The following is a 56,163-nucleotide window of genomic DNA, read 5'->3' as shown; positions in this document are numbered from 1 at the left end:
AGCGAGGCGACCCCTTCCTGCGATTGGTCAGTCTTGGTCTTCGACTCTATCGATTCCACAAATGCCGAGGCTTTGCGAGCTATCGAGCGAGGACGGGCTGCCCCGTTCCTGGTGCTTGCTGAAAGGCAAACGGCAGGTCGTGGGCGGCGCGGGCGCAAGTGGGTAAGCCCATTCGCTGAAAACGTCTATTACAGCCTGGTGTTGCGCATTGAAGGCGGAATGCGCCAGCTGGAAGGTCTTAGTCTGGTCGTCGGCCTTGCGGTGATGCACGCCTTGCGCGAGCTTGGTGTATCGGCTGCAGGTCTTAAGTGGCCTAACGACGTATTAGTCGGGCAGAAAAAAATAGCGGGCATACTGCTCGAGCTGATCGGCGATCCGGCCGACGTATGTCACGTGGTACTAGGAGTTGGCATTAACGTAAATATGCAGATGACCGATGAGGTTGATCAGCAGTGGACGTCGATGCGGCTGGAGGCCGGCAAGGTGTTTGATCGCAATCAGATGGTCGCGGTGTTGAGTGAGAAGCTACAGGGCTATTTGCACCGGCACCAGGTTGAAGGATTTTCCGCTATCCAGTTGGAATGGGAGCAAAATCATCTATGGCAAGGACGAGCGGTATCGCTGATTGCTGGTGTTAACCAGGTAGATGGCGAAGTGCTTGGAATCGATAAACAAGGTGCTTTGCGCTTGAAGGTAGATGGTGTGGAAAAGAACTTTAGTGGTGGTGAGCTCAGCCTGAGGTTGCGTGATGATTCTTGAGCTCGACTGTGGAAACAGTTTTATAAAATGGCGTGTTCTCGGCGACGGTGCCGGTGAAGTGGTGGGAGAGGGTATTGTCGATTCGGATCTGGCGTTGCTGGAGAGTCTGAATGCAATAGAGCGCCTCTCCCTGTCCTTTTGTCGTTTGGTAAGTGTCAGGTCCGCCGAAGAAACCGACGCACTGACCGTCTTGCTCGTCAGCGCCTATGGCGTATCTGTTGCCTGCGCCAAACCATCTCGCGAAATGTCCGGTGTTCGTAACGGTTATGAGGAATACGAGCGGTTGGGGCTTGATCGCTGGCTAGCGATGCTGGGAGGATTTCATCTCGCGTCGGGCCCCTGCCTTGTGCTGGATTTTGGTACAGCCGTCACTGCTGATTTCATCGGTGGAGATGGTGGGCATCTCGGAGGCTTTATTTGTCCAGGGATGCCTTTGATGCGCAATCAACTGCGTACTCATACACGAAAGATCCGATATGGAGATCTCGCCGCCGAGCGGGCGCTGGAGAGTCTCGCTCCAGGTCGCACAACCGTCGAAGCGGTGGAGCGTGGATGCTCGTTAATGCTCAGGGGCTTTGTCTTGACCCAGTTGGAGCTGGCACGCAGCTACTGGGGAGACGACTTTTGCGTATTCCTGACCGGCGGAGATGCCGAGCTAGTAGCTGGAGTAGTGCCTGAGGCCCGTGTGGTTCCGGACCTTGTGTTCGTGGGCCTGGCGATGGCGTGTCCCTTGATCTGAGGTATTTATGCGCTGGTTGTTCCTGCTCCTGCTTGTCCTCAATGTGTTCTATTACATCTGGCATCAACAAGAGGCTCCTCTTCGAGCCAAGGACGTGACGCCGTTGAGCCTTTACCGGGGCTCGCAGCAGGATATTCGCTTGCTGAGCGAATCCACGGATGCGGCACGTGACAAGGCCAAGACGGTTCAGCCGGATAGTGGGTGCCTATATGTAGGAGGGTACTCACGCCAGGAGGTGGCTCAGGCAATCGAGCGACGATTGACCGGCATGGAGATCAGGTTTCAGGCGCTGCCGAAGGATCTGCCTGATAATCCTGGCTACTGGGTGCGCGTGGCACCAGAAAGCCGCCGCTGGCTTGATGATGTGCAGCTTCAAAACCTTTCCAGAGAATTCAACGAGTTAAAACATAAAATAATGCCTTGTGAGGGGGTTGCGCCCGCAGTTTAGTTTGCATAGAATGGCGCCCGCTTCGCAGTGAAGACCTTTAGAGGTGATCAGCGCGAAGCGAGGTCAACGCAGCTAACCTCAGGTTTTTAATGAGAAAATGCTTGACAGAAGGCTGGCATAATATAGAATGCCGGCTCGCTTAGGAGGGGTTCCCGAGCGGCCAAAGGGATCAGACTGTAAATCTGACGTCTACGACTTCGAAGGTTCGAATCCTTCCCCCTCCACCATTTTTAGCGAGAGTTGCAATCTCGCGGGTATAGTTTAGTGGTAGAACCTCAGCCTTCCAAGCTGATGATGCGGGTTCGATTCCCGCTACCCGCTCCATGTTTGCAGATCTTGCGCAGTGTTACGCTCTTGTAGCTCAGTTGGTAGAGCACACCCTTGGTAAGGGTGAGGTCAGCGGTTCAAATCCGCTCAAGAGCTCCATATAACAAGGCAGATATGAAAATATCTGCCTTTGTTTTAATGGCTTGTTTGACTTGTAAATTCTTCTCCTGAGGGTGATTTCGATGGCTAAGGAAAAGTTCGAACGTAATAAGCCGCACGTCAACGTAGGCACCATTGGTCACGTCGACCACGGTAAAACTACTCTGACTGCAGCCTTGACCCGCGTCTGTTCCGAAGTGTTCGGTTCGGCAAAGGTTGACTTCGACAAGATCGATAGCGCCCCAGAAGAAAAAGCTCGTGGTATTACCATCAACACCGCTCACGTAGAGTACGATTCGGCCGTGCGTCACTACGCACATGTTGACTGTCCTGGTCACGCCGACTACGTAAAAAACATGATTACTGGTGCTGCACAGATGGATGGTGCGATTCTGGTTTGCTCGGCCGCTGATGGTCCGATGCCTCAAACCCGTGAGCACATTCTCCTGTCGCGCCAGGTCGGCGTTCCATACATCGTTGTCTTCCTAAACAAGGCTGACATGGTAGATGATGCGGAGCTGCTTGAGTTGGTTGAGATGGAAGTGCGCGACCTGTTGAGCACTTACGATTTTCCTGGTGATGACACTCCGATCATCATCGGTTCGGCGCTGATGGCGCTGAATGGTCAAGACGATAACGAGATGGGCACCACCGCCGTCAAGAAGTTGGTCGAGACTCTGGATAGCTATATTCCGCAGCCTGAGCGCGCTATTGATAAGCCGTTTTTGATGCCGATCGAGGATGTATTCTCGATCTCCGGTCGTGGCACTGTTGTGACTGGCCGTGTTGAGCGTGGCATCGTTCGCATTCAGGAAGAAGTCGAGATCGTTGGGTTGCGTGATACGGTCAAGACAACGTGTACGGGTGTGGAAATGTTTCGCAAGCTGCTCGACGAAGGTCGTGCAGGCGAGAATTGCGGCGTATTGCTGCGTGGTACCAAGCGTGATGATGTTGAGCGTGGCCAGGTATTGGTCAAGCCGGGCACTGTCAAGCCGCATACCAAGTTCACTGCTGAAGTTTATGTTCTGAGCAAGGAGGAGGGTGGTCGTCATACGCCATTCTTCAAGGGTTATCGTCCGCAGTTTTACTTTCGTACGACTGATGTGACTGGTAATTGCGAGCTGCCAGAAGGTGTTGAGATGGTGATGCCGGGTGATAACGTTCAGATGACCGTTACCCTGATCAAAACCATTGCGATGGAAGATGGTCTGCGTTTCGCTATTCGTGAAGGCGGTCGTACCGTTGGCGCGGGTGTCGTGGCAAAAGTCATCGAGTAAGTTGTTGTAATGTCTTTTTCGGGCCGGCATAATGGTCGGCCTGATTTTGTTTTAGGTCAGTAGCTCAATTGGCAGAGCGACGGTCTCCAAAACCGTAGGTTGGGGGTTCGATTCCCTCCTGACCTGCCAGATTCACTTGGTGTGTCTGGCTTTCTTTTCACAGGATCTTCATAGATGACTCCTAAAGCTGAAGCTCAAGGCTCTCGCTTCGATCTGCTCAAGTGGCTAGTAGTAGTCGCTTTGGTGGTTGTTGGCGTTGTTGGCAATCAGTATTACTCTGCTTCGCCGATCCTGTACCGTGTACTTGCATTGCTCGCCATTGCTGCTGTAGCTGCCTTTGTAGGCCTGCAGACAGTTAAGGGCAAGTCTTTCTTTGTACTGGTAAAGGAAGCTCGCACCGAGATTCGTAAAGTCGTATGGCCAACTCGCCAAGAAACCACGCAGACCACGTTGATCGTAGTGGCTGTTGTTCTGGTTATGGCGTTGCTGTTGTGGGGGCTTGATTCCCTGCTCGGCTGGCTTGTTTCCTTGATTGTCGGCTAAGGGTGTCCCGTGGCTAAGCGTTGGTACGTTGTGCATGCTTACTCCGGTTACGAGAAGCATGTCATGCGCTCGTTGTTAGAGCGCGTAAAGCTGGCTGGCATGGAAGATGGCTTTGGCGAAATTCTGGTTCCCACTGAAGAAGTGGTTGAAATGCGTAATGGCCAGAAACGCAAAAGCGAGCGCAAATTCTTCCCAGGTTATGTGCTGGTCCAGATGGACATGAACGAGGGTACTTGGCACTTGGTCAAGGATACTCCTCGGGTGATGGGTTTCATCGGCGGTACTGCCGATAAGCCTGCACCGATCACTGATAAAGAGGCAGAAGCGATTCTGCGTCGCGTTGCTGATGGTAGTGACAAGCCGAAGCCGAAGACGTTGTTCGAGCCGGGTGAGTCGGTACGGGTCAATGACGGGCCGTTTGCTGATTTCACTGGCACGGTTGAAGAAGTTAACTACGAAAAGAGCCGGATCCAAGTGGCAGTGCTTATTTTCGGTCGCTCTACTCCGGTAGAGCTAGAGTTCAGCCAGGTCGAAAAAGTCTAGCTGAGCAAGCATCCCAACCCCGCAGCCTTAGGCTGTGGGGTTTTGTCGTCACTGGGATAAACGCGCAAGTAACCGGGGAGCCTTTCGAGGCGTTCGAACCCGTAATTGGAGTGCCTCATGGCCAAGAAGATTACCGCTTACATCAAGCTGCAAGTGAAGGCCGCTCAGGCTAACCCAAGCCCACCTGTTGGTCCTGCATTGGGTCAGCACGGCGTGAACATCATGGAATTCTGCAAAGCTTTCAACGCCCGTACTCAGGGTATTGAGCCAGGCCTGCCGACTCCAGTGATCATCACTGTCTACAGCGACCGTAGCTTCACTTTTGAAACCAAATCCACCCCTGCTTCGGTTCTGCTGAAGAAGGCGGCTGGTCTGACTAGCGGCTCTGCTCGTCCGAATACCGTTAAGGTTGGCACCGTGACCCGTGCTCAGCTGGAAGAAATCGCGAAAACCAAAAACGCGGATCTGACTGCAGCTGATATGGAAGCAGCCGTGCGTACTATCGCCGGTTCTGCTCGTAGCATGGGCCTTAACGTGGAGGGTGTGTAATGGCTAAGTTGACCAAGCGTCAAAAGGCTATCGCCGGCAAAATCGAAGCAGGCAAGTCCTACAATTTTGTAGACGCTGCTGCTCTGCTGGCTGAACTGTCGACTGTCAAGTTCAGCGAGTCGTTCGACGTTGCTGTAAACCTGGGTGTTGACCCGCGTAAATCTGACCAGGTTGTTCGTAGCGCTACTGTGCTGCCACACGGCACTGGCAAGACCGTTCGCGTTGCTGTGTTCACCCAGGGTCCAGCTGCTGAGGCCGCTCTGGCTGCCGGCGCTGACCGTGTAGGTATGGACGATCTGGCTGCCGAAATGAAAGGCGGCGACCTGAACTATGACGTAGTTATCGCATCCCCGGATGCAATGCGCGTTGTAGGTCAGTTGGGTCAGATCCTCGGCCCACGTGGTCTGATGCCTAACCCTAAAGTCGGCACTGTGACTCCAGACGTAGCTACCGCGGTTAAAAACGCCAAGGCTGGTCAGGTTCGTTATCGCACCGACAAAAACGGCATCATCCACACCTCCGTTGGCAAGATCGGCTTCGATGCCGTCAAGTTGAAGGAAAACGTTGAAGCCCTGATCGCTGATCTGAAGCGTATCAAGCCAGCTTCCTCGAAAGGCATTTACGTCAAGCGCGTTACCCTGAGCACCACCATGGGTCCAGGTCTGGTCATCGACCAGGGCTCGCTCGACGCGTAAGACAGAGGTTGGCGCAAGCGATTGCGTCAATTGAAAGATTGGGGTCCCTGCCTGGCGGGGGCTATCCAAGACCGTAGGCGACGCAAGTCTTAAACCTCAAGCCTACGCAGATGGTGCTCCCGGTTCCTTACCGAATCAGACACCAAAACGACATCCGGCTTCGGTTGGATGAAACGGTAACAAGCAGGAGTTTTTCCCGTGGCAATTAAACTTGAAGACAAGAAGGCCATCGTCGCTGAAGTCAACAAGGCTGCCCAAGTTGCTCTGTCCGCTGTCGTGGCTGATGCCCGTGGCGTAACAGTAGGCGCTATGACCGGACTCCGTAAAGAGGCTCGTGAAGCTGGCGTTTACGTACGTGTTGTACGTAACACCCTGCTCAAGCGCGCCGTTGCTGGCACTCAATATGACGTGCTCAACGACGTGTTCACCGGCCCGACCTTGATTGCATTCTCTAAAGACCATCCGGGCGCTGCTGCCCGTATTTTCAAAGAGTTCGCAAAAGGTCAGGACAAGTTCGAGATCAAGGCAGCTGCGTTCGAGGGCAAGTACCTCGCAGCTAATCAGATCGACGTACTGGCAAGCCTGCCGACCCGTGACGAAGCAATTTCTCAGCTGATGAGCGTGATTCAAGGCGCAACCAGCAAATTGGCTCGTACTCTGGCGGCTCTTCGCGACCAGAAAGAAGCTGCTGCAGCCTAAGGCTGAGTCACTCCTTTCAGCGTTTATTGTTTATTTCGATGGCCGCGTAGGCTGTCACCCCAATACAGGAATTTATAGTCATGTCTCTGACTAACGACCAAATCATCGAAGCAATCGGCGAAAAATCCGTTCTGGAAATCGTTGAGCTGATCAAGGCCATGGAAGAGAAGTTCGGCGTTTCCGCTGCCGCTGCTTCCGCTGGTCCAGCTGCTGTTGCTGCCGTTGTTGAAGAACAAACTGAATTCAACGTCATGCTGACCGAAGCTGGCGAGAAGAAAGTTAACGTGATCAAGGCAGTACGTGAACTGACCGGTCTGGGCCTGAAAGAAGCCAAGGCAGTAGTTGACGGCGCTCCTGGCATCGTTCTGGAAGCTGTTTCGAAAGACGCAGCTGACAAAGCAAAAGCCACTCTGGAAGAAGCAGGCGCTAAAGTCGAGCTGAAATAAGCATCGACTTTGCACCTCCAGCCCGAGCGTGAAGCGAAAGGCTGATGGCTGGTGGCTCTTGCCACCGGCCTTTTTCCGTTATTGGCAGCCGACTGGGTCGGTGCTGATAACGAGCTGTAACCACCCGATGCGGTGGAGCAAACCATGGGGTTTGCACGATTTTCTGGCTGCTCCCGTCGGGAGGGGCCAAACAAGCAGGTGACCAAGCTGGGGAACGCTGATGGCTTACTCATATACTGAGAAAAAACGTATCCGCAAGGACTTTAGCAAGTTGCCGGACGTCATGGATGTGCCGTATCTCCTGGCAATCCAGCTGGATTCGTATCGTGAATTCTTGCAGGCGGGAGCGACTAAAGATCAGTTCCGCGACGTGGGCCTGCATGCGGCCTTCAAATCCGTTTTCCCGATCATCAGCTACTCCGGCAATGCTGCGCTGGAGTACGTCGGTTATCGCCTGGGCGAACCGGCATTTGATGTCAAAGAATGCGTATTGCGCGGTGTAACTTACGCCGTACCTTTGCGGGTAAAAGTGCGCCTGATCATTTTCGACAAAGAATCGTCGAACAAAGCGATCAAGGACATCAAAGAGCAAGAAGTCTACATGGGTGAAATCCCCCTGATGACTGAAAACGGTACCTTCGTAATCAACGGTACCGAGCGTGTAATCGTTTCCCAGCTGCACCGTTCCCCGGGCGTGTTCTTCGACCACGACCGCGGCAAGACGCATAGCTCCGGCAAACTGCTGTACTCCGCGCGCATCATCCCATACCGCGGTTCGTGGCTGGACTTCGAGTTCGACCCGAAAGACTGCGTATTCGTGCGTATCGACCGTCGTCGCAAGCTGCCTGCATCGGTACTGCTGCGCGCGCTCGGCTATACCACTGAAGAAGTGCTCGACGCGTTCTATACCACCAACGTTTTCCACCTCAGCGGCGAAACCCTCAGTCTGGAACTGATTGCTTCGCGTCTGCGTGGTGAAATCGCTGTTCTTGATATTCAGGACGAGAAGGGCAAGGTCATCGTTGAGGCTGGTCGCCGTATTACTGCGCGCCACATCAACCAGATCGAAAAAGCCGGTCTCAAGACCCTGGAAGTGCCTCTGGACTACGTCCTGGGCCGCACTACCGCCAAGGCCATCGTGCATCCGGCAACCGGCGAAATCCTGGCAGAGTGCAACACCGAGCTGAACACCGAAATCCTGGCAAAAATTGCCAAGGCCCAGGTCGTTCGCGTCGAGACTCTGTACACCAACGATATCGACTGCGGCCCGTTCGTCTCCGACACTCTGAAGATCGACTCCACCAGCAACCAATTGGAAGCGCTGGTCGAGATCTATCGCATGATGCGTCCAGGCGAGCCGCCAACCAAAGACGCTGCCGAGACCCTGTTCAACAACCTGTTCTTCAGCCCTGAGCGCTATGACCTGTCTGCGGTCGGCCGGATGAAGTTCAACCGTCGTATCGGTCGCACCGAGATCGAAGGTTCGGGCGTGTTGTGCAAGGAAGATATCGTCGCGGTTCTGAAGACTCTGGTCGACATCCGTAACGGTAAAGGCATCGTCGATGACATCGACCACCTGGGTAACCGTCGTGTTCGCTGCGTAGGCGAGATGGCCGAGAACCAGTTCCGCGTTGGCCTGGTACGTGTTGAGCGTGCGGTCAAAGAGCGTCTGTCGATGGCTGAAAGCGAAGGCCTGATGCCGCAAGACCTGATCAACGCCAAGCCTGTAGCTGCGGCGGTGAAAGAGTTCTTCGGTTCCAGCCAGCTTTCCCAGTTCATGGACCAAAACAACCCACTGTCCGAGATTACCCACAAGCGTCGTGTTTCTGCACTCGGCCCTGGCGGTTTGACTCGTGAGCGTGCTGGTTTTGAAGTTCGTGACGTACACCCGACTCACTACGGTCGTGTATGCCCGATTGAAACGCCGGAAGGTCCGAACATCGGTCTGATCAACTCCCTGGCTGCTTATGCGCGCACCAACCAGTACGGCTTCCTCGAAAGCCCGTATCGTGTGGTGAAAGACGCTCTGGTCACCGACGAGATCGTTTTCCTGTCCGCCATCGAAGAAGCTGATCACGTGATCGCTCAGGCTTCGGCCACGATGAACGACAAGAAAATGCTGATTGACGAACTGGTAGCTGTTCGTCACTTGAACGAATTCACCGTCAAGGCGCCGGAAGACGTCACCTTGATGGACGTATCGCCGAAGCAGGTAGTTTCGGTTGCTGCGTCGCTGATCCCGTTCCTCGAGCACGATGACGCCAACCGTGCGTTGATGGGTTCGAACATGCAGCGTCAAGCTGTACCAACCCTGCGCGCTGACAAGCCGCTGGTCGGTACCGGCATGGAGCGTAACGTAGCTCGTGACTCCGGCGTTTGCGTCGTGGCTCGTCGTGGCGGCGTAATCGATTCCGTTGATGCAAGCCGTATTGTGGTTCGTGTTGCTGATGACGAAGTTGAAACCGGTGAAGCCGGTGTCGACATCTACAACCTGACCAAATACACCCGCTCCAACCAGAACACCTGCATTAACCAGCGTCCGCTGGTGCGTAAAGGTGATCGGGTTCAGCGCAGCGACATCATGGCTGATGGTCCGTCCACCGACATGGGTGAACTGGCGCTGGGTCAGAACATGCGCATCGCGTTCATGGCCTGGAACGGTTACAACTTCGAAGACTCCATCTGCCTGTCGGAACGAGTTGTTCAAGAAGATCGCTTTACCACGATCCACATCCAGGAACTGACCTGTGTGGCGCGTGACACCAAGCTTGGGCCAGAGGAAATCACTGCAGACATCCCGAACGTGGGTGAAGCTGCACTGAACAAGCTGGACGAAGCCGGTATCGTTTACGTAGGTGCTGAAGTTGGCGCAGGCGACATCCTGGTTGGTAAGGTCACTCCGAAAGGCGAGACCCAGCTGACTCCGGAAGAGAAGCTCTTGCGTGCCATCTTCGGTGAAAAAGCCAGCGACGTTAAAGACACCTCCCTGCGCGTGCCTACCGGCACCAAGGGTACCGTCATCGACGTACAGGTCTTCACTCGTGACGGCGTTGAGCGTGATGCTCGTGCACTGTCGATCGAGAAGACTCAACTCGACGAGATCCGCAAGGACCTGAACGAAGAGTTCCGTATCGTTGAAGGCGCGACTTTCGAACGTCTGCGTTCCGCTCTGGTCGGCCACAAAGCCGAAGGCGGGGCCGGTCTGAAGAAAGGTCAGGACATCACCGACGAAATTCTCGACGGTCTTGAGCATGGTCAGTGGTTCAAGCTGCGCATGGCTGAAGATGCTCTGAACGAGCAGCTCGAGAAGGCTCAGGCCTACATCGTTGATCGCCGCCGTCTGCTGGACGACAAGTTCGAAGACAAGAAGCGCAAACTGCAGCAGGGCGATGACCTGGCTCCAGGCGTGCTGAAGATCGTCAAGGTTTACCTGGCTATCCGTCGCCGCATCCAGCCGGGCGACAAGATGGCCGGTCGTCACGGTAACAAAGGTGTGGTCTCCGTGATCATGCCGGTTGAAGACATGCCGCACGATGCCAATGGCACCCCGGTCGACGTCGTCCTCAACCCGTTGGGCGTACCTTCGCGTATGAACGTTGGTCAGATCCTTGAAACCCACCTGGGCCTCGCGGCCAAAGGTCTGGGCGAGAAGATCAACCGCATGATCGAAGAGCAGCGTAAAGTTGCCGATCTGCGCAAGTTCCTGCACGAGATCTACAACGAGATCGGCGGTCGCAACGAAGATCTGGACAGCTTCTCCGACCAGGAAATCCTGGATCTGGCGAAGAACCTGCGTGGCGGCGTTCCAATGGCCACCCCAGTGTTCGACGGTGCCAAGGAAAGCGAAATCAAGGCCATGCTCAAACTGGCGGACTTGCCAGAAAGCGGCCAGATGCAGCTGACTGACGGCCGTACCGGCAACAAGTTCGAGCGCCCGGTTACTGTTGGCTACATGTACATGCTGAAGCTGAACCACTTGGTAGACGACAAGATGCACGCTCGTTCTACCGGTTCGTACAGCCTGGTTACCCAGCAGCCGCTGGGTGGTAAGGCGCAGTTCGGTGGTCAGCGTTTCGGGGAGATGGAGGTCTGGGCACTGGAAGCATACGGTGCTGCTTACACTCTGCAAGAAATGCTCACAGTGAAGTCGGACGATGTGAACGGCCGGACCAAGATGTACAAAAACATCGTGGACGGCGATCACCGTATGGAGCCGGGCATGCCCGAGTCTTTCAACGTGTTGATCAAAGAAATTCGTTCCCTCGGCATCGATATCGATCTGGAAACCGAATAACACGTGACGCGAATCGAGAGCGGGGCAGGATTGCCCGCTCTCTGCTCCGCCAGGAGGAAAGGCCTTGAAAGACCTACTGAATTTGCTGAAAAACCAGGGTCAAGTCGAAGAGTTCGACGCCATCCGTATTGGATTGGCATCGCCTGAGATGATCCGTTCGTGGTCGTTCGGTGAAGTTAAAAAGCCGGAAACCATCAACTACCGTACGTTCAAACCTGAGCGTGACGGCCTGTTCTGCGCCAAGATCTTTGGCCCGGTAAAGGATTACGAGTGCCTGTGCGGTAAGTACAAGCGCTTGAAGCACCGTGGTGTGATCTGCGAGAAGTGCGGCGTTGAAGTCGCGCTGGCTAAAGTTCGTCGTGAGCGCATGGCGCACATCGAACTGGCCTCGCCAGTTGCCCACATCTGGTTCCTGAAATCGCTGCCGTCGCGTATCGGTTTGCTGATGGACATGACCCTGCGTGATATCGAACGCGTTCTCTACTTCGAGAGCTATGTCGTTATCGATCCAGGCATGACCACCCTCGAAAAAGGTCAGCTGCTGAACGACGAGCAGTACTTCGAAGCGCTGGAAGAGTTCGGCGACGATTTCGATGCCCGCATGGGTGCCGAAGCTGTCCGCGAACTGCTGCACGCTATCGACCTGGAGCACGAGATTGGTCGTCTGCGTGAAGAAATTCCGCAAACCAACTCCGAAACCAAAATCAAGAAGCTGTCCAAGCGTCTGAAGTTGATGGAAGCCTTCCAGGGTTCCGGCAACCTTCCAGAATGGATGGTGCTGACCGTTCTGCCGGTTCTGCCGCCAGATCTGCGTCCACTGGTCCCGCTGGATGGCGGTCGCTTCGCGACTTCCGACCTCAACGATCTGTATCGTCGAGTGATCAACCGTAACAACCGCTTGAAGCGTCTGCTCGATCTGTCCGCTCCGGACATCATCGTGCGCAACGAAAAGCGTATGTTGCAGGAAGCCGTCGATGCACTGCTCGACAACGGCCGTCGTGGCCGCGCTATCACCGGTTCGAACAAGCGTCCTCTGAAATCCCTGGCTGACATGATCAAGGGTAAGCAGGGTCGTTTCCGTCAGAACTTGCTCGGTAAGCGTGTTGACTACTCGGGTCGTTCGGTAATTACCGTGGGCCCGACCCTGCGTCTGCACCAGTGCGGTCTGCCGAAGAAGATGGCTCTCGAGCTGTTCAAGCCGTTCATTTTCGGCAAGCTGGAAATGCGTGGTCTCGCTACCACCATTAAAGCTGCAAAGAAAATGGTTGAGCGCGAACTGCCAGAGGTTTGGGACGTTCTCGCTGAAGTGATCCGTGAACACCCGGTTCTCCTCAACCGTGCACCGACCCTTCACCGTCTGGGTATCCAGGCGTTTGAACCGGTACTGATCGAAGGTAAGGCTATCCAGCTGCACCCTCTGGTCTGTGCTGCGTACAACGCCGACTTCGACGGCGACCAAATGGCCGTACACGTACCGCTGACACTGGAAGCCCAGTTGGAAGCGCGTGCGTTGATGATGTCGACGAACAACATTCTGTCGCCAGCCAACGGTGAGCCAATCATCGTTCCTTCGCAGGACGTTGTATTGGGTCTGTACTACATGACTCGTGAAGCGATCAACGCCAAGGGCGAAGGTCGTGTGTTCGCGGATCTGCAAGAAGTTGACCGCGTGTTCCGTGCCGGCGAAGCCGCACTGCACGCTAAAGTCAAAGTGCGGATCCACGAAACCGTCAACGATCGTGATGGTGGCAGCGTCAAGAACACCCGTATCGTCGACACCACTGTCGGCCGTGCGCTGTTGTTCCAGGTTGTTCCGCCTGGTCTGTCGTACGACGTCGTCAACCAGCCGATGAAGAAAAAAGCGATCTCGAAGCTGATCAACCAGTGCTACCGCGTGGTTGGTTTGAAAGAGACTGTGATCTTCGCCGACCAGTTGATGTACACCGGTTTTGCCTATTCGACCATTTCCGGCGTTTCCATCGGTGTTAACGACTTCGTTATCCCGGATGAAAAAGCCCGCATCATCAATGCTGCTACTGATGAAGTGAAAGAGATCGAAAGTCAGTACGCCTCCGGCCTGGTAACCCAGGGCGAGAAGTACAACAAAGTGATCGACCTTTGGTCCAAGGCGAACGACGAAGTTTCCAAGGCAATGATGGCTAACCTCTCGAAAGAGAAAGTCATCGACCGCCATGGCGTCGAAGTCGACCAAGAGTCTTTCAACTCGATGTATATGATGGCCGACTCGGGCGCACGGGGTTCTGCTGCGCAGATCCGTCAGCTCGCCGGTATGCGTGGCCTGATGGCCAAGCCGGACGGTTCCATCATCGAAACGCCGATTACTGCGAACTTCCGTGAAGGTTTGAGCGTACTTCAGTACTTCATCTCGACTCACGGTGCTCGTAAAGGTTTGGCGGATACCGCGTTGAAAACTGCGAACTCCGGTTACCTGACTCGTCGTCTGGTAGACGTGGCGCAGGATCTGGTTGTGACCGAGATCGATTGCGGCACCGAACATGGCCTGGTAATGACTCCGCACATTGAAGGCGGTGACGTTGTTGAGCCGTTGGGTGAGCGCGTATTGGGTCGAGTTATCGCCCGTGACGTGTTCAAGCCAGGTACCGAAGAAATCATCGTTCCTGCCGGTACACTGGTAGACGAGAAGTGGGTCGAGTTCATCGAGCTGAACAGCATCGACGAAGTGATCGTGCGTTCGCCGATCAGCTGCGAAACCCGCTATGGCATTTGCGCCAAGTGCTACGGCCGTGACTTGGCTCGTGGTCACCAGGTGAACATCGGTGAAGCGGTCGGCGTTATCGCTGCCCAGTCCATCGGTGAGCCGGGTACCCAGCTGACCATGCGTACGTTCCACATCGGTGGTGCGGCAAGCCGGACCTCCGCAGCTGATAGTGTTCAGGTGAAGAATGGCGGTACCGTCCGTCTGCACAACCTGAAGCACGTTGAGCGAGTGGACGGTTGCCTGGTTGCTGTGTCCCGTTCCGGTGAGCTGGCAATCGCTGATGACTTCGGTCGTGAGCGCGAGCGCTACAAGCTGCCGTACGGTGCTGTGATTTCGGTTAAAGAAGGTGACAAGGTCGACGCTGGCGCAATCGTGGCCAAGTGGGATCCGCACACTCACCCAATCGTTACCGAAATGAAAGGTACCGTGACCTACGTGGGCATGGAAGAAGGCATCACGATCAAGCGTCAGACTGACGAATTGACCGGTATGACCAACATTGAAGTACTCGACGCCAAAGACCGTCCAGCTGCCGGTAAAGATATCCGTCCTGCTGTGAAAATGGTTGATGACAACGGCAAGGATCTGTTGCTGCCAGGTACTGACGTTATCGCTCAGTACTTCCTGCCAGCCAACGCCCTGGTCGGTGTTGCGGATGGTGCGAAGATTGCGATCGGTGATGTTATCGCTCGTATCCCGCAAGAGACTTCGAAGACCCGTGACATCACCGGTGGTCTGCCACGTGTTGCCGACTTGTTCGAAGCACGTCGTCCGAAAGAAGCCTCGATTCTGGCTGAAGTCAGCGGCACCATCGCGTTCGGTAAAGAGACCAAAGGCAAGCGCCGTCTGGTTATCACCCCGAACGACGGTACCGATCCGTACGAAGAGCTGATTCCGAAGTGGCGTCACCTGAACGTCTTCGAAGGCGAACAGGTAAACCGCGGCGAAGTTATCTCCGACGGCCCGAGCGATCCACACGACATCTTGCGTCTGCTGGGTGTGAGTGCGCTGGCCAAGTACATCGTGAATGAGATCCAGGACGTTTATCGTCTGCAAGGCGTGAAGATCAACGACAAGCACATCGAGACCATTCTGCGTCAGATGTTGCGTAAGGTTGAAATCGCTGAATCCGGCGACTCGACTTTCATCAAGGGCGACCAGATGGAGTTGACTCACGTTCTGGTAGAGAACGAGCGTCTGGCTGGCGACGAGAAATTCGTTTCCAAGTTCACTCGCGTACTGTTGGGTATCACCAAGGCGTCGTTGTCCACCGAATCGTTCATCTCGGCGGCTTCCTTCCAGGAAACCACTCGCGTACTGACCGAGGCGGCGGTAACCGGCAAGCGCGATTACCTGCGCGGCCTGAAAGAAAACGTGGTCGTGGGTCGTCTGATCCCGGCAGGTACTGGTCTGGCTTATCACAGCGAGCGCAAGCGTCGCCGTGATGCAGACAAACCATTGCGCGTAAGCGCCAGTGAAGTGGAAGCTGCACTGACCGAAGCGCTGAACTCTAGCGGTAACTGAGTTCTGCGATAAATGAGCGTGAGGCCCTGATCGTTCCGTTCATCGAATCCAGACATTTTGTCGAGGTTGGATGAGCGGGAAGGTCGGGGCCTTGCCTTGACTGGGGGCAAGATCCTCTTTAGACTCTTGTACCCCTAAATTTGGCGGGAATTCGTTCCTGCCATTTTGCTTTTCTTGCAAGACAATAGCGTCGCAAGACAACAGTGGAGCTAGTAGATGGCAACTATCAACCAGCTGGTACGTCAGCCGCGTAAGCGTATCGTCGAGAAATCCGACGTACCTGCGCTGCAGAACTGCCCGCAACGTCGTGGCGTATGCACCCGTGTGTATACCACCACGCCGAAAAAACCTAACTCGGCACTGCGTAAAGTATGCCGTGTGCGTCTGACCAACGGTTTCGAGGTTTCCTCGTACATCGGCGGTGAAGGCCACAACCTGCAAGAGCACAGCGTGGTACTGATCCGCGGCGGTCGTGTAAAAGACTTGCCAGGTGTTCGTTACCACACCGTACGCGGTTCTTTGGATACTTCCGGCGTTAAAGGTCGTAACCAGGGTCGTTCGAAGTACGGTACCAAGAAGCCTAAGTAGTAGCGGCTTTTTGTAAAACTGATTTTCTATTTTTCTGAGTCGATAAGAGTAAGGTCGGAGGCGTCCCGTAAGGGCACCGATTCCGAGCGAACCTGAAGACCGTTTGAGGGCTTATCCATGCCAAGAAGACGCGTAGCAGCCAAGCGCGAAGTGCTTGACGATCCAAAATACGGAAGCCAAATCCTGGCCAAGTTCATGAACCACGTTATGGAAAGCGGTAAGAAAGCCGTTGCCGAACGTATCGTTTATGGCGCGCTGGAAAAGGTTAAAGAACGCAAGAACAGCGACCCCCTGGAAATCTTCGAGAAAGCTCTCGACGCCATCGCTCCGCTGGTCGAAGTGAAGTCGCGCCGTGTAGGCGGTGCTACTTACCAGGTTCCGGTCGAAGTTCGTCCGTCCCGTCGTAACGCCCTGGCAATGCGCTGGTTGGTAGACTTCGCCCGTAAGCGCGGCGAGAAGTCTATGGCTCTGCGTTTGGCTGGCGAACTGTTGGACGCTGCCGAAGGTAAAGGTGCTGCAGTTAAGAAGCGTGAAGACGTGCACCGTATGGCTGAAGCCAACAAGGCTTTCTCGCACTACCGCTTCTAATTTTAGCGTCACTAATTTTGCGAGGGCTTTATGGCTCGTACAACACCGATTAATCGCTACCGTAACATTGGTATCGTTGCTCACGTGGATGCTGGTAAAACCACCACCACCGAGCGCGTCCTTTTTTACACTGGCAAAAGTCACAAAATGGGCGAGGTGCATGACGGCGCCGCGACCACAGACTGGATGGTTCAGGAGCAGGAGCGTGGTATTACCATTACTTCTGCTGCCATTACCGCCTTCTGGCAGGGTTCCGAGAAGCAGCACAAGGACCAATACCGCTTTAACGTCATCGACACCCCGGGCCACGTTGACTTCACTATTGAAGTTGAGCGTTCCCTGCGTGTTCTCGACGGCGCGGTTGTTGTGTTCTGCGGCACCTCGGGTGTTGAGCCTCAGTCGGAAACCGTATGGCGTCAAGCCAACAAGTACGGCGTTCCACGTCTTGTTTACGTAAACAAGATGGACCGTGCTGGTGCGAACTTCCTGCGCGTGATCGGTCAGATCAAGCAGCGTCTGGGTCATACTCCGGTGCCAATCCAGTTGGCTATCGGTTCAGAAGACAATTTCCAGGGTCAGATCGATCTGATGGCCATGGAAGCTGTTTACTGGAATGACTCTGACAAAGGCATGACTCCACGTCGCGAGCCTATCCCTGCTGAACTGCAGGAATTGGCTGACGAGTGGCGCGGCAACATGGTTGAGGCTGCGGCCGAAGCCAGCGAAGAACTGATGAACAAGTACCTCGAAGGTGAAGAACTCACCAACGCGGAAATCAAAGCCGCTCTGCGTCAGCGTACTATCGCTGGTGAGATCGTCTTGGCTGTTTGTGGTTCTTCCTTCAAGAACAAGGGTGTTCCCCTGGTTCTCGACGCCGTTATCGATTACCTGCCTGCTCCAACTGACATTCCTGCCATCAAGGGTACTGACCCGGATGACGAGGAAAAGCAAATGGAGCGTCATGCAGATGACAGCGAGCCGTTCTCGGCTCTGGCTTTCAAAATCGCTACCGACCCATTTGTGGGTACCTTGACCTTCGTTCGAGTTTACTCGGGCGTGTTGGCCTCCGGCGACGGCGTGATCAACTCGGTTAAGGGCAAGAAAGAGCGCGTGGGTCGTATGGTGCAAATGCACGCAAACGCCCGTGAAGAAATCAAGGAAGTGCGCGCTGGTGACATCGCGGCCTTGATCGGCATGAAGGATGTCACCACTGGTGAAACCTTGTGCAGCGCTGACAAGCCAATCATCCTGGTTCGCATGGACTTCCCGGAGCCGGTTATTTCGGTTGCCGTTGAGCCTAAGACCAAGGATGACCAGGAAAAAATGGGTATCGCTCTGGGCAAGCTTGCTCAGGAAGATCCATCTTTCCGCGTCAAGACTGATGAAGAGACTGGTCAAACGATCATCTCTGGCATGGGCGAGTTGCACTTGGACATCCTGGTTGACCGGATGCGCCGTGAGTTCAACGTCGAAGCCAACATCGGTAAGCCTCAGGTTTCTTATCGTGAGCGCATCACGAAGAACTGTGAGATTGAAGGCAAGTTCGTTCGTCAATCCGGCGGTCGTGGTCAGTTCGGCCATTGCTGGATCCGTTTTGCTCCTGCTGACGAAGGTCAGGAAGGTCTGCAATTCGTGAACGAAGTAGTGGGTGGTGTGGTTCCTAAGGAATACATCCCGGCTATCCAGAAGGGCATTGAAGAGCAGATGAAGAACGGCGTTGTTGCCGGTTATCCGCTGATCGGCCTGAAGGCTACTGTGTTTGATGGTTCCTACCACGACGTCGACTCCAACGAGATGGCGTTTAAGGTGGCTGCTTCCATGGCAACCAAGCAACTGGCCCAGAAGGGTGGTGGTGAGTTGCTTGAGCCAATCATGGCGGTAGAGGTTGTTACACCTGAAGACTATATGGGTGACGTGATGGGCGACCTTAACCGTCGTCGCGGCATGATCCTGGGTATGGAAGATACGGTTTCCGGCAAAGTAATTCGTGCCGAGGTTCCGTTGGGTGAGATGTTCGGTTACGCAACCGACGTTCGCTCCATGTCCCAAGGTCGCGCAAGCTACTCTATGGAATTCAAAAAATACAATACGGCTCCGTCGCACATCGTCGAAACCGTTACCAAAAAACAAGGCTGATTCAGCCCCTTTAGGCTAGGAGTTAATTGTCGTGGCTAAAGAAAAATTTGACCGTACCCTCCCGCACGTCAACGTTGGCACCATCGGTCACGTCGACCACGGTAAAACCACGCTGACCGCTGCTCTGACTCGTGTTTGCTCCGAAGTTTTCGGTTCGGCCGTTGTTGCTTTCGACAAAATCGACAGCGCTCCCGAAGAAAAAGCTCGTGGTATCACCATCAACACCGCGCACGTTGAATACAACTCGCTGATCCGTCACTACGCTCACGTTGACTGCCCAGGTCACGCTGACTATGTGAAGAACATGATCACCGGTGCTGCACAGATGGACGGCGCTATTCTGGTTTGCTCGGCCGCTGATGGTCCGATGCCACAGACTCGTGAGCACATCCTGCTGTCCCGTCAGGTTGGCGTTCCGTACATCGTTGTCTTCCTGAACAAGGCTGACATGGTAGACGACGCTGAGCTGTTGGAGCTGGTTGAGATGGAAGTGCGCGATCTGCTGAGCACTTACGACTTCCCGGGCGACGACACCCCGATCATCATCGGTTCCGCTCTGATGGCTCTGAACGGCCAAGATGACAACGAAATGGGCACCACTGCCGTTCGTAAACTGGTTGAGACTCTGGACAGCTACATCCCAGATCCAGTTCGTGTTATCGACAAGCCGTTCCTGATGCCAATCGAAGACGTATTCTCGATCTCGGGTCGCGGTACTGTTGTGACCGGTCGTATCGAGCGCGGTATCGTTAAGGTTCAGGATCCACTGGAAATCGTTGGTCTGCGTGACACTACTGTCACCACCTGCACCGGTGTTGAAATGTTCCGTAAGCTGCTCGACGAAGGTCGTGCAGGCGAGAACTGCGGCGTGCTGCTGCGCGGCACCAAGCGTGACGACGTTGAGCGTGGCCAGGTTCTGGTCAAGCCAGGTTCGGTTAAGCCGCACACTACCTTCGAAGCTGAAGTGTACGTGTTGAGCAAAGAAGAAGGCGGTCGCCACACTCCGTTCTTCAAAGGCTACCGTCCACAGTTCTACTTCCGGACCACTGACGTGACCGGTAACTGCGAACTGCCGGAAGGCGTTGAAATGGTAATGCCAGGCGACAACATCAAAATGGTTGTCACCCTGATCAAAACCATCGCAATGGAAGATGGTCTGCGTTTCGCTATTCGTGAAGGCGGTCGTACCGTCGGCGCTGGCGTCGTAGCCAAAATCATCGCTTAATAAGTGATGACTTGAAAAAGCCCCCGCCTAGCGGGGGCTTTTTTATTGGGTTGACACTGTAGTAGCCCGTCTATAGAATTGCGCCTCCTTTTAACGGGCGTATTGCGCTCGCTGGGAATAGCAGCCGGAGTCTGAAATCCAATGCAAAATCAGCAAATCCGTATCAGGTTGAAGGCTTTTGACCATCGCCTGATCGACCAATCCACCCAGGAAATCGTGGAAACCGCGAAACGTACTGGTGCTCAAGTGCGTGGTCCAATTCCACTGCCTACCCGTAAAGAGCGGTTCACCGTTCTGGTCTCCCCGCACGTCAACAAAGACGCGCGTGACCAGTACGAGATCCGTACTCATAAGCGCGTACTGGACATCGTCCAGCCAACGGATAAAACCGTTGATGCACTTATGAAGCTTGATCTTGCGGCCGGTGTGGAAGTGCAGATCAGCCTCGGCTAAGACTCGGTCTTAGTCGTGTAACGCTCTGAAATGGGCGGCCATAGCGGGTGAAAGCCCCGTACACTCATGAGGTTTACAACATGACTATTGGTGTAGTCGGTCGTAAATGCGGTATGACCCGTATTTTCACCGAAGAAGGTGTCTCCATTCCGGTCACGGTCATTGAGATCGAGCCGAATCGCGTCACCCAGTTCAAAACTGAAGAGACCGATGGCTATCGTGCAGTGCAAGTCACTGTAGGCGAGCGTCGTGCTTCGCGTGTTACAGCTGCTCAGGCTGGCCACTTCGCTAAGGCGAACGTTGCCGCTGGTCGTACCGTAATGGAATTCCGTCTTGAAGAAGGCGAGTACCAGGCCGGCGATCTGATCAACGCTGAAATCTTCGCTGCTGGTCAACTGGTTGATGTAACCGGTCAGTCCAAGGGTAAAGGCTTCCAGGGTACGATCAAGCGTTGGAACTTCCGCGGGCAAGATAATACCCACGGTAACTCCGTGTCCCACCGCGTTCCAGGCTCTATCGGCCAGTGCCAGACTCCTGGTCGTGTATTCAAGGGCAAAAAAATGTCCGGTCATATGGGCGCTGAGCGCGTGACCGTGCAGTCCCTCGAAGTAGTGCGCGTGGACGCTGAACGCAATCTGTTGTTGGTCAAGGGCGCTGTTCCTGGCGCTACTGGCGGCAACTTGGTTGTACGTCCAGCAGCCAAGGCTCGCGGTTAAGGGGAAGCTGACATGCAATTAAATGTAAATGACGCTCAAGCGATCGAAGTTTCCGAACTGACATTTGGCGGCGAATTCAACGAGACGCTGGTTCACCAAGCAGTCGTGGCCTACATGGCCGGCGGCCGTCAAGGTAGCAAGCAGCAAAAGACCCGTTCCGACGTTCGTGGTGGCGGTAAGCGCCCATGGCGTCAGAAAGGTACTGGCCGTGCTCGTGCCGGTACTATCCGTAGCCCAATCTGGCGTGGCGGCGGTACCACTTTCGCAGCTCGTCCTCAGGATCACACCCAGAAGCTGAACAAGAAGATGTATCGCGCAGCAATGCGTTCCATCCTTGCTGAGCTGGTGCGTACTGATCGTCTGGTTGTGGTTCAGGACTTCGCTGTTGATGCACCGAAGACCAAAGATCTGCTGAACAAACTGACCGGCATGGGCCTGACTGACGTCTTGATCGTGTCTGAAGTGGTTGATCAGAACCTGTACCTGGCTGCTCGCAACCTGCCACACGTTGATGTACGTGACGTGCAAGGTTCCGATCCAGTTAGTCTGATCGCATACGACAAGGTGTTGATCACCGTGTCGGCCGTGAAGAAATTCGAGGAGCTGCTGGGATGAACCAGGAACGCGTATTTAAAGTTCTGCTTGGCCCGCACGTTTCCGAGAAGGCTACGGTTCTGGCTGACAAGAAAGGCCAGTTCGTTTTCAAGGTTGCAACTGACGCAACCAAGCTGGAAATCAAGAAGGCCGTCGAAAGCCTGTTCAGCGTGAAAGTAGAGCGTGTTACTACCCTGAATGTTCTGGGTAAGAGCAAGCGCACTGCTCGCGGTCTGGGCAAGCGTAATGACTGGAAGAAGGCAGTTATCTCCCTTCAGCCAGGCCAAGATCTCGATTTCAGCAGCAGTGCTGAGTAAGGAAGGGGTGCATCATGGCAATCGTTAAATGCAAACCGACTTCCCCTGGCCGCCGTTTTGTGGTCAAGGTGGTCAACCAGGAGCTGCATAAAGGCGCTCCTCACGCACCGCTGCTCGAGAAAAAATCGAAGACTGGTGGTCGTAACAACAATGGTCGTATTACCACTCGTCACATCGGTGGTGGCCATAAGCAGCATTATCGTCTGGTCGATTTCCGTCGCAACGACAAAGATGGCATCACTGCCACTGTCGAGCGTATTGAATACGATCCAAACCGTACTGCTCACATCGCTCTGCTGCTGTACGCAGATGGCGAGCGTCGCTACATCATCGCCCCTAAAGGCGTGAGCGCTGGCGACCAGCTGATCGCAGGTGCTCTGGCACCGATCAAGCCGGGCAACGCTCTGCAACTGCGTAACATTCCAGTTGGTAGCACCGTACACGGCATCGAATTGAAGCCAGGTAAAGGCGCGCAAATCGCTCGTTCCGCTGGTGCTTCGGCTCAGCTGATCGCTCGTGAAGGTGTCTACGTGACCCTGCGTCTGCGTTCTGGTGAGATGCGTAAAGTGCTGGCTGAATGCCGCGCGACCCTGGGTGAAGTCTCGAACTCCGAGCACAGCCTGCGTTCGCTGGGTAAAGCTGGTGCCAAACGCTGGCGTGGCGTTCGCCCAACCGTTCGTGGTGTTGCCATGAACCCGGTTGACCACCCACATGGTGGTGGTGAAGGTCGTACCTCTGGTGGTCGTCATCCGGTATCGCCATGGGGCTTCCCGACTAAGGGCGCGAAGACTCGTGGTAATAAGCGTACCGACAAAATGATCGTCCGTCGTCGCAAGTAAATAGAGGGATACGACAGTGCCACGTTCTCTGAAAAAAGGTCCTTTTATTGATCTTCACCTACTGAAGAAGATCGAAGTGGCGGCGGAAAAGAACGATCGCAAACCAGTTAAAACCTGGTCGCGTCGTTCGATGATCCTGCCACAAATGGTCGGTTTGACCATTGCAGTGCATAACGGTCGTCAACATGTTCCAGTTCTCGTGAACGAAGACATGGTCGGCCACAAACTAGGCGAGTTTGCCGGTACCCGCACATATCGTGGGCACGTGGCAGACAAGAAAGCCAAGCGTTAAGGGGTAAGGAACGATGGAAGTAGCCGCTAAGTTGTCGGGCGCTCGAATCTCCGCCCAGAAAGCCCGCTTGGTCGCCGACCAGATCCGCGGGAAGAAGGTGGGCGAAGCGCTCAACCTGTTGGCTTTCAGCAGTAAGAAAGCCGCCGAGATCATGAAGAAAGTGCTGGAGTCGGCCGTAGCCAACGCCGAGCATAACGAAGGCGCAGACGTTGATGACCTTAAAGTCAGCACCGTTTTCGTCAACGAAGGGCGTTCGCTGAAGCGAATCATGCCACGAGCCAAAGGCCGTGCTGATCGCATCGTCAAGCGGTCTTGCCATATCACTGTCAAGGTTGCTGACAAGTAACGGAGTCGAAGAGATGGGTCAGAAAGTACATCCCATTGGCATTCGCCTGGGAATCGTCAAGGAGCACACCTCCGTCTGGTACGCAGACGGTCGGACTTATGCGGACTATTTGTTCGCTGATCTGAAGGTGCGTGAGTATCTCCAAGACAAACTAAAAAGCGCGTCCGTAAGCCGTATCGATATCCATCGTCCGGCTCAAACAGCACGTATCACCATCCACACTGCTCGTCCAGGTATCGTTATCGGGAAGAAAGGTGAAGATGTTGAGAAACTGCGTCAGGACCTGACCAAGCAAATGGGTGTGCCTGTGCACATCAATATCGAAGAAATCCGCAAGCCGGAACTCGACGGTATGTTGGTTGCGCAGAGCGTAGCTCAGCAGCTGGAGCGTCGCGTAATGTTCCGTCGCGCTATGAAGCGCGCTGTACAGAACGCCATGCGCATTGGTGCCAAAGGCATCAAAATCCAAGTGAGCGGTCGTCTCGGCGGTGCTGAAATCGCACGTACTGAATGGTATCGCGAAGGTCGTGTGCCACTGCACACCCTGCGTGCCGACATCGACTATGCCAACTACGAAGCTCACACCACTTATGGTGTGATCGGTGTAAAGGTTTGGATCTTCAAAGGCGAAGTAATTGGTGGTCGCCAAGAAGAGCTGAAACCACAAGCACCAGCGCCTCGTAAAAAAGCTGCTAAGTAAGGGGTACGCCAAATGTTGCAACCAAAGCGTACGAAGTTCCGCAAGCAGATGACAGGCCACAACCGTGGTCTGGCACAGCGCGGTAGCAAAGTCAGCTTCGGCGAGTTCGCGCTGAAGTCTGTAGCTCGTGGTCGTCTCACCGCTCGTCAGATCGAGTCAGCGCGTCGTGCTCTGACCCGTCACGTTAAACGTGGCGGCAAGATCTGGATCCGTGTATTCCCGGACAAGCCTATTTCCAAGAAGCCACTCGAAGTTCGGATGGGTAAAGGTAAGGGTAGTGTGGAGTACTGGGTTGCCCAGATTCAGCCAGGTAAAGTCCTGTATGAAATCGAGGGTGTAACTGAAGAGCTGGCGCGTGAGGCTTTTGCCCTGGCTGCTGCAAAGCTGCCGCTCGCCACCGCCTTTGTTAAACGGACGGTGATGTGATGAAAGCGAATGAACTTCGTGAAAAAGACGCGCCGCAGCTTAACGAGCAACTGCTCGGCCTGCTGCGCGACCAGTTCAATCTGCGTATGCAGAAAGCAACTGGCCAGTTGGGGCAGTCTCACCTGCTCCGGCAAGTTAAGCGTGACATCGCTCGCGTGAAGACTGTGCTCAAACAGCAGGCAGGTAAGTAATCATGGCTGAAGCCGAAAAAACCGTCCGTACGCTGACTGGCCGTGTTGTCAGCGACAAAATGGACAAGACCATCACCGTTCTGATCGAGCGTCGCGTTAAGCACCCGATCTACGGTAAATACGTTAAGCGTTCGACTAAGCTGCACGCGCACGACGAAACCAATCAGTGCCACATCGGCGACAAAGTCACTATTCGTGAAACTCGTCCTTTGGCCAAGACCAAGTCTTGGGCGCTGGTTGATGTTCTCGAACGCGCTGTGGAAGTCTAAGGACTAGGGGTCGGAGAAATTATATGATTCAGACTCAATCCATGCTCGATGTGGCCGATAACAGCGGCGCTCGCCGCGTTATGTGCATCAAGGTGCTGGGTGGCTCCCATCGTCGTTACGCTGGTATCGGTGACATCATCAAAGTTACCGTGAAGGAAGCAATTCCTCGCGGTAAAGTGAAAAAAGGCCAAGTGATGACTGCTGTTGTAGTCCGCACTCGTCACGGCGTACGTCGTGCTGATGGCTCCATTATCCGCTTTGATGGCAACGCTGCTGTTCTTCTGAACAACAAGCAAGAGCCGATCGGCACCCGTATCTTTGGGCCAGTGACCCGTGAACTTCGTACTGAGAAGTTCATGAAGATCGTCTCGCTCGCCCCAGAAGTGCTGTAAGGAGATCCGACATGCAAAAGATTCGTCGTGACGACGAGATCATCGTGATCGCCGGCAAAGACAAAGGTAAGCGCGGTAAGGTGCTTAAGGTTCTCGCTAACAACCGTTTGGTTATTGGCGGTCTGAACCTGGTTAAGCGTCATACCAAGCCTAACCCTATGTCGGGCGTGCAAGGCGGTATCGTCGAAAAAGAAGCTCCGCTGGATGCTTCTAACGTCGCCATTTTCAACGGCGAAACCAACAAGGCTGATCGCGTTGGTTTCAAAGTAGAAGACGGCAAGAAAATTCGTGTCTTCAAGTCGACCCAAAAAGCGGTTGATGCTTGAACACTGCTAGGTAGAAGACCATGGCACGACTAAAAGAGATTTACTGGAAGGAAATCGCACCGAAACTTAAGGAAGAACTTAAGCTTTCGAACGTGATGGAAGTTCCACGCGTTACCAAAATCACCCTGAACATGGGTCTGGGCGAAGCGGTCGGTGACAAAAAAGTCATCGAGCACGCTGTTGCCGACCTGGAAAAGATCACCGGTCAGAAAGTCGTTGTGACTTACGCTCGGAAATCCATCGCTGGCTTTAAAGTCCGTGAAGGTTGGCCGATCGGCGTCAAAGTGACTCTGCGCCGTGAGCGTATGTATGAATTCCTGGATCGTCTGCTGTCGATCTCCCTGCCTCGGGTTCGCGACTTCCGCGGCCTGAATGCCAAGTCCTTCGATGGTCGTGGTAACTACAGCATGGGCGTAAAAGAGCAGATCATCTTCCCGGAAATCGACTACGACAAGATCGATGCTCTCCGCGGTCTGGACATTACCCTGACCACCACTGCCAAGAACGATGATGAAGGTCGCGCGCTGCTGCGTGCTTTCAAATTCCCGTTCCGCAACTGATTGGAGTAGGAAAATGGCCAAGATGAGCATGAAAAACCGCGAGCTGAAGCGTCAGCTCACGGTTGCCAAGTACGCCAAAAAGCGTGCAGCACTGAAAGCTATCATCGTTGATCTGAACGCAAGTCCAGAAGCACGTTGGGAAGCTACAGTAGCTCTGCAGAAGCAGCCACGTGACGCAAGCGCTTCGCGCATGCGTAACCGCTGCCGCCTGACCGGTCGTCCACACGGCGTTTACCGCAAGTTCGGCCTTGGCCGTAACAAGCTGCGTGAAGCTGCAATGCGTGGTGACGTACCTGGTCTGGTTAAAGCCAGCTGGTAAGCAATATCAAAGTCTCGGTGCTCGGGATCGCAAGATCCTGACCACCGGTGACCTTGAACTTGAATCAAGCCCCTTTTGGGGCTTGATTCATTTGTGGGGTGTGTCTAGAATACCCGGCTCGCCTGAGCCCGTGCTTTTTTCGCATGGATGTACTCGGCGACACGTAGTAGCCGCAAGGCTAATTTTTTGTGTATTAGGAGCGTCTAGCCCATGAGTATGCAGGACCCGTTAGCGGACATGCTAACTCGAATCCGTAATGCCCAGATGGCTGAAAAGTCCGTCGTAAGCATGCCATCTTCTACTTTGAAGGTAGCTGTTGCCAAAGTCCTGAAGGACGAAGGTTACATTGCGGGTTATCAGATCAGCAGCGAAATCAAACCACTGCTGTCTATCGAGCTGAAATATTTCGAAGGCCGTCCGGTCATCGAAGAAGTGAAGCGCGTTAGCCGTCCAGGCCTGCGTCAGTACAAGTCCGTCGATGATCTGCCGAAAGTTCGTGGCGGTCTCGGTGTGTCTATCGTCTCCACCAACAAAGGTGTGATGACGGATCGTGCTGCGCGCGCTGCCGGTGTCGGCGGCGAAGTTCTTTGCACTGTGTTCTAAGGGGGGATAAGCATGTCACGCGTCGCTAAGAACCCCGTTAAGCTGCCAGCCGGTGTCGAAGTCAAATTCGCAGGCCAACAGCTTTCGGTGAAGGGTGCCAAGGGCACTCTCGAACTGAACATCCATTCGTCCGTTGAGATTGTTGAAGAAGCCGGTGAGCTGCGTTTTGCTGCTCGCAATGGCGATCAACAGACTCGCGCAATGGCTGGTACCACTCGTGCGTTGGTAAACAACATGGTCCAAGGCGTAAGCCAAGGCTTCGAGCGCAAGCTCCAGCTGGTCGGTGTTGGTTACAAAGCGCAAGCAAAAGGCACAGTGCTGAACCTGGCTCTTGGCTTCTCGCACCCAGTGGATTATGAACTGCCGGAAGGCATCACCGCTGAGACTCCTAGCCAGACCGATATCCTGATCAAGGGCATCGATAAGCAGCTGGTAGGTCAAGTGGCCGCCGAGATCCGCGACTTCCGTCCACCAGAGCCGTACAAAGGCAAAGGTGTGCGCTACGCGGACGAAGTCGTCCGTCGTAAAGAAGCCAAGAAGAAGTAGGGCATAGCAAATGACCGACAAAAAAGTTACTCGACTGCGTCGCGCTCGCAAAGCACGCCTGAAAATGCACGAACTCGAAGTCGTGCGTCTCTGCGTGTTCCGCTCGTCGCAGCACATTTACGCCCAGGTCATTTCGGCCGACGGCAACAAAGTCCTGGCATCTGCCTCGACTTTGGATAAAGAACTGCGTGATGGCGCCACTGGCAACATCGACGCGGCCACTAAGGTTGGCCAGCTGGTCGCTACGCGTGCTAAAGCCGCTGGCGTCTCGCAGGTGGCTTTCGACCGCTCTGGCTTCAAGTACCACGGCCGCGTCAAGGCGCTGGCTGATGCTGCTCGTGAAGCTGGGCTGGAGTTCTAAGTTATGTCAAATAACGACCAAAAGCGCGACGAAGGCTACATTGAGAAGCTGGTTCAAGTTAACCGCGTAGCCAAAACCGTTAAAGGCGGCCGTATCTTCACTTTCACCGCGTTGACCGTGGTTGGTGATGGTAAAGGGCGTGTTGGCTTCGGCCGTGGCAAGTCACGTGAAGTGCCTGCTGCGATCCAGAAGGCAATGGAAGCTGCTCGCCGCAACATGATCCAAGTTGACCTGAACGGCACCACCCTGCAGTACGCAATGAAGTCCGGTCACGGCGCTTCGAAGGTGTACATGCAGCCTGCTTCTGAAGGTACCGGTATCATCGCTGGCGGCGCTATGCGTGCTGTCCTCGAAGTTGCTGGCGTTCAGAACGTTCTGGCCAAGTGCTACGGCTCGACTAACCCGGTAAACGTGGTTCACGCCACTTTTAAAGGTTTGAAGGCTATGCAGTCTCCTGAATCCATTGCCGCCAAGCGTGGCAAAAGCGTCAAGGAGATCTTCTGATCATGGCTACCGTTAAAGTTACGCTGATCAAAAGCATGACCGGCCGCATCCCTAACCACAAACTGTGTGTTAAGGGTCTGGGTCTGCGTCGCATCGGTCACACTGTAGAAGTACTTGATACTCCCGAGAATCGCGGGATGATCAACAAGGCTTACTACATGCTGCGTGTCGAGGGTTAATCGATGAAACTCAATGATCTGAGTCCAGCGCCGGGTTCCCGTCGCGAAAAGCATCGTCCGGGCCGTGGTATCGGTAGTGGTTTGGGCAAGACCGGTGGCCGTGGCCACAAAGGTCAGTCCTCCCGCTCCGGTGGCACCATTGCTCCAGGCTTTGAAGGCGGTCAACAGCCGCTGCATCGTCGCCTGCCGAAGTTCGGTTTCGTTTCCCTGAAAGCCATGGATCGCGCAGAAGTGCGTTTGTCCGAGCTGGCTAAAGTGGAAGGCGACATCGTTACCGTGCAGTCCCTGAAAGATGCCAACGTGATCAACGTCAACGTTCAGCGTGTGAAAATCATGCTGTCCGGCGAAGTTACTCGCGCTGTTACCATCGGAAAGGGAATCGGCGCCACCAAAGGTGCGCGTTCGGCTATCGAAGCAGCTGGCGGCAAGTTCGAGGAATAAATGGCTAAGCAAGGTGCTCTCTCTGCGCTCGGCAAAGGCGGTATGTCTGAACTCTGGGCTCGTCTGCGTTTTCTGTTCCTGGCGATTATCGTCTACCGAATAGGCGCACACATCCCGGTTCCAGGTATCAACCCGGACCGACTCGCGGACCTGTTTCGACAGAATGAGGGGACCATTCTTAGCTTGTTCAACATGTTTTCTGGCGGCGCGCTGGAACGGATGAGCATTTTTGCACTGGGAATCATGCCGTACATTTCGGCATCGATCATCATGCAACTGATGACCGCCGTCAGCCCGCAGCTCGAGCAGTTGAAGAAGGAAGGTGAAGCTGGGCGTCGCAAGATTGCCCAGTACACCCGCTACGGCACTGTCGTCCTCGCTCTGGTTCAGGCAATTGGCATGTCCATTGGTCTGGCAGGGCAGGGTGTTTCGTTCACTGGTGACTTTGGCTTCCATTTCGTCGCGGTATCCACTTTTGTGGCTGGTGCGATGTTCATGATGTGGCTGGGTGAGCAGATTACTGAGCGTGGTGTTGGCAACGGTATCTCGATGTTGATTTTCGCAGGTATCGTCGCCGGTCTTCCGAGAGCGATCGGGCAGTCTTTCGAGTCTGCGCGGCAGGGTGATATCAATATTTTCGCCTTGGTTGCCATCGGTTTGCTGGCAGTAGCGATTATCGGTTTTGTGGTGTTCATTGAGCGTGGTCAGCGTCGTATAGCTGTTCACTACGCCAAGCGTCAGCAGGGCCGCAAGGTTTTTGCTGCACAGACTAGCCACTTGCCGCTGAAGGTGAACATGGCCGGTGTTATTCCGGCCATTTTCGCGAGCAGCATTTTGCTGTTCCCGGCTTCGTTGGGTACCTGGTTTGGTCAGTCTGAAGGTATGGGCTGGCTGCAGGACATCTCGCAGTCGATCGCTCCTGGTCAGCCGTTGAATATTCTGCTGTTTAGTGCAGGGATTATTTTCTTCTGCTTCTTCTATACGGCGTTGATGTTCAATCCGAAAGACGTAGCGGAAAACCTGAAGAAGTCCGGTGCCTTTATTCCGGGCATCCGTCCAGGTGAGCAGTCTGCGCGCTACATTGATGGCGTTCTGACTCGTCTGACCCTGTTCGGTGCTCTATATATGACGGCCGTGTGCTTGTTGCCCCAGTTTCTGGTGGTTGCAGCAAACGTTCCGTTCTACCTTGGCGGGACCTCGTTGCTGATCGTCGTCGTGGTTGTGATGGACTTCATGTCCCAAGTACAATCGCACCTCGTTTCGCACCAGTACGAATCCCTGATGAAGAAAGCCAACCTGAAGGGCTACGGCAGCGGCATGCTTCGCTGAAGTACCCATAAGGTGAGAGGAGTTGGTGATGAAAGTTCGTGCATCGGTGAAAAAGCTGTGCCGTAACTGCAAGATTATTCGCCGCGAAGGTGTTGTTCGAGTAATTTGCAGCGCGGAACCGCGTCACAAACAGCGCCAAGGCTGAGTGTGATCCGCTTGAAGCCCGGCAGCTAGTGCGCTGCCGGGTTGATTATTTGTTATTACAGCGATATTATCTCGCGCCCTATTTCTTGGCTTCCGGGGCGTAGGTAGCTGTCAATTGGAGTCCCACTGAATGGCCCGTATTGCAGGCGTTAACATTCCAGATAACAAGCACACTGTTATCTCGCTGACCTACATCTATGGTGTTGGTCGCACTACTGCGCAGAAAATTTGCGCAGTGACTGGGGTAAACCCAGCCGCAAAGATCAAGGATCTGAGCGACGAGCAGATTGAACAGCTGCGTGGCGAAGTGGCGAAGTTCACCACTGAAGGTGACCTGCGTCGCGAAATCAACATGAAAATCAAGCGTTTGATGGACCTCGGTTGCTATCGCGGTCTGCGTCATCGTCGTGGTCTTCCAGTACGCGGTCAGCGTACCAAGACTAACGCGCGTACCCGTAAAGGTCCGCGTAAGCCGATCCGCAAGTAATCGCCCCAGCGAATCGACAGGAAAATTATCATGGCAAAACCTGCTGCTCGTCCTCGTAAAAAAGTTAAAAAGACAGTGGTTGATGGCATCGCCCACATCCATGCATCTTTTAACAACACAATCGTGACCATCACCGACCGTCAAGGTAACGCGCTTTCTTGGGCTACCTCCGGTGGTTCGGGTTTCCGCGGTTCCCGCAAGTCCACGCCGTTTGCTGCTCAAGTAGCTGCTGAACGTGCTGGTCAAGCTGCGCTGGAATACGGCCTGAAAAACCTCGACGTTAACGTCAAGGGTCCAGGTCCAGGTCGTGAGTCTGCTGTCCGTGCTTTGAACGGCTGTGGCTATAAGATCGCCAGCATCACCGACGTGACGCCAATCCCGCACAACGGGTGCCGTCCGCCGAAGAAGCGCCGCGTGTAATCCAGGAGATTGTAAAGAATGGCTCGTTACATTGGTCCAAAATGCAAACTCGCTCGTCGCGAAGGCACCGATCTCTTCCTGAAGAGCGGCGTGCGCGCGATCGAATCGAAGTGCAACATCGAAGCAGCACCTGGTATCCACGGCCAACGCCGCGGTCGCCAGTCCGATTACGGCACCCAACTGCGTGAAAAGCAGAAGGTCCGTCGTATCTACGGCGTTCTCGAGCGTCAATTCAGCGGCTACTACAAAGAAGCTGCTGGCAAGAAAGGTGCAACTGGCGAAAACCTGTTGCAACTGCTCGAATGCCGTCTGGACAACGTTGTATACCGTATGGGTTTTGGCTCTACTCGTGCCGAATCCCGTCAGCTGGTATCGCACAAATCCGTCAGCGTTAACGGTCAGACCGTAAACGTACCGTCTTACCAGGTTCGTGCTGGTGACGTGGTCGCGATCCGCGAGAAAGCAAAGAACCAACTTCGCATTGTCCAAGCTCTCGATCTGTGTGCCCAACGTGGCCGCGTAGAATGGGTAGAAGTAGACACTGAGAAGAAGTCGGGCGTTTTCAAGAACGTTCCAGCTCGCAGTGATCTGTCCGCCGACATCAACGAAAGCCTGATTGTCGAGCTCTACTCCAAGTAAGGGCTAGAAAATAGGTGCATCCATGCAGATTTCGGTAAATGAGTTCCTGACACCCCGCCATATTGATGTGCAGGTTGTCAGTCCAACCCGCGCCAAAATCACTCTCGAGCCTCTCGAGCGTGGTTTTGGCCACACCCTGGGCAACGCGCTGCGCCGCATCCTGTTGTCCTCAATGCCCGGCTGTGCAGTAGTCGAGGCCGAGATTGACGGTGTACTCCATGAGTACAGCGCCATCGAAGGCGTACAGGAAGACGTAATTGAAATCCTGTTGAACCTTAAAGGTCTGGCTATCAAGCTGCACGGTCGTGACGAAGTTACGCTGACCTTGTCGAAGAAGGGTTCGGGGGTGGTTACCGCTGCCGATATTCAGCTGGATCATGATGTCGAGATCGTTAACCCCGATCACGTAATCGCTAACCTGGCGTCTAACGGCGCCCTGAACATGAAGCTCACCGTAGCTCGTGGTCGTGGTTATGAACCGGCAGACTCGCGTCAGAGCGATGAAGATGAAAGCCGCAGCATCGGTCGCTTGCAGCTTGACTCTTCGTTCAGCCCGGTTCGCCGTATCGCATACGTGGTGGAAAACGCCCGTGTCGAGCAGCGTACTAACCTGGACAAGCTGGTTATTGATCTGGAAACCAACGGCACCCTGGATCCTGAAGAGGCTATCCGTCGCGCTGCAACCATTCTGCAACAGCAGTTGGCTGCGTTCGTCGACCTCAAAGGTGACAGTGAGCCAGTGGTTGTCGAGCAGGAAGACGAGATCGATCCGATCCTGCTTCGCCCGGTTGACGATCTGGAACTGACTGTACGTTCGGCTAACTGCCTTAAGGCGGAAAACATCTACTACATCGGTGACCTGATCCAGCGCACCGAAGTAGAGCTGTTGAAGACTCCGAACCTTGGCAAGAAATCCTTGACTGAAATCAAGGACGTTCTGGCCTCCCGCGGTCTGTCCCTCGGCATGCGCCTCGACAACTGGCCGCCTGCAAGTCTTAAGAAGGACGACAAGGCGACTGCCTGATCGTCGTAATCACCGAACGTTGTGTTTGGTAAGGAATGAACCATGCGTCATCGTAAAAGTGGTCGTCACCTGAGCCGCACCAGCTCGCACCGCAAGGCCATGTTTCAAAACATGGCGGTGTCGCTGTTCGAGCACGAGCTGATCAAAACTACACTGCCGAAAGCTAAAGAACTGCGTCGCGTTGCTGAGCCGCTGATCACTTTGGCCAAGACAGACAGCCTGGCTAACCGCCGTTTGGCTTTCGACCGTACTCGTTCGAAAGCTATCGTTGGTAAGCTCTTCAACGACCTGGGCAAGCGTTACGCTACCCGTGAGGGTGGCTACCTGCGCATCCTCAAGTGCGGCTTCCGCACTGGTGACAACGCGCCTATGGCGTACGTTGAGTTGGTTGATCGTCCAGTTGGCGGTGAAGCTGTATCCGCTGAGTAAGACGTCAGTCTGAAACGAAGAACCGGGCCTAGTGCCCGGTTTTTTGTGCTCGCTATTAAATGCCAGCCACTCCTACGGTCGTTAGAAAAAATCTATCGCCATGCATAGCTTAATGAATTTGTACGTGTAACGTTGGTGGTCAATACTCTCCTCTAGCCGATCAGCGGTAGTTCATAGACTGACAGAGGAAGAGATTTCAATGAGCCAAAATAAAACCCTTACCACCGCCAGTGGCGCTCCTGTCGCCGATAACCAGAATTCCCGCTCCGCCGGCCCACGCGGACCGCTGTTGCTTGATGATTTCCATCTCATCGAGAAACTTGCTCACTTCAATCGTGAGAATATTCCTGAGCGTCGGGTGCACGCGAAAGGCTCGGGTGCTTACGGCACATTTACGGTGACTCGTGACATAACCGAGTACACCAGCGCCAAACTGTTTGAGTCCGTCGGTAAGCAAACCCCAACCTTCCTGCGTTTTTCTACCGTGGGTGGTGAGCGTGGTTCCGCCGACACAGAGCGCGATCCACGTGGATTCGCGTTGAAGTTCTACACCGAAGAAGGCAATTGGGACATTGTCGGTAACAACACGCCGGTGTTCTTCATCCGTGATCCGCTCAAATTCCCTGACTTTATCCACACCCAAAAGCGCCTACCGCAAAGCAACCTGAAAAGCGCGCAGATGATGTGGGATTTCTGGTCGCACTCGCCTGAGGCGTTGCACCAGGTCACTATTCTGTTCTCGGACCGCGGCATTCCCGACGGATACCGTCATATGCACGGCTTCGGTAGCCATACCTACAGTCTGATCAATGCCAGCGGCGAGCGGCACTGGGTGAAATGGCACTACAAGACCAAGCAGGGGATCAAGAACCTGGCGCCTGCTGACGCTGCACGTCTGGCGGGTACCGATCCGGATTACGCTCAGCGGGATCTGTTCGGTGCGATCGAGCGCGGTGATTTCCCGAAATGGCGTGTCTGCATTCAGATAATGACCGAGGCTCAAGCCGCGGCACACTACGAGAACCCGTTCGACGTCACCAAGACTTGGTCGCAGAAAGAATTTCCGTTGATTGAAGTCGGCGAGCTTGAACTGAACCGTAATCCGCAGAACTATTTTGCAGAAGTCGAGCAAGCCGCATTTGGTCCGAGCAACATGGTGCCGGGTGTCGGGCTGTCGCCAGATCGTATGCTGCAAGGGCGTGTGTTTGCTTACGCAGACGCGCACCGCTACCGCATCGGAACCAATCATCAGCAGCTGCCGGTGAATGCTCCACATAGCCCAGTGAACAGCTACCAGCGTGACGGTTCGATGGCATTCGGCAGCAACGGCGGCAGTGCGCCGAATTACGAGCCAAACAGCTACATCGAGGCGCCAAAACAGGCCCCTCGTTATGCTGAACCTCCGTTGGCATTGAACGGTTCCGCGGATCGTTATGACCATCGCGAAGACACCGATTACTACAGCCATGCTGGTGCGCTGTTCCGCCTGATGAGCGACGAGCAGAAAACCCTGTTGATCAATAACATTGCCGGCGCAATGGCTGGGGTTTCAAGCGACGTGGTTGATCGCCAGTTGCAGCATTTCTACAAGGCCGATCCGGCGTATGGAGAAGCAGTCGCAAAGGCACTCAACGTACAGAGTAACGAAGTCTAAACGAGAAGCAGAACCGCCCTCATTTGGGCGGTTTTTGCGCTATTTAAACTACTTTTCTCAGAATATCTTCGCTTTTATCGCGTAAACGGAGTGACCAAACAGTCGCCTTGGTTCAAACTACAGACTTTCAAGCAGGGAGATGTAGGGCGATGCAAGGCCACCCAGACGTTATCGATTACCTCAACACGTTGCTGACCGGCGAGCTGGCGGCGCGTGATCAGTATTTCATCCACTCGCGGATGTACGAGGACTGGGGTTTCACCGAGCTCTACGAACGTATCAACCATGAAATGGAAGAAGAAGCACAGCACGCTGACGCGCTGATGCGTCGGATCCTGATGCTTGAAGGCACTCCGCGCATGCGTCCTGACGACCTCGATGTCGGCACAACCGTGCCTGATATGCTCGCCGCCGATTTACGCCTCGAATACAAAGTTCGCGCTGCTCTCTGTAAGGGCATTGAACTTTGCGAGTTGCACAAAGATTACGTAAGCCGCGAGATCCTGCGCATTCAGCTCAACGATACCGAAGAAGATCACACCTACTGGCTGGAAAAACAGCTGGGTTTGATCAAGCTGATCGGTCTCGAGAACTACCTGCAATCGCAGTTCTAATCAGCTACAAAAAAGCCCCTGTCACTGATGAAGTGACAGGGGCTTTTTCGTGGGGCCGGCTCAGTCCCGGTCGCGAGCCAGGAGCGGCTTGAGGTAGAAGCCAGTGTGCGATTGCTTCATCTCAGAGACTTCTTCTGGCGTACCAACGGCAATAATCTGTCCACCTTTGGAACCACCCTCGGGTCCGAGGTCCACCAGCCAGTCGGCCGTTTTGATCACGTCAAGGTTGTGCTCGATTACCACCACAGTATTGCCGTGGTCGCGCAGTCTGTGCAGTACATCGAGCAGTTGCTGGATGTCTGCGAAGTGCAGGCCAGTGGTTGGCTCATCGAGGATGTACAACGTCTTGCCGGTATCGCGTTTGGAAAGCTCGCGAGACAGTTTTACCCGTTGCGCTTCACCTCCAGACAACGTGGTCGCCGATTGCCCCAGCTTGATGTACGACAGCCCAACATCCATTAACGTCTGAAGCTTGCGCGCCAGCGCCGGAACCGCGTCGAAGAACACTCGCGCTTCCTCGATGGTCATCTCGAGGGTCTCGTGAATGCTCTTGCCCTTGTATTTGATCTCAAGGGTTTCGCGGTTGTAGCGCTTGCTCTTGCAGACGTCGCACGGCACATAGATGTCCGGCAGAAAGTGCATTTCGACCTTGATCAGACCATCGCCCTGACACGCTTCGCAACGACCGCCTTTCACGTTGAAGGAGAATCGCCCCGGGCCATATCCACGGGAACGGGATTCCGGCACGCCGGCGAACAATTCGCGAATCGGCGTGAACAAGCCGGTGTACGTCGCCGGGTTTGAGCGCGGCGTACGGCCAATCGGGCTCTGGTCAATGTCGACCACCTTGTCCAGGTGCTCCAGACCTTTGATGCTGTCGTGTGCGGCAGCCTCCAGCGTCGTTGCACCATTGAGTGCCGTGGCGCTCAGGGGAAACAGCGTGTTGTTGATAAGCGTCGACTTGCCCGAGCCGGATACGCCGGTGACGCAGGTCAGCAGACCAATCGGAATATCCAGATCGACATTGCGCAAATTGTTGCCGCGCGCGCCTTTCAAGGACAGAGACAGCTTTTTGTTACGCGGCGTACGCTTGGCTGGAACCGCAATCTTGACCCGGCCCGACAGGTATTTACCAGTCAGCGAATCAGGGTGAGCCATGACTTCGGCGGGCGTGCCCTCGGCAACGATATGCCCCCCGTGAACACCTGCACCCGGGCCAATGTCCACCACATAGTCGGCAAGACGAATGGCGTCTTCGTCGTGTTCGACCACGATGACCGTATTGCCAATGTCCCGCAGGTGCTTGAGCGTACCGAGCAAACGATCATTGTCGCGCTGGTGCAGGCCGATGGACGGCTCATCGAGAATGTACAGGACACCTACCAGCCCGGCGCCAATCTGACTGGCCAGGCGGATCCGTTGAGCCTCACCGCCGGATAGGGTATCCGCGCTTCGATCCAGCGACAGATAATCCAGGCCTACGTTGACCAGGAACTGCAGGCGCTCGCGAATTTCCTTGAGGATCTTGTCGGCGATTTCACCGCGGCGGCCCGTCAATTTCAGTCCGCCGAAGTACTCGCACGCATCGCCGATCGGCAGATTGGTGACTGCCGGAAGCGTCTTCTCACCTACCCAGACGTGCCGCGCCTCGCGACGCAGACGGGTGCCACGGCAATCCGGGCAAGGCTGGGTGCTGAGGAACTTGGCCAGCTCTTCACGTACCGAAGCCGATTCGGTTTCGCGGTAGCGACGTTCCAGGTTCGGCACGATGCCTTCGAACGGGTGCGAACGTTTGACGATGTCGCCACGGTCGTTCAGGTACTTGAAGTCGACGTTCTGCGAACCGCTGCCATGCAGGATGTACTTCTGCTGATCGGCCGGCAGTTCATTGAATGGCACTTCCAGGCTGAACTTGTAGTGAGACGCCAGCGATCCGAGCATCTGGAAGTAATAGACGTTACGCCTGTCCCAGCCGCGTATCGCGCCCTCGGCCAGTGTCAGGTCTCCATTGACCAGTCGCTTGATATCAAAAAACTGCTTCACGCCCAGGCCATCGCACGTCGGGCACGCGCCTGCCGGGTTGTTGAAGGAAAACAGCTTGGGCTCAAGCTCGCTGATGGCATGACCGCAGATCGGGCAGGCGAAGCGCGCGGAAAAGATCATCTCTTCGCCAGGCTCGTCGTCCATCGGAGCAACCAGTGCGATGCCATCCGCCAGTTTCAGCGCGGTCTCGAACGACTCGGCGAGGCGCTGCTGCAGATCGGCGCGAACCTTGAAGCGGTCAACCACGACATCAATCGAATGCTTCTTCTGTTTATCCAGTTTCGGCAGCTCGTCCAGCTCGCAAAGCCGGCCATTGATTCGTGCGCGGACGAAGCCCTGGGCGCGCAGCTCTTCGAAGACCGACAGATGTTCGCCTTTACGCTCGCGAATCACCGGCGCTAACAGCATAAGCTTGCTGCCTTCCGGCTGGGCAAGCACCAGGTCGACCATCTGGCTGACGGTCTGCGCTTCCAGCGGAATATCGTGATCCGGGCAACGCGGAATACCCACACGAGCATAGAGCAGGCGCAGGTAGTCGTAGATTTCGGTGATGGTGCCGACGGTGGAGCGCGGGTTGTGCGAGGTCGACTTCTGTTCGATGGAGATCGCCGGCGACAAACCTTCGATGGTGTCGACGTCAGGCTTTTCCATCATCGACAGGAATTGTCGCGCGTAGGCGGACAGCGACTCGACGTAGCGGCGCTGGCCTTCGGCGTACAACGTGTCAAATGCCAGAGACGACTTGCCGGATCCGGACAGGCCGGTGATGACGATCAGTTTGTCCCGTGGCAGGGTCAGGTCGATGTTCTTCAGGTTGTGGGTTCGGGCCCCACGAATCAGGATCTTGTCCAAAGTGGCCTCGCTTGGCGGGCGTCGAAAACGTAGGAGTATACGGCCAAATACTGGATGGATGCACACTATCAAACGAGCGGATTGTTGTCTTACATGAAGAGTCTGTCAGCAGAGCGCGGCAAAGCGTCGCGATATACCCTGTCAATCGATGGGACTGGTAGAATCGCCGCCGGTTCACATGAGGTTTATCCATGCACGATCCCCACAGCGAACGCATGAGTGGCAGTGAGACCCGCGCAGCAAGCGGTCTGGCCCTGGTGTTCGCCTTCCGTATGCTTGGCATGTTCATGGTGTTGCCGGTATTGGCGACCTATGGGATGGATCTGGCAGGCGCGACCCCGGCCCTTATCGGGCTGGCGATTGGCGCTTACGGCCTGACCCAGGCGATTTTCCAGATTCCCTTCGGTTTCATTTCCGACCGCATCGGGCGACGTCCGGTGATTTATCTGGGGCTGATCATTTTCGCCCTGGGCAGTGTACTGGCCGCTAATGCCGATTCGATCTGGGGCGTCATTGCCGGACGAATCCTGCAAGGTGCCGGTGCCATTTCTGCAGCGGTCATGGCTCTGCTGTCGGACCTGACCCGGGAACAACACCGCACGAAAGCCATGGCGATGATTGGCATGACCATCGGCTTGTCGTTCGCTGTCGCCATGGTTGTAGGGCCATTGCTGACTCGCGCCTTCGGCCTGTCGGGACTATTCCTCGCCACGGGCGGTATGGCGCTGATCGGCATCGTCATCGTGATGTTCATGGTGCCCCGTGCCGCCGGGCCGTTGCAGCATCGTGAGTCCGGTGTCGCGCGACAGGCGCTGTTGCCGACGCTCAAGCATCCGGACCTGTTGCGTCTGGACCTGGGCATTTTTGTGTTGCACGCGATGTTGATGTCGAGCTTCGTCGCCTTGCCGTTGGCGCTGGTCGAAAAAGCCGGCCTGCCCAAAGAGCAGCACTGGTGGGTGTACCTGACTGCGCTGCTGATTTCTTTCTTCGCCATGATCCCGTTCATTATCTACGGCGAGAAGAAACGCAAAATGAAACGAGTTTTACTCGGCGCCGTCGTGACGCTGATGCTCACTGAGCTATTCTTCTGGCAGTTCGGCGATAGCTTGCGGGCTCTGGTGATTGGTACGGTGGTGTTCTTCACCGCGTTCAACCTGCTGGAAGCTTCGTTGCCATCGTTGATCAGCAAGGTTTCACCGGCAGGCGGCAAGGGCACGGCAATGGGGGTTTATTCCACCAGTCAGTTCCTGGGTTCGGCGTTGGGCGGGATCATGGGCGGGTGGATGTTCCAGCATGGCGGTTTGTCGGTTGTGTTCCTTGGATGCGCCGGGCTGGCTGCCCTCTGGTTAGCCTTTGCTGTTACCATGCGCGAACCTCCCTACGTGACGAGCCTGCGCTTGCCGTTGTCGCCCGAAGCGATCCGCGAAGCGGGTCTGGTCGAGCGCCTGTTGGCCGTCGTAGGGGTAACAGATGCAGTCGTGGTCGCTGATGAAGCGGCCATTTACATCAAATTGGACACCGAACTATTGGATCGCACCACCCTTGAGCGCCTGGTGAACAACCCGGCCTCGACAGCGTGCGAAGCCTAGGAGAACGTTATGGCCCGTGGGGTTAACAAAGTCATATTGGTCGGCACTTGCGGCCAGGATCCCGAAGTTCGCTACTTGCCTAACGGTAACGCCGTGACCAACCTGAGTCTGGCGACCAGCGAACAGTGGACTGACAAGCAAACCGGTCAGAAGGTCGAGAAGACCGAATGGCACCGTGTATCGATGTTCGGCAAAGTAGCCGAAATCGCCGGCGAATACCTGCGTAAAGGTTCGCAGGTGTATATCGAAGGCAAGCTGCAAACCCGCGAGTGGGAAAAAGACGGTATCAAGCGTTACACCACCGAAATCGTGGTCGACATGCAAGGCACCATGCAACTGCTCGGCGGCCGTCCACAACAGGGCGACCAACAAGGCGGGGGCAATAACTACCAGCAGTCCGCTCCGGCACCGCGTCAGCAAGCTCCGCGCCCACAGCAGTCGGCACCGCAGCAGTCCGCCCCACAACAGTCGCGTCCGGCTCCTCAGCAGGCTGCGCCGCAACCGGCTCCGGATTTCGACAGCTTCGATGACGATATCCCGTTCTAGGATGCAGCCTGGACTTGTTTGTAAGGTCTAGCCTCGAAACCCCCGATCAGTCCTCTCGACTGGTCGGGGGTTTTCTTTTGTGCATCATTTAAGCAGGAGCGTCCGGGCCGGCGTCACGACTGAGCGTGAGCAGTCACATTCGCCCGCGCCGTGTGCAGTTTCTTGTAGCTGTCGATCAGGCGCAGGTGCCTGTCGAGCCCTTCCAGTTTCATGCTGGTCGGCGTCAAGCCATGGAAGCGAACGCTGCCATCCACCGATCCGATCGCTGCATCCATGCGCTCGTTACCAAACATCCGGCGGAAATTAGCCTCGTAGTCTTCCAGTTCCAGGTCTTCGTCCAGCTTCATCTCCAGCACGGCATTGATGGCCTGATAGAACAAGCCACGCTCGACCGTGTTGTCGTTGTACTGCAGGAACATCTCCACCGCTTCCTTCGCCTCTTCAAATTGCTGCAGGGCGAGATAAATCAGCAGCTTCAACTCTAGAATCGTCAGCTGGCCCCAGGCCGTGTTGTCGTCAAACTCGATGCCGATCAAGGAAGTGATGTCGGTGTAGTCGTCGAGCTCACTTTCCACCAGACGCTCAGCCAGCGCTCGCAGCTCCTCTTCGTCCAGACGATGCAGGTTCAGGATGTCGGCGCGGAAGAACAGCGCTTTGTTGGTGTTATCCCAGATCAGATCATCTACGGGATAGATTTCCGAATAGTCCGGCACCAGGATGCGGCACGCCGTCGCGCCAATATGCTCGTAGACCGCCATGTACACTTCTTTGCCCATGCCTTCGAGAATGCCGAACAAGGTCGCGGCCTCTTCGACGTTCGAGTTTTCACCCTGGCCAGAGAAGTCCCACTCGACAAATTCGTAGTCCGATTTCGAGCTGAAGAAGCGCCACGACACCACGCCGCTGGAGTCGATAAAGTGCTCGACGAAGTTGTTCGGCTCGGTCACCGCATGACCTTCAAACGTCGGCTGTGGCAGGTCGTTGAGTCCTTCGAAGCTGCGGCCCTGAAGCAATTCGGTCAGGCTGCGTTCCAGCGCCACTTCCAGGCTCGGGTGCGCGCCGAACGAGGCGAACACGCCGCCGGTACGCGGGTTCATCAGCGTGACGCACATCACCGGGAATTCGCCGCCCAGGGACGCATCTTTCACCAGCACGGGGAAACCTTGCTCTTCCAGTGCCTGAATACCGGCCAAAATCCCGGGAAACTTCGCCAAAACATCGGCAGGCACATCCGGCAGGGCAAATTCACCCTCGATGATTTCGCGTTTTACCGCGCGCTCGAAGATCTCCGACAGGCATTGCACCTGCGCTTCGGCCAGCGTGTTACCGGCACTCATGCCGTTGCTCAGGAAAAGGTTTTCAATCAGGTTGGACGGGAAGTACACCACCTCGCCGTCCGAACGCCGCACGTACGGCAGCGAGCAGATACCGCGCTCTTCATTACCCGAGTTGGTATCGATCAAATGGGAGCCACGCAACTCGCCGTCGCGGTTGTAAATCTTCAGGCAGTACTCATCGAGAATTTCGACAGGCAGCGCATCTTTACGGCCCGGCTTGAACCAGCGTTCGTCTGGATAGTGCACAAACGCTGCATTGGCGATGTCTTCGCCCCAGAACTGATCGTTGTAGAAGAAGTTGCAGTTGAGTCGCTCGATGAACTCGCCCAATGCCGATGCCAGTGCGCCTTCCTTCGTCGCGCCCTTGCCGTTGGTGAAGCACATCGGCGAATGCGCATCGCGGATATGCAGCGACCACACGTTAGGCACGATATTGCGCCACGAGGCGATTTCAATCTTCATGCCCAGGTCAGCGAGGATGGCCGACATGTTCGCGATGGTCTGCTCAAGGGGCAGATCCTTGCCGGCAATGTAGGTGCTTGCCTCTGAGCTGGACGCTGGCATCAGCAACGCCTGGGCGTCGGCGTCGAGGTTTTCGACCTCTTCGATCACAAACTCAGGGCCGGCCTGCACCACTTTTTTCACGGTGCAACGGTCGATGGAACGCAGAATGCCCAGACGGTCCTTCTCGGAAATGTCTGCTGGCAGCTCGACCTGGATCTTGAAAATCTGGTTGTAGCGGTTTTCCGGGTCAACAATGTTGTTCTGTGACAGACGGATGTTGTCGGTGGATATGTTGCGGGTGCTGCAGTACAACTTTACAAAGTACGCCGCGCACAACGCCGACGAAGCGAGGAAGTAGTCGAACGGGCCCGGTGCCGAGCCATCGCCCTTGTAGCGGATAGGTTGATCAGCCACCACCGTGAAGTCATCGAACTTGGCTTCAAGTCGAAGGTTGTCGAGAAAGTTGACCTTGATTTCCATGGGGGTTACCAGAATAGCGGGCTAGTCGATTTGGCCGCCATTATCCGGCATTTCAACGGTAAGTCTCGCGGGCGTCTGACGATATGTCCCCTCCGGGCCGTTTTAATGAGCCGCGGAGGGGCAAGTCGAGCTTTCGGACTTCGATGAGGACGTTGTGATCTTAGTGGCTGGCAGCCAGGAATTCGTCAGTGGAGATCACGCTCGCATAGGCAAAGCCCAGAGCTGACATGAACGCGGCGTGAACGTGGGCCGCCGGAACCGTCAGACCGTTGAACTCCAGGTCACGGCTGGCACAGGCGTCATGGATCACGGTGACGGTGTAGCCCATATCGGCGGCGGCGCGAGTGATGCCGTCGACACACATGTGGCTCATGCTGCCAACGACCACCAGTTCCTTGATGTCTTGCTCGTCAAGGATCGACTTCAACTCGGTTTCGCGAAACGAATTGACGAAGTGCTTGAGCACGACGGGCTCATCCGCGCGGTTGAGAACCTTGGGATGAAGCTTTGCGCCCTCTGAACCCGGAGTGAAGAAAGGCGCTTCGTCGGACGTGAATTCATGGCGGATGTGCACCACCGACTCACCCGCGTCGCGAAAGGCCTTTAACAGACGTACGGCGTTATCGGCAGCGGCATCGGCGCCCACCAATGGCCACTTGCCTTGGGGGAAGTAGTCGTTTTGGATATCGACTACGATGAGTGCTTGCTTGGCCATGACTGTTTCCTCGAAGTGTGTAGTAGGTGTGGAATGAAGTATCGGCCTTGGCAGGCCGTCCGAGGATTGGCCGCACCGACAATAGAAGGGGGAAAACTGACAATGGATGCACAAAGGGCTGTCGCGCAATTGGGCGTACTGATTTATCCCGGTGCGCAAATGGCGGCGGTGCATGGTTTGACGGACTTGTTCGGGGTGGCCAACCGTATTGCCGCCGAGCATCAGGCTGCGCGTTTGCCGCTGCTGCGGGTCAGTCATTGGCAGGTCAATGGCGAACAAGCGCCTGAGTGCGTTTACGACAGCCATCCCGCTCCAGACGAGGCGCTGGTAGCTGTGCTGATACCGCCGTCGATTGCCGGCTTCTCCGAGGGGCTGGCCTCGCACGCTTTGATTCAATGGCTGCGGCAGCACCATGCGAACGGCGCGACCCTCGGCGGCGTCTGCGTCGGTTCGATCCTGCTGGCCGAAAGTGGCCTGCTCGACGGACGCAGTGCCACCACCCACTGGACCTCAGCCAAAACCTTCGCCGAGCGCTATCCGGCGATCAAGCTCAAGGCTGATACACCGATAGTCGATGACGGCGACCTGATCACCACCGCCGGGCTGATGGCATGGTCCGAGCTGGGATTACGCCTGGTGGACCGCCTGCTCGGCCCAAGTATCGCTACCGGAACTGCGCGGTTCCTGGTGGTCGAGCACAGTGACAGCGCAAGCGAATGCGGCAGTAACTTCTCACCTATTCTCAATCACGGCGACGCATCGATTCTGAAGGTTCAGCACTGGCTGCAAAGCACGGGTGCGACCGAGGTATCACTGACCGCAATGGCCGAGCGGGCAGGGCTGGAAGAGCGTACTTTTCTGCGTCGTTTTCGCGCAGCAACCGGCCTCAAGCCCACCGAGTATTGCCAGCATCTGCGGGTCGGCAAGGCGCGGGAAATGCTTGAATTCACCAATGGCACCATCGATCACATCGCCTGGACCGTCGGCTATCAAGACCCCAGTGCATTCAGGGCAACCTTCAGGAAAATCACCGGGCTGGCGCCGAGTGATTACCGCAACCGATTTGGCGTCGGCGCCGGTCAGAGTTGAACGCTCAAGGGTGCAAAATGTCGGAGTGATTAACCGGCGGATTCAGTAACGGTTCCCAGCAGACGGTGCCTGGTTCGATCCCGGCACCGGTCCTGCCACATTCACCCAGCGCAGATTGAAGGGGGATGCATGACCCCAACGAATCGCAAGAAACTGGTCGTTGCTCACTCGGTTCGCGCCGAGGCGCCTTTGCACGAAGTGGAAACCAACCGTGCACTGGCTCGATGGCTGGCCCAAATCCTCGGGCTCAAATTCGGTGGCAGCTACGACGTCGACGCGCACAGCGGCCGCGACCTATACCTTTTGCCCACCCAGACATTAGTCGGCGCCGCAGCCGCTCGTCAGCTAGGCGTGAAAGGCCCCGAGGATCTGTGGGGCGGGTACGTCGATCACGATTTCATCTGCACCAAGGCCATCAGTCATGGCTTGCTCAACCGCCACGCTTACGCGCCTGAAGGCTGGTCGCCGTTGTTTTCCGAACGGGTGCGCAGCGTTGTGCTCGACGGTCTCAGCGTATTTTCCCTGGAAGATGCCCGGCCTGCGGCGGAGCACTTGCTGTACAGCGGCCCGATCCGGCTCAAACCGGTTCACGCTTGCGCCGGGCGCGGGCAAGAAGTCGTCGAGAGTCTTGATCAGTTCAATGCCATCCTCGCCCGACCCGATGCCAGGACGTTGTTTGTCGAAGGCGTCGTGCTGGAGCAGGACCTGCAAAATGTCATCACGCATAGTGTCGGCCAGAGCTTCATCGGCGACAGGGTGCTGAGTTACTGCGGCGATCAATACTTGACCGAAGACGGCCATGGCGAGCAGGTTTATGGAGGCTCGAACCTGCTGGTCGTGCAGGGGTATTACGACGATCTGCTCGAATTGCCGTTGGCTGACGACGTGCAACTGGCCATCCGCCAGGCCCAGGTGTTCGACAGCGCGGCTGACGAAGCCTATCCGGGGTTTTACGCCTCGCGACGCAACTACGACATCGCCCAGGGACTGGACAGCAACGGCCAGAGTCGCAGCGGCGTGCTCGAACAATCCTGGCGCATGGGCGGCGCCAGCAGCGCCGAGGTGGCGGCCTTGCAGAGCTTCGTCAACGATCCGGGTATGCGCGCGATTCGTGTATCTTCGGTGGAAACCTACATCGATCAACCGCTGCCGGCAGACGCCATCGAGGTGTACCGCGGGCCGGCGGAAAACAGTGACTTTCTTCTCAAGTACGTGACGGTTAAATCCTATGACGGCTAGAAGCGAAACCATTCAAATCGACATCGACGACGAACAGATGGTCGGGACTTTCCTGAGTCCCAAATCCAAAGTCCCAGGGGTTCTTTTCGTACACGGATGGGGCGGCAGCCAGGAGCGCGATCTGGAGCGCGCTAAAGGCATCGCCGGTCTGGGTTGCGTGTGCCTGACGTTCGACTTGCGTGGCCACACCGGTGGCAGCGGCATTCCGCTGACGCGCGTCACGCGTGAAGACAATCTGCGCGATTTGCTCGCGGCCTACGATCGGCTGCTTGCGCATCCGGCGCTCGACACGTCCGCCATCGCGGTGGTGGGCACCAGTTACGGCGGTTATCTTGCCTCGATTCTGACGTCTCTACGCCCGGTCCGCTGGCTGGCGCTGCGGGTCCCCGCGCTGTATCGGGATGAACAATGGCACACGCCCAAGCGTGAACTGGACAAGACGGATTTGCGCGATTACCGCAGCACGCTGATCCGTGCCGACAGCAATCGTGCATTGCATGCATGCTCGCAATTCACCGGCGACGTGTTGCTGGTCGAGTCAGAGACGGACGACTACGTACCCCACGCAACCATCATGAGTTACCGCGCCGCTTGCCAGCAGACGCACTCCCTGACCCATCGAATCATCGACGGTGCCGATCACGCCTTGAGCGAGCCTGTTTCACAACAGGCCTATACCTCGATTCTTGTGGACTGGATCACCGAAATGGTCGTGGGCGAGCGGTTGAGCATTATTCAATCGAAATGAGCATTTCCCAGAAGGGGCTCGCCACACGCCAGCCCCTCCTCATCAAAGGGATGTGTTCAATCCCTGGGCTTCTTCGAAATCCGCAACGACTTGGCTTTGGCCTCCACCACCAGGTACATCACCAACGTGATCAACAGCGGCAAAATGAAGTAAATCGCCCGATACGCCAGTAACCCCGCCACCAGACTTCCGCGTGAAGCCTCATGTTGCAGCAGCGCGACAAACACCGCCTCCAACACACCCAGCCCCGCAGGAATGTGCGTGATCACCCCGGCAATGGCGCTGATCAACAGCACGCCCAGCACCAGCGGATAATCCAGCTTGCTCGGCAGCAGCGTGAAAATCACCGCCGCCATCAACGACCAGTTCAACGCACCCAACGCCAATTGCAGAATCGCCATGCGCAGCGATGGCAGGTTGATTTCCACTCCCCGAATCGCCCACTCGCGACGCTTGGAAAACCGGCACGCCGCCAGATACCCCGCACTCACCAGCAGTAACAGCACCCCCACCCATTGCAGCGCATCGCTGCTGAGTTTCCAGCCCGGCGGCATGCGCACCAGCCCACTGCTGAAGACCACGCCGGCAATCAACATGTAGCCGAACCAGTTGGTCGCCAGACTCAGGCCGAGGATTTTCGCGATGTTGGACTTGCTCACCCCCAATCGTGAATACAGCCGATAGCGCATGGCGATTCCACCGACCCAGGCGCTCAGGTTCAGGTTGAAGGCGTAGCTGATGATCCCGACCGGGAGGATCTGCTTCCAGGTCAGGTCCTGACGGATGTACGTGCGACCGATCAGGTCAAAACAGGCGTAGACCAGAAAACTCAACAGCGTCAGCCCCGAGGCGATAATCAACGTGCGTACTTTGAAATCGGCCAGGGTTTCGAACACTTCATTCCATTCGATGCGGCGAGCAAGCATCGTGAACAGCACGATCAGCGCCAGAAAAAACAGCATCGTCAACGGCCGTTTCCAGCGGCTCCAGCGGGATTTTCCCGGGGTTTCGGCATGCTGCGCCGGTTGGGCTTCAGCGCGGCTCATGGAGTTTGCTCCCGGTTGGATGAGTGAACCGTTTCAGGCGCGGTTTATGCGCGGGAAGCCAACCGGCCCACGCCGGGAAGTGCCGCAAGAAGTGGAACACCAGAAAGCCCACGGTCATGTGCCAGACCCGACCGCGGGGGGATTTATCGGCTGACATGGCCTTGCAGTGATTGTTGCTGAGGTCTTCCAGACGTTCGAACAGTTCGCGGTTGAAGGCGCGGTCACGTATCAACACGTTGGCTTCCAGATTCATCGACAGGCTCAACGGGTCGAGATTGCTTGATCCGACCGTGCTCCAGTCCTCATCCACCAACGCCACTTTGCCGTGCAGGGGACGCTCGCAATATTCGTGAATCTGCACACCGGACTTGAGCAAATAGTCATAGGTCATGCGCGCGGCGAGCTTGGCCACCATCATGTCCGGCTGACCTTGCAGAATGAGCCGCACCTCCACGCCACGACGGGCAGCATTGCGGATCTCTCGCAGCAGTCGATAACCGGGAAAGAAGTAAGCGTTGGCGATGACCACGCGGCGTTGGGCACTGCGCAGCACCTGCCGGTAGACCTCTTCGATATCGGTCTGATGATCGCCATTGTCGCGATACACCAGCCGCACCTGACCATCATGGTCGCTGAACGCCAGTTCCGAGCGCCGTTGCCGCCGCCGTTGCCACCAGTACTTGGCACGCGCCGGGCGGCCACTTTGCAGCAATGCAAAATGATGAATATCGGCCACTGCCGGGCCCTGCACTTCAACCGAATAATCCTGTTTGGCCTCGGGGCCAAAATCGGCGAGATGATCACCGGAAAAGTTGATCCCGCCAATGAACGCGACCGTGCCGTCGACCACCACAATTTTGCGATGAAGCCGACGGAACCAGTTGGTGCGTATGCCCAGGTGCTTGGGCGCCGGATCGAACATCTGGATGTGCACACCGGCCTCGCTGAGTGCAGTGAGGTAGCCGGTGGTCAGCTCTCCACAACCAAAACCATCGAAGCTGGCGGTGACACGCACGCCGCGTTTTGCCGCCTCGATCAGCACTTCCTGCAGCTCGTTGCCCACCTTGTCCTCAAACACAATGAAGGTTTCCAGGAGAATCTCGGTCTTGGCCTCACGCATGGCCTCGAAGACCCTCGGGAAATACGCTTCGCCATTTTCCAGCAATACAACCCGATTATTCCCTTGCCAGCCGTATTCGACGTCAACCGCTGCGGGCTCTCGAACAGGAGGCTCGGAAGTATGTTCCACGGTGCTTTTCTCCATCGACGGGACGCTCATAGCTCAATCTCCACCGATAGCGGTGCGTGGTCGGAAAGGTGAGACCAGGGTCGCGCAACCAACACCTGCGGACGGCTGGCCTTGAGGTTTCGTACGTAAATGCGGTCCAGGCGTAGAATCGGCAGTCGTGCCGGGAAGCTACGCGCCGGTTTGCCGTGGTGCTCCGCGAACACCTCGCGCAAACCGCAAGGTTCAAGCAAGGCATCAGCGCGTTGGCGCCAGTCGTTGAAGTCGCCGGCGACGATGACGGGCGCATCACTTGGCAACTCCGCGAGGCGGCGCGCGAGCAATTCGAGTTGCTCGGTTCGGTGGGTTTCATGCAAGCCCAAATGGACGCAGATCGCATGAACTTCCGGCCCGTCACCCGGCAGGCGCAGTACGCAATGCAGGATCCCGCGGTTTTCATGACCACTGATGGAAACGTCGAGGTTGTCATGGCGGATGATCTGGAATTTCGACAGCAGCGCATTGCCGTGATCGCCGGCCGGGTACACCGCGTTGCGGCCATAGGCGAACTGCGGCCAGAGAGTGTCGGCGAGAAACTCGTATTGCGGCATCGACGGCCAATTGTCGTAGCGCTGTGGATGGTGCTCGTGGGTGCCATGGACTTCCTGCAGAAACACCACGTCGGCGGACACGCTACGCACCGCTTCGCGTAATTCCGGCAGGATGAATCGCCGGTTAAGCGCGGTGAACCCCTTGTGTGTATTGACCGTCAGCACCGTGAAACGGCGCACGGCAGTGTGGGTCTGAAGTTGCTCGGGAGCATCGGGCTGTTCGGAAATGCTCATGGCAGCACTCCTTCGGCGGCTGGCTCTCCGGGTCTCGTGGCCAGGCTGTCATCGAGATGAAATCGCTCCAGCAGACGTCGCGCATCAAAAGGCGCGCGGACCTTGATGTCATTGTCGAAATAGCAGAACACCTCGCGGGACTTGCGTGCCTGAGGTTTTTGCCGCGGTGCAATCAGCTGCGGATCCGTGGGTTGCTTCCCGTGATTCCAGGCATCAATCCGGTCGCCCCAGCGTTTCAACGCCTCGGACGTGTAGCCGCTGGCATACAGTTCCTCGGCCCCGTGCAGGCGCAGGTAGACAAAGTCGCTGGTGAGGTCTTCGCGGTACGGCCATTTACCCGCCGTGTCGGCAATGACCAAGGCGACGTTGTAGCGCTTGAGCAGGCGGACAAAAGCGGGGTCGATAAAGGTGTCGTTTCTGATTTCCACGGCGTGGCGCAGGGGCTTTTTTTTGTAAGCCTTCACGCTGGCATGACCCTGCAGGTGCGAATCATGTTGGCGGGCGAGGGCCGCGGCCTGCTGGGTATTGTGCGGAAGTTGTTCCAGGAAACCCTCGAACAGGTCGGCGTCGAATTTGAAGTTGGGCGGAAATTGCCAAAGGATCGGCCCCAGCTTTTCCTTGAGCTCCAGCACCCCGGAAGCAAAGAAATTTGCCAAGGGTTTGTGCACATCCCGCAGGCGCTTGATGTGGGTGATGAACCGTGGGGCTTTGACGCTGAAGACAAAATCAGCCGGCGTTTCGGCATACCACTCGGCGTAACGCTCAGGCCGTTGCAGGGCGTAAAACGATCCATTGATTTCGATGCTGTTGACCGCCCTCGACGCAAATTGCAATTCACGTTTCTGGGTCAAGCCCTTTGGGTAGAAATCCCCGCGCCAGGGCACGTAACGCCAACCTGAAATACCGATGTGAATCGCCGCCATGTCGCCTCCCGTCTAATGGTCCTCGGTTGCCTCTGTCTTTTGATGACTGCACAAAACGGGAGAAAGTTTCGACGGGGCTACGGATGGTATCGGCTGGCGATGCACGGCCATTGATGTATCGACTGGCGATACGCGGCCTTTGATTGTGTAGGAGCTGCCGCAGGGGTTAAGTCCGGCGACGATTCGTGTTGAACTTCATCCAGTCGCGCTTAACGGACCCGCAAGGGTGGGTTTCTATCAGCTATAACCGAACTTGCTGACCATTTTTCGATCAGTTCCTAACTGATGCGTTTTTAAGGAGCCCTGCGTTTTGCTCAAATTCAAAACCGCAATACTGCTGGGAGCGTTGCTGATCCTGGGCAGCAACGAACTGGAAGCCGCCGCACTACCGGGTGTTCCCGCTGCCAGCGAGGAGCAGGCCAAGCCTGAGCCGCTGGTGCAAGGCGGTCTGCTTGGGGCCATCAGTTCCAGCATCGACGATGTGCAGGAAAAACTCGATCTCAACGAAAACCTGGTCGACGCCTGGCGTCTGCGAGCCGACAGGGCTGCGGATGAAGTCGACAAACTGGTGAATCAACCATCGGCGCGCTCGCCGATGAGTGTCGTTGGCGATTTCTTGCTGCTGTCCGGCATCTGGCTCGGGCTCTTCGCTTTGCTGACGGTGCTGGGCGGTCTTCTGGCCAAGCGCCTGAATCAGGGGCGCTGGCTGCGAACCCGCCAGCGCAGCCAGGCCCTGCTCAACTATGTGCTGCCTTACACGCTGCCGGCGGTCATCTGTCTGCCGGTAACGCTCTATGCCAGTCATTTCCTGCAAGCCTCGGTAGGTCGCGCACTGGCGATGTGTTTTGCCTACGCCACCAGCAGCGGTATTTTTTCGACCTCGATGCTGCTGTGCGTGATCGTCATGTTCAACACCGGGCACAAGCGCCCCGCGGTGCAGATCATTCGTGACTACTGCCCCAGACCGCTGTTCCTGATCGGCTTCCTCGCCGCGCTGAGCGACGCGTTGACCAGCCCGCAGATCGCCCGGCAACTGGGCGGCAATATCACCAGCAGCGTTGCGGTATTCACCGGACTTTTTGCCTCGATCATCTTTGGTTTACTGGTGATTCGTCTGCGCCGCCCAGTGGCGCACCTGATCCGTAACCGACCGTTGGCTCAGCGGCTCAAACAGCCTTCGATGCAAGAGTCCCTGCGGATCTTTTCCGGGCTCTGGTACTGGCCGATTCTGCTGATGGTGATGGTTTCAGCGATCAACCTGATCGGCGTCGGCGAGGACAATCAGAAAGCCCTGCGTTGTGCCTTGTTCACCACCATTTTGCTGATCGGAACGGTATTTCTCAGTACGATTTTCCAGCACCTGTTCAAGTCCAGAAAAGCCGGGGCGCTTCAACGCAGCAGCGCTTACAAGGAACGTTTTCTCAGCCTGCTGCACGCCCTTCTGAGGATCGTCATGGCCGTGGCGTTCATCGAAATCCTCGGACGAATCTGGGGCGTGTCGCTGTTCGAATTTGCCGTGCGCAACTCGATAGGGCGGGCGATCAGTGACTCGCTGAGTCGTATCGGTCTGATATTCCTGGTGACCTGGCTGGTTTGGGTGGTGCTCGACACCGCGATTCAGGAAGCACTCAAACCATCGGCCAACAAGCGTTCGGCCCGCCAGCCCAGCACCCGGGTGAAAACCATCCTGCCGCTGCTGCGCAACGCGATGAAAATCATCCTGGTGGTGATTTGCGCAATCACCACCATGGCCAACCTGGGGATCAACGTCGCGCCATTACTGGCCGGTGCGGGGGTAGTTGGTCTGGCCATTGGTTTTGGCTCGCAGCAACTGGTACAGGACGTGATCACTGGCCTGTTTATCATCATCGAAGACACGCTATCGATCGGCGACTGGGTAGTGCTCGACTCCGGCCACGCAGGCACCGTCGAAGGCCTGACTATCCGGACCTTGCGCCTGCGGGACGGCAAGGGCTTTGTGCACTCGGTGCCGTTTGGCCAGATCAAGGCGGTGACCAACCAATCACGACAATTTGCCTACGCGTTTTTCTCGGTGCAGTTCACCTATGACACGGATGTCGATAAAGCCATCGAACTGATCCGTGAAGCGGGGGATTCGATTCGCGAAGACGCGTTCCTCAAATACAACCTGCAAGGTCCGCTGGACGTGTTCGGCGTCGACAAGATGGACCTCAACGGCGTGGTGCTGACGGCGCAATTCCGCACCGTCTCGGGTGGGCAATATGCAGTGAGCCGGGCGTTCAATCAGCGTTTGAAAAAGCTTGTGGATAACAGCCCGTGGGTGCACTTCGCGCAAACTTATCCACAGCAGGTTTTGCTGCCCAAACGGCAGGCGGAAGAGCCTGGGGATGAGGGGCAGACGCCAGAGCATGGGGCGGTGTTGCTGCCGGATCAGCCGCGTAGTCAGTAGCTATGTTGGTCCTGCTGGCCTCATCGCGGGCAAGCCCGCTCCCACAAGGTTTTTTTTATCGGCGCAAATTACTGTGGGAGCGGGCTTGCCCGCGATGAGGCCAGCCCGAACACCATCATCGCTGGATCAGCCTGCTCCGCACCTCAGCACCGACCTCCTGATCCAGCTCCCCCCAAATCTGCTGCTTACCCGCAATCACCGCCGCCACCGGCACCCCATCCCGATACACCAACCGATTGCTCGCCAACCCAGGCACCTTCGCCCCAGGTAAAAGCGTGCCGGCAAGGTTCAGCGGATCGACCCCGCACACCACCACCAGACTCCCGTCATGGGGCCGCCGCCTGACTTCGCGCAACAACGGAATGGCCTCCGGCAATGCAAACTGCTCACCCGCCAGACCACTGACAAAACGGCCGCCGCGAATCTCGCCACGGGCTTCCAGCCGATGAAAGGTGCGCAGCAATTCCCGCCAGCCGGGCAACCAATCCGCTTCGCGCTCCAGCAAGCGCCAGAACACCACGCCATAACGTCGAAGCAGGGTCATGGCGATGTGTTCCAGCGTATCGGCGGGGGTGGGCGCCGGACGTTTGTTATCCACAATCGGCGCGGCGGGACCGCGTCGCAACAACGCCCAGCGACCGGCATCGTCCATCCCACCGATAAACGCGCCGCGACCACGACGGCTGCTGCGGGCCTGACGTTTGCTGGCCGGAGTGATCAGCGCGCGCAGTCCGGCAAAACTGTCGGCGTTCACCAGCCCGGCGCCCACCAGTTCCTGCAAGGCAATTTCCAGTTCCGAGCGCAGCAGATGCGCCTCGTGAATCAGCTCATCAAAAAACAAGGCACCGTGCAGGCTGAGAGCCTCATGAACCTTTTGGGTTTTGAGTGACAGGTCTCTCACCGGAGTCTGTTCGGTCAAGCTGCTCCACAACCCGACCTGACTGCGCGGCAGCAACAGGATGGGCGTGCTGCGCAGGGCCGTGGTGGCGCTTTTGTTGCGCGCGGTCAGCCGTGTCCAGACAAGTTTGCCGCTGCGGCACAGATCATCCAGCCAGCTGGCGGAGTAGCCTTTGATGCGCGCTGGCAAAATGTCGCTGTCCCAGGCGGAAGCGGCGGCCGGGTAGCCTTCGAACTGCGCGACGATTGCCGGCAATACCGCGCTGCCCTGGCCTTGCGTCGCCGCTGACAGGTGCTGCCAGTCGAACAGAAAACGCATGAAATCCTGCAAAGCCACCGGCTCGATTTCCCGGCGCAAGCGCTTGACCGTGTAGCGATGAATCCGCGCGAGCAAATGCCGCTCGCACCACTCATCCTCCGAGGCACCGGGCGTGAACTGGCCGCGCAGCACATACCCTTCGCGCTCCAGTTGAGCCAGGGCCTGAGTGACTTGAATGGCGGGTAATCCAAGCGGGTCGGCAATCGCCCGCAACGGCAGCGGACCAAACGCACTGAGCCGTGCGCGGATCACTTCCAGCACGGCTTCGTCCGCGTCCCAGACTTCATCGAATCCTGGCAGCGCCTCAAGGGGTGGCTGCAACTTCGCCTGTGGATAAATCGACCGCAGGCAGGTCAGGCGCTCCAGCGCAAACCACAGCGATTCATTGATACGGCTGGCGCGACCGCTCTCGGCCAGGGCGTTCAGCCAATCTGGCCAATGGGTATTGGCCTGCGCCTCGGTTTCGGTGATGCACGCCAGACTCATCAGCGCTTCATGCATTTCATCTAGGCTGGTCGGCGCCGGCCAGGCTTCTTCGCGCACCGCCTCAATCGCCTCGACATCGAGTGCGCCGAGGTCGTCGGTGGACTGCGGATCGGTCCAGCGGCGGTTGAGCACGGCTTGGGTGCGGCGCTCTTCCAGCGGGGCATCGTCGAGAAAGGTGTAGGGGCGGGCGCTGAGGATTTCTGCCGCCAGTGGCGACGGCGCCGGCAAGTCGCGGCTGATCAAGCGCACCTCGCCACGCTCCATGCGTCGCAGCAGGTTCAGCCAGCCTTCGCTGTCCATGGCCTCGTGCAGGCAATCGTCCAGGGTTTGTTCCACCAGCGGGTGCTCGGGCACTTCGCGTTCGCCGGCCAGGGTCTCCACGCAGGCAATCTGATCGGGAAACACGCTGGCGATCAGGTCATCACTTTTCATCCGCTGGATCTGCGGCGCGACTTTCCGGCCGCCGGTGTAACGCGGCAGCGCCAGGGCGACACTGGCGTTCCAGCGCCAGCGCAC

60 protein-coding genes and 4 tRNA genes (2 of these 64 cut by a window edge) are annotated in these 56,163 nt (G+C 56.2%); 56 read left to right on the top strand and 8 right to left on the bottom strand.

Annotated features, from left to right (window positions below):
• The 50 genes from birA to bfr all read left to right on the top strand — a co-directional run.
• Window positions 1-759, top strand: partial view of a bifunctional biotin--[acetyl-CoA-carboxylase] ligase/biotin operon repressor BirA gene (gene birA, locus H7698_RS23500; protein ID WP_194692918.1) — the 3' portion only. It extends 201 nt beyond the left edge of the window; only the last 759 of its 960 coding nucleotides appear in the window; the start codon falls outside the window, past its left edge; its stop codon occupies window positions 757-759.
• On the top strand, window positions 749-1,498 hold the full coding sequence (locus tag H7698_RS23495; protein ID WP_194692917.1) for a pantothenate kinase: 750 nt from the start codon (window positions 749-751) through the stop codon (window positions 1,496-1,498). The genes birA and H7698_RS23495 overlap by 11 nt, the downstream gene beginning before the upstream one ends.
• A gap of 7 nt (window positions 1,499-1,505) precedes the next feature.
• Window positions 1,506-1,946: a hypothetical protein gene (locus H7698_RS23490; RefSeq protein ID WP_162438839.1), complete on the top strand. Its 441-nt coding sequence runs from the start codon at window positions 1,506-1,508 to the stop codon at window positions 1,944-1,946.
• 142 nt (window positions 1,947-2,088) lie between these two features.
• Window positions 2,089-2,173, top strand: a tRNA-Tyr gene (locus tag H7698_RS23485).
• A gap of 23 nt (window positions 2,174-2,196) precedes the next feature.
• A tRNA-Gly gene (locus H7698_RS23480) sits at window positions 2,197-2,270 on the top strand.
• A 26-nt stretch (window positions 2,271-2,296) separates the two neighbouring features.
• Window positions 2,297-2,372 (top strand) — tRNA-Thr (locus H7698_RS23475).
• A gap of 83 nt (window positions 2,373-2,455) precedes the next feature.
• Complete coding sequence (gene tuf / locus H7698_RS23470) at window positions 2,456-3,649, top strand: elongation factor Tu (RefSeq protein WP_007896619.1); 1,194 nt, start codon at window positions 2,456-2,458, stop codon at window positions 3,647-3,649.
• Window positions 3,650-3,702: 53 nt separating this feature from the next.
• A tRNA-Trp gene (locus H7698_RS23465) sits at window positions 3,703-3,778 on the top strand.
• Window positions 3,779-3,823: 45 nt separating this feature from the next.
• The gene (gene secE / locus H7698_RS23460) at window positions 3,824-4,192 is read left to right on the top strand and encodes a preprotein translocase subunit SecE (protein ID WP_008145488.1); all 369 of its coding nucleotides are present in this window, start codon (window positions 3,824-3,826) and stop codon (window positions 4,190-4,192) included.
• Between the two features lie 9 nt (window positions 4,193-4,201).
• The gene (gene nusG / locus H7698_RS23455) at window positions 4,202-4,735 is read left to right on the top strand and encodes a transcription termination/antitermination protein NusG (protein WP_054052239.1); all 534 of its coding nucleotides are present in this window, start codon (window positions 4,202-4,204) and stop codon (window positions 4,733-4,735) included.
• Between the two features lie 117 nt (window positions 4,736-4,852).
• Window positions 4,853-5,284: a 50S ribosomal protein L11 gene (rplK, locus tag H7698_RS23450; protein WP_008008888.1), complete on the top strand. Its 432-nt coding sequence runs from the start codon at window positions 4,853-4,855 to the stop codon at window positions 5,282-5,284.
• A complete protein-coding gene (gene rplA / locus H7698_RS23445) occupies window positions 5,284-5,979 on the top strand; it encodes a 50S ribosomal protein L1 (RefSeq protein ID WP_162438840.1) in 696 nt (231 codons plus the stop codon). Before rplK ends, rplA begins: the two co-directional genes overlap by 1 nt.
• Window positions 5,980-6,177: 198 nt before the next feature.
• A complete protein-coding gene (gene rplJ, locus H7698_RS23440; RefSeq protein ID WP_064680061.1) occupies window positions 6,178-6,678 on the top strand; it encodes a 50S ribosomal protein L10 in 501 nt (166 codons plus the stop codon).
• An 80-nt stretch (window positions 6,679-6,758) separates the two neighbouring features.
• Entirely contained in the window at window positions 6,759-7,124 is a 366-nt protein-coding gene (gene rplL / locus H7698_RS23435; protein WP_007896630.1) for a 50S ribosomal protein L7/L12, read from the top strand.
• A gap of 220 nt (window positions 7,125-7,344) precedes the next feature.
• On the top strand, window positions 7,345-11,418 hold the full coding sequence (gene rpoB, locus H7698_RS23430; RefSeq protein ID WP_162438841.1) for a DNA-directed RNA polymerase subunit beta: 4,074 nt from the start codon (window positions 7,345-7,347) through the stop codon (window positions 11,416-11,418).
• Window positions 11,419-11,482: 64 nt separating this feature from the next.
• Window positions 11,483-15,682, top strand: coding sequence for a DNA-directed RNA polymerase subunit beta' (rpoC, locus tag H7698_RS23425; protein ID WP_162438842.1), 4,200 nt, complete (start codon window positions 11,483-11,485; stop codon window positions 15,680-15,682).
• A 216-nt stretch (window positions 15,683-15,898) separates the two neighbouring features.
• The gene (rpsL, locus tag H7698_RS23420; protein ID WP_002555494.1) at window positions 15,899-16,270 is read left to right on the top strand and encodes a 30S ribosomal protein S12; all 372 of its coding nucleotides are present in this window, start codon (window positions 15,899-15,901) and stop codon (window positions 16,268-16,270) included.
• Between the two features lie 117 nt (window positions 16,271-16,387).
• Entirely contained in the window at window positions 16,388-16,858 is a 471-nt protein-coding gene (gene rpsG, locus H7698_RS23415) for a 30S ribosomal protein S7 (RefSeq protein WP_002555493.1), read from the top strand.
• A gap of 30 nt (window positions 16,859-16,888) precedes the next feature.
• Window positions 16,889-18,994: an elongation factor G gene (gene fusA / locus H7698_RS23410; protein ID WP_162438843.1), complete on the top strand. Its 2,106-nt coding sequence runs from the start codon at window positions 16,889-16,891 to the stop codon at window positions 18,992-18,994.
• Between the two features lie 31 nt (window positions 18,995-19,025).
• Complete coding sequence (tuf, locus tag H7698_RS23405; protein ID WP_008145495.1) at window positions 19,026-20,219, top strand: elongation factor Tu; 1,194 nt, start codon at window positions 19,026-19,028, stop codon at window positions 20,217-20,219.
• Between the two features lie 141 nt (window positions 20,220-20,360).
• Entirely contained in the window at window positions 20,361-20,672 is a 312-nt protein-coding gene (rpsJ, locus tag H7698_RS23400) for a 30S ribosomal protein S10 (protein WP_003186070.1), read from the top strand.
• A gap of 80 nt (window positions 20,673-20,752) precedes the next feature.
• Window positions 20,753-21,388: a 50S ribosomal protein L3 gene (gene rplC / locus H7698_RS23395; protein WP_003186059.1), complete on the top strand. Its 636-nt coding sequence runs from the start codon at window positions 20,753-20,755 to the stop codon at window positions 21,386-21,388.
• 12 nt (window positions 21,389-21,400) lie between these two features.
• On the top strand, window positions 21,401-22,003 hold the full coding sequence (gene rplD, locus H7698_RS23390) for a 50S ribosomal protein L4 (protein ID WP_007896707.1): 603 nt from the start codon (window positions 21,401-21,403) through the stop codon (window positions 22,001-22,003).
• Window positions 22,000-22,299, top strand: coding sequence for a 50S ribosomal protein L23 (rplW, locus tag H7698_RS23385; protein WP_002555488.1), 300 nt, complete (start codon window positions 22,000-22,002; stop codon window positions 22,297-22,299). The genes rplD and rplW overlap by 4 nt, the downstream gene beginning before the upstream one ends.
• Before the next feature lie 14 nt (window positions 22,300-22,313).
• Complete coding sequence (rplB, locus tag H7698_RS23380; protein WP_032884535.1) at window positions 22,314-23,138, top strand: 50S ribosomal protein L2; 825 nt, start codon at window positions 22,314-22,316, stop codon at window positions 23,136-23,138.
• Between the two features lie 16 nt (window positions 23,139-23,154).
• Window positions 23,155-23,430: a 30S ribosomal protein S19 gene (gene rpsS / locus H7698_RS23375; protein WP_002555486.1), complete on the top strand. Its 276-nt coding sequence runs from the start codon at window positions 23,155-23,157 to the stop codon at window positions 23,428-23,430.
• Between the two features lie 13 nt (window positions 23,431-23,443).
• Window positions 23,444-23,776: a 50S ribosomal protein L22 gene (gene rplV / locus H7698_RS23370; RefSeq protein WP_003103908.1), complete on the top strand. Its 333-nt coding sequence runs from the start codon at window positions 23,444-23,446 to the stop codon at window positions 23,774-23,776.
• Between the two features lie 13 nt (window positions 23,777-23,789).
• On the top strand, window positions 23,790-24,476 hold the full coding sequence (gene rpsC / locus H7698_RS23365; protein ID WP_003176422.1) for a 30S ribosomal protein S3: 687 nt from the start codon (window positions 23,790-23,792) through the stop codon (window positions 24,474-24,476).
• Between the two features lie 12 nt (window positions 24,477-24,488).
• Window positions 24,489-24,902, top strand: coding sequence for a 50S ribosomal protein L16 (rplP, locus tag H7698_RS23360; RefSeq protein ID WP_008145497.1), 414 nt, complete (start codon window positions 24,489-24,491; stop codon window positions 24,900-24,902).
• A complete protein-coding gene (rpmC, locus tag H7698_RS23355) occupies window positions 24,902-25,093 on the top strand; it encodes a 50S ribosomal protein L29 (RefSeq protein WP_008030901.1) in 192 nt (63 codons plus the stop codon). Before rplP ends, rpmC begins: the two co-directional genes overlap by 1 nt.
• Window positions 25,094-25,095: 2 nt before the next feature.
• Window positions 25,096-25,362, top strand: coding sequence for a 30S ribosomal protein S17 (gene rpsQ / locus H7698_RS23350; RefSeq protein WP_003176419.1), 267 nt, complete (start codon window positions 25,096-25,098; stop codon window positions 25,360-25,362).
• Window positions 25,363-25,385: 23 nt separating this feature from the next.
• Window positions 25,386-25,754, top strand: coding sequence for a 50S ribosomal protein L14 (gene rplN, locus H7698_RS23345; RefSeq protein ID WP_002555479.1), 369 nt, complete (start codon window positions 25,386-25,388; stop codon window positions 25,752-25,754).
• An 11-nt stretch (window positions 25,755-25,765) separates the two neighbouring features.
• Window positions 25,766-26,080: a 50S ribosomal protein L24 gene (rplX, locus tag H7698_RS23340; RefSeq protein WP_003176416.1), complete on the top strand. Its 315-nt coding sequence runs from the start codon at window positions 25,766-25,768 to the stop codon at window positions 26,078-26,080.
• Window positions 26,081-26,100: 20 nt separating this feature from the next.
• On the top strand, window positions 26,101-26,640 hold the full coding sequence (gene rplE, locus H7698_RS23335; RefSeq protein ID WP_003176415.1) for a 50S ribosomal protein L5: 540 nt from the start codon (window positions 26,101-26,103) through the stop codon (window positions 26,638-26,640).
• 13 nt (window positions 26,641-26,653) lie between these two features.
• Window positions 26,654-26,959 (top strand): 30S ribosomal protein S14, encoded by a 306-nt coding sequence (gene rpsN, locus H7698_RS23330; RefSeq protein WP_003176414.1) that lies wholly within the window; start codon window positions 26,654-26,656, stop codon window positions 26,957-26,959.
• A gap of 210 nt (window positions 26,960-27,169) precedes the next feature.
• Window positions 27,170-27,562 (top strand): 30S ribosomal protein S8, encoded by a 393-nt coding sequence (gene rpsH / locus H7698_RS23325; protein ID WP_003186040.1) that lies wholly within the window; start codon window positions 27,170-27,172, stop codon window positions 27,560-27,562.
• 12 nt (window positions 27,563-27,574) lie between these two features.
• The gene (gene rplF / locus H7698_RS23320; RefSeq protein ID WP_003176412.1) at window positions 27,575-28,108 is read left to right on the top strand and encodes a 50S ribosomal protein L6; all 534 of its coding nucleotides are present in this window, start codon (window positions 27,575-27,577) and stop codon (window positions 28,106-28,108) included.
• 10 nt (window positions 28,109-28,118) lie between these two features.
• A complete protein-coding gene (gene rplR, locus H7698_RS23315) occupies window positions 28,119-28,469 on the top strand; it encodes a 50S ribosomal protein L18 (protein WP_003186037.1) in 351 nt (116 codons plus the stop codon).
• Between the two features lie 3 nt (window positions 28,470-28,472).
• Window positions 28,473-28,973: a 30S ribosomal protein S5 gene (gene rpsE, locus H7698_RS23310; RefSeq protein ID WP_007943782.1), complete on the top strand. Its 501-nt coding sequence runs from the start codon at window positions 28,473-28,475 to the stop codon at window positions 28,971-28,973.
• Between the two features lie 2 nt (window positions 28,974-28,975).
• A complete protein-coding gene (gene rpmD, locus H7698_RS23305) occupies window positions 28,976-29,152 on the top strand; it encodes a 50S ribosomal protein L30 (protein ID WP_003186033.1) in 177 nt (58 codons plus the stop codon).
• Between the two features lie 3 nt (window positions 29,153-29,155).
• Window positions 29,156-29,593, top strand: coding sequence for a 50S ribosomal protein L15 (gene rplO / locus H7698_RS23300; protein WP_010467269.1), 438 nt, complete (start codon window positions 29,156-29,158; stop codon window positions 29,591-29,593).
• Complete coding sequence (secY, locus tag H7698_RS23295) at window positions 29,594-30,922, top strand: preprotein translocase subunit SecY (protein WP_008073883.1); 1,329 nt, start codon at window positions 29,594-29,596, stop codon at window positions 30,920-30,922.
• 28 nt (window positions 30,923-30,950) lie between these two features.
• Window positions 30,951-31,067, top strand: coding sequence for a 50S ribosomal protein L36 (gene rpmJ / locus H7698_RS23290; protein ID WP_002555468.1), 117 nt, complete (start codon window positions 30,951-30,953; stop codon window positions 31,065-31,067).
• A gap of 129 nt (window positions 31,068-31,196) precedes the next feature.
• Window positions 31,197-31,553, top strand: coding sequence for a 30S ribosomal protein S13 (gene rpsM, locus H7698_RS23285; protein ID WP_003186020.1), 357 nt, complete (start codon window positions 31,197-31,199; stop codon window positions 31,551-31,553).
• Window positions 31,554-31,583: 30 nt separating this feature from the next.
• The gene (gene rpsK / locus H7698_RS23280) at window positions 31,584-31,973 is read left to right on the top strand and encodes a 30S ribosomal protein S11 (RefSeq protein WP_002555466.1); all 390 of its coding nucleotides are present in this window, start codon (window positions 31,584-31,586) and stop codon (window positions 31,971-31,973) included.
• Between the two features lie 18 nt (window positions 31,974-31,991).
• Entirely contained in the window at window positions 31,992-32,612 is a 621-nt protein-coding gene (gene rpsD / locus H7698_RS23275; protein ID WP_003210056.1) for a 30S ribosomal protein S4, read from the top strand.
• A gap of 22 nt (window positions 32,613-32,634) precedes the next feature.
• Window positions 32,635-33,636 (top strand): DNA-directed RNA polymerase subunit alpha, encoded by a 1,002-nt coding sequence (locus H7698_RS23270; RefSeq protein WP_003186012.1) that lies wholly within the window; start codon window positions 32,635-32,637, stop codon window positions 33,634-33,636.
• A gap of 42 nt (window positions 33,637-33,678) precedes the next feature.
• Window positions 33,679-34,065, top strand: coding sequence for a 50S ribosomal protein L17 (gene rplQ / locus H7698_RS23265; RefSeq protein ID WP_007896790.1), 387 nt, complete (start codon window positions 33,679-33,681; stop codon window positions 34,063-34,065).
• 199 nt (window positions 34,066-34,264) lie between these two features.
• Window positions 34,265-35,719, top strand: coding sequence for a catalase (locus tag H7698_RS23260; protein WP_194692916.1), 1,455 nt, complete (start codon window positions 34,265-34,267; stop codon window positions 35,717-35,719).
• A 149-nt stretch (window positions 35,720-35,868) separates the two neighbouring features.
• Entirely contained in the window at window positions 35,869-36,333 is a 465-nt protein-coding gene (bfr, locus tag H7698_RS23255; RefSeq protein ID WP_007933692.1) for a bacterioferritin, read from the top strand.
• Window positions 36,334-36,393: 60 nt separating this feature from the next.
• Here the strand turns inward: bfr and uvrA are convergent, their stop codons facing one another.
• On the bottom strand, window positions 36,394-39,228 hold the full coding sequence (gene uvrA / locus H7698_RS23250) for an excinuclease ABC subunit UvrA (protein ID WP_162438845.1): 2,835 nt from the start codon (window positions 39,226-39,228) through the stop codon (window positions 36,394-36,396).
• 191 nt (window positions 39,229-39,419) lie between these two features.
• Between uvrA and H7698_RS23245 the strand changes: the two genes are divergently transcribed.
• Both H7698_RS23245 and H7698_RS23240 read left to right on the top strand, forming a co-directional pair.
• Window positions 39,420-40,817 (top strand): MFS transporter, encoded by a 1,398-nt coding sequence (locus H7698_RS23245; RefSeq protein ID WP_194692915.1) that lies wholly within the window; start codon window positions 39,420-39,422, stop codon window positions 40,815-40,817.
• 9 nt (window positions 40,818-40,826) lie between these two features.
• Window positions 40,827-41,363: a single-stranded DNA-binding protein gene (locus H7698_RS23240; RefSeq protein WP_162438847.1), complete on the top strand. Its 537-nt coding sequence runs from the start codon at window positions 40,827-40,829 to the stop codon at window positions 41,361-41,363.
• Between the two features lie 113 nt (window positions 41,364-41,476).
• On the opposite strand, the gene H7698_RS23235 is transcribed toward H7698_RS23240, so the two are convergent.
• Entirely contained in the window at window positions 41,477-43,684 is a 2,208-nt protein-coding gene (locus tag H7698_RS23235; protein WP_162438848.1) for an OsmC domain/YcaO domain-containing protein, read from the bottom strand.
• A 160-nt stretch (window positions 43,685-43,844) separates the two neighbouring features.
• Complete coding sequence (locus H7698_RS23230) at window positions 43,845-44,399, bottom strand: cysteine hydrolase family protein (RefSeq protein ID WP_194692914.1); 555 nt, start codon at window positions 44,397-44,399, stop codon at window positions 43,845-43,847.
• A 102-nt stretch (window positions 44,400-44,501) separates the two neighbouring features.
• On the opposite strand from H7698_RS23230, the gene H7698_RS23225 reads away from it, so the two are divergent.
• The 3 genes from H7698_RS23225 to H7698_RS23215 all read left to right on the top strand — a co-directional run bounded on the left by H7698_RS23225 (window position 44,502) and on the right by H7698_RS23215 (window position 47,475).
• The gene (locus H7698_RS23225; protein WP_194692913.1) at window positions 44,502-45,488 is read left to right on the top strand and encodes a GlxA family transcriptional regulator; all 987 of its coding nucleotides are present in this window, start codon (window positions 44,502-44,504) and stop codon (window positions 45,486-45,488) included.
• Window positions 45,489-45,617: 129 nt separating this feature from the next.
• Window positions 45,618-46,727, top strand: a complete 1,110-nt coding sequence (locus tag H7698_RS23220) for a DUF3182 family protein (RefSeq protein ID WP_194692912.1) — start codon at window positions 45,618-45,620, stop codon at window positions 46,725-46,727.
• Window positions 46,717-47,475 (top strand): alpha/beta hydrolase family protein, encoded by a 759-nt coding sequence (locus H7698_RS23215; protein ID WP_162438852.1) that lies wholly within the window; start codon window positions 46,717-46,719, stop codon window positions 47,473-47,475. Before H7698_RS23220 ends, H7698_RS23215 begins: the two co-directional genes overlap by 11 nt.
• Before the next feature lie 56 nt (window positions 47,476-47,531).
• Here the strand turns inward: H7698_RS23215 and H7698_RS23210 are convergent, their stop codons facing one another.
• The 4 genes from H7698_RS23210 to H7698_RS23195 are packed head-to-tail and all read right to left on the bottom strand — an operon-like array spanning window position 47,532 to window position 51,514.
• The gene (locus H7698_RS23210) at window positions 47,532-48,521 is read right to left on the bottom strand and encodes a lysylphosphatidylglycerol synthase domain-containing protein (protein ID WP_194692911.1); all 990 of its coding nucleotides are present in this window, start codon (window positions 48,519-48,521) and stop codon (window positions 47,532-47,534) included.
• Window positions 48,508-49,800, bottom strand: coding sequence for a cardiolipin synthase ClsB (clsB, locus tag H7698_RS23205; protein ID WP_162438854.1), 1,293 nt, complete (start codon window positions 49,798-49,800; stop codon window positions 48,508-48,510). The genes H7698_RS23210 and clsB overlap by 14 nt, the downstream gene beginning before the upstream one ends.
• Window positions 49,797-50,591, bottom strand: a complete 795-nt coding sequence (locus H7698_RS23200) for an endonuclease/exonuclease/phosphatase family protein (protein WP_194692910.1) — start codon at window positions 50,589-50,591, stop codon at window positions 49,797-49,799. Before H7698_RS23200 ends, clsB begins: the two co-directional genes overlap by 4 nt.
• Window positions 50,588-51,514 (bottom strand): DUF72 domain-containing protein, encoded by a 927-nt coding sequence (locus tag H7698_RS23195; protein WP_194692909.1) that lies wholly within the window; start codon window positions 51,512-51,514, stop codon window positions 50,588-50,590. The genes H7698_RS23200 and H7698_RS23195 overlap by 4 nt, the downstream gene beginning before the upstream one ends.
• Window positions 51,515-51,824: 310 nt before the next feature.
• Between H7698_RS23195 and H7698_RS23190 the strand changes: the two genes are divergently transcribed.
• Window positions 51,825-53,945 (top strand): mechanosensitive ion channel family protein, encoded by a 2,121-nt coding sequence (locus H7698_RS23190; RefSeq protein WP_194692908.1) that lies wholly within the window; start codon window positions 51,825-51,827, stop codon window positions 53,943-53,945.
• Window positions 53,946-54,060: 115 nt separating this feature from the next.
• Here the strand turns inward: H7698_RS23190 and H7698_RS23185 are convergent, their stop codons facing one another.
• On the bottom strand, window positions 54,061-56,163 hold the 3' end of the coding sequence (locus H7698_RS23185) for a DEAD/DEAH box helicase (RefSeq protein ID WP_194692907.1). Its footprint extends 2,202 nt past the window's final position; only the last 2,103 of its 4,305 coding nucleotides appear in the window; its start codon lies off the right edge, out of view; it ends in the stop codon at window positions 54,061-54,063.

The sequence above is a fragment of the Pseudomonas sp. p50(2008) genome (assembly GCF_015351605.1).
Taxonomy (GTDB): Bacteria; Pseudomonadota; Gammaproteobacteria; order Pseudomonadales; family Pseudomonadaceae; genus Aquipseudomonas.
This window is presented reverse-complemented; position numbering and strand designations above follow the sequence as displayed.

Excerpts from the sequence above, each read along its gene's own strand:
- H7698_RS23195 (WP_194692909.1), bottom strand. The coding sequence starts at position 51,514 with ATGGCGGCGATTCACATCGGTATTTCAGGTTGGCGTTACGTGCCCTGG.
- rplB (WP_032884535.1), top strand. The coding sequence starts at position 22,314 with ATGGCAATCGTTAAATGCAAACCGACTTCCCCTGGCCGCCGTTTTGTG.
- rpsK (WP_002555466.1), top strand. The coding sequence starts at position 31,584 with ATGGCAAAACCTGCTGCTCGTCCTCGTAAAAAAGTTAAAAAGACAGTG.
- rplW (WP_002555488.1), top strand. The coding sequence starts at position 22,000 with ATGAACCAGGAACGCGTATTTAAAGTTCTGCTTGGCCCGCACGTTTCC.
- rplR (WP_003186037.1), top strand. The coding sequence starts at position 28,119 with ATGACCGACAAAAAAGTTACTCGACTGCGTCGCGCTCGCAAAGCACGC.
- rplC (WP_003186059.1), top strand. The coding sequence starts at position 20,753 with ATGACTATTGGTGTAGTCGGTCGTAAATGCGGTATGACCCGTATTTTC.
- rplK (WP_008008888.1), top strand. The coding sequence starts at position 4,853 with ATGGCCAAGAAGATTACCGCTTACATCAAGCTGCAAGTGAAGGCCGCT.
- rplQ (WP_007896790.1), top strand. The coding sequence starts at position 33,679 with ATGCGTCATCGTAAAAGTGGTCGTCACCTGAGCCGCACCAGCTCGCAC.
- rplN (WP_002555479.1), top strand. The coding sequence starts at position 25,386 with ATGATTCAGACTCAATCCATGCTCGATGTGGCCGATAACAGCGGCGCT.
- H7698_RS23225 (WP_194692913.1), top strand. The coding sequence starts at position 44,502 with ATGGATGCACAAAGGGCTGTCGCGCAATTGGGCGTACTGATTTATCCC.
- H7698_RS23230 (WP_194692914.1), bottom strand. The coding sequence starts at position 44,399 with ATGGCCAAGCAAGCACTCATCGTAGTCGATATCCAAAACGACTACTTC.
- rpsQ (WP_003176419.1), top strand. The coding sequence starts at position 25,096 with ATGGCTGAAGCCGAAAAAACCGTCCGTACGCTGACTGGCCGTGTTGTC.
- secY (WP_008073883.1), top strand. The coding sequence starts at position 29,594 with ATGGCTAAGCAAGGTGCTCTCTCTGCGCTCGGCAAAGGCGGTATGTCT.
- H7698_RS23260 (WP_194692916.1), top strand. The coding sequence starts at position 34,265 with ATGAGCCAAAATAAAACCCTTACCACCGCCAGTGGCGCTCCTGTCGCC.
- rplD (WP_007896707.1), top strand. The coding sequence starts at position 21,401 with ATGCAATTAAATGTAAATGACGCTCAAGCGATCGAAGTTTCCGAACTG.
- clsB (WP_162438854.1), bottom strand. The coding sequence starts at position 49,800 with ATGAGCGTCCCGTCGATGGAGAAAAGCACCGTGGAACATACTTCCGAG.
- H7698_RS23235 (WP_162438848.1), bottom strand. The coding sequence starts at position 43,684 with ATGGAAATCAAGGTCAACTTTCTCGACAACCTTCGACTTGAAGCCAAG.
- H7698_RS23200 (WP_194692910.1), bottom strand. The coding sequence starts at position 50,591 with ATGAGCATTTCCGAACAGCCCGATGCTCCCGAGCAACTTCAGACCCAC.
- rpsJ (WP_003186070.1), top strand. The coding sequence starts at position 20,361 with ATGCAAAATCAGCAAATCCGTATCAGGTTGAAGGCTTTTGACCATCGC.
- rplF (WP_003176412.1), top strand. The coding sequence starts at position 27,575 with ATGTCACGCGTCGCTAAGAACCCCGTTAAGCTGCCAGCCGGTGTCGAA.
- H7698_RS23240 (WP_162438847.1), top strand. The coding sequence starts at position 40,827 with ATGGCCCGTGGGGTTAACAAAGTCATATTGGTCGGCACTTGCGGCCAG.
- rpsG (WP_002555493.1), top strand. The coding sequence starts at position 16,388 with ATGCCAAGAAGACGCGTAGCAGCCAAGCGCGAAGTGCTTGACGATCCA.
- rplE (WP_003176415.1), top strand. The coding sequence starts at position 26,101 with ATGGCACGACTAAAAGAGATTTACTGGAAGGAAATCGCACCGAAACTT.
- rpmD (WP_003186033.1), top strand. The coding sequence starts at position 28,976 with ATGGCTACCGTTAAAGTTACGCTGATCAAAAGCATGACCGGCCGCATC.
- rpsM (WP_003186020.1), top strand. The coding sequence starts at position 31,197 with ATGGCCCGTATTGCAGGCGTTAACATTCCAGATAACAAGCACACTGTT.
- rpsC (WP_003176422.1), top strand. The coding sequence starts at position 23,790 with ATGGGTCAGAAAGTACATCCCATTGGCATTCGCCTGGGAATCGTCAAG.
- secE (WP_008145488.1), top strand. The coding sequence starts at position 3,824 with ATGACTCCTAAAGCTGAAGCTCAAGGCTCTCGCTTCGATCTGCTCAAG.
- rpmJ (WP_002555468.1), top strand. The coding sequence starts at position 30,951 with ATGAAAGTTCGTGCATCGGTGAAAAAGCTGTGCCGTAACTGCAAGATT.
- H7698_RS23210 (WP_194692911.1), bottom strand. The coding sequence starts at position 48,521 with ATGAGCCGCGCTGAAGCCCAACCGGCGCAGCATGCCGAAACCCCGGGA.
- rpoB (WP_162438841.1), top strand. The coding sequence starts at position 7,345 with ATGGCTTACTCATATACTGAGAAAAAACGTATCCGCAAGGACTTTAGC.
- rplL (WP_007896630.1), top strand. The coding sequence starts at position 6,759 with ATGTCTCTGACTAACGACCAAATCATCGAAGCAATCGGCGAAAAATCC.
- rplA (WP_162438840.1), top strand. The coding sequence starts at position 5,284 with ATGGCTAAGTTGACCAAGCGTCAAAAGGCTATCGCCGGCAAAATCGAA.
- H7698_RS23270 (WP_003186012.1), top strand. The coding sequence starts at position 32,635 with ATGCAGATTTCGGTAAATGAGTTCCTGACACCCCGCCATATTGATGTG.
- rpsE (WP_007943782.1), top strand. The coding sequence starts at position 28,473 with ATGTCAAATAACGACCAAAAGCGCGACGAAGGCTACATTGAGAAGCTG.
- H7698_RS23245 (WP_194692915.1), top strand. The coding sequence starts at position 39,420 with ATGCACGATCCCCACAGCGAACGCATGAGTGGCAGTGAGACCCGCGCA.
- H7698_RS23490 (WP_162438839.1), top strand. The coding sequence starts at position 1,506 with ATGCGCTGGTTGTTCCTGCTCCTGCTTGTCCTCAATGTGTTCTATTAC.
- rplO (WP_010467269.1), top strand. The coding sequence starts at position 29,156 with ATGAAACTCAATGATCTGAGTCCAGCGCCGGGTTCCCGTCGCGAAAAG.
- rplP (WP_008145497.1), top strand. The coding sequence starts at position 24,489 with ATGTTGCAACCAAAGCGTACGAAGTTCCGCAAGCAGATGACAGGCCAC.
- rpsL (WP_002555494.1), top strand. The coding sequence starts at position 15,899 with ATGGCAACTATCAACCAGCTGGTACGTCAGCCGCGTAAGCGTATCGTC.
- bfr (WP_007933692.1), top strand. The coding sequence starts at position 35,869 with ATGCAAGGCCACCCAGACGTTATCGATTACCTCAACACGTTGCTGACC.
- H7698_RS23495 (WP_194692917.1), top strand. The coding sequence starts at position 749 with ATGATTCTTGAGCTCGACTGTGGAAACAGTTTTATAAAATGGCGTGTT.
- rpsN (WP_003176414.1), top strand. The coding sequence starts at position 26,654 with ATGGCCAAGATGAGCATGAAAAACCGCGAGCTGAAGCGTCAGCTCACG.
- fusA (WP_162438843.1), top strand. The coding sequence starts at position 16,889 with ATGGCTCGTACAACACCGATTAATCGCTACCGTAACATTGGTATCGTT.
- H7698_RS23220 (WP_194692912.1), top strand. The coding sequence starts at position 45,618 with ATGACCCCAACGAATCGCAAGAAACTGGTCGTTGCTCACTCGGTTCGC.
- tuf (WP_007896619.1), top strand. The coding sequence starts at position 2,456 with ATGGCTAAGGAAAAGTTCGAACGTAATAAGCCGCACGTCAACGTAGGC.
- rpmC (WP_008030901.1), top strand. The coding sequence starts at position 24,902 with ATGAAAGCGAATGAACTTCGTGAAAAAGACGCGCCGCAGCTTAACGAG.
- H7698_RS23215 (WP_162438852.1), top strand. The coding sequence starts at position 46,717 with ATGACGGCTAGAAGCGAAACCATTCAAATCGACATCGACGACGAACAG.
- rpsH (WP_003186040.1), top strand. The coding sequence starts at position 27,170 with ATGAGTATGCAGGACCCGTTAGCGGACATGCTAACTCGAATCCGTAAT.
- rplX (WP_003176416.1), top strand. The coding sequence starts at position 25,766 with ATGCAAAAGATTCGTCGTGACGACGAGATCATCGTGATCGCCGGCAAA.
- rplV (WP_003103908.1), top strand. The coding sequence starts at position 23,444 with ATGGAAGTAGCCGCTAAGTTGTCGGGCGCTCGAATCTCCGCCCAGAAA.
- rpsD (WP_003210056.1), top strand. The coding sequence starts at position 31,992 with ATGGCTCGTTACATTGGTCCAAAATGCAAACTCGCTCGTCGCGAAGGC.